We start from the raw sequence: 57,671 nt of genomic DNA, 5'->3' as shown, positions 1-57,671 counted from the left end.
GACATCCGCTATGAACCCCGCGCCCTTTGCTGGATGCTCGTGCCGGAAACGGTATCGGGCATTTGGAAACAGCGGGTCCGCTGGGCGCAAGGCGGGCAGGAAGTCCTCCTTCGCCACTGGCGCGTATTGTTCAATTGGAAACAGCGCAGAATCTGGCTCGTTTATCTCGAACAATGGTTCAGCATCCTGTGGGCATTCTGCTGGCTGTCCATTACGCTGTTGTTATTGTTTACGGCTACTACGCTGCAGGAAATGCTGTTCTGGTTTACATTCAGCTCTTTTGCGCTGGTGTTCATCAGCCTCATTCAATTGTTCATCGCGCTGTCCATTGACTCCCGCTACAACCGGAAATTGAAATACTATTTCTGGGCTGCCTGGTACCCCGCGCTTTATTGGATGATCAATACAGCCGTCGTCATCGCAGCCATCCCGAAAACGATCTCATCACGACTAAAAGGAGGTTACGCTGTATGGAACAGCCCAGACCGCGGTATGAAGAAGAAAGTTTCCTGATTGTCGTCAAACGCTCCTGGCTCTACGCCAGCGTCGATTTCATCTTTTCCATGCTTTGCTGGCTTTACAGTGTGTTGGTAGTGGCATTTATCTTCTCGGCCACTTTCGGTTTCAACAATATCCTCACGAGGGTCATGAATTCTTCATTCAATATGATCAACCAAGACATCCGCCTGTTCATTGCGACAGCCCTTGCCGTTTTACTGCTCTTTTACGCCTTGCTGTATCTCAATCACGTCTACAATAAAAAGAGGTTCGGCCCATTAAGAAGGCGGCGCTATCCCTCTCCGACAAGCAATGCAGAACTCCAATCGTTGGGGTTGATGGAAATAGAAGCGATCGAAAAATTGCAAAGCGAGGACTATGCCGTTTTTGAAACGAACCCGATTGTCCCTCTTGGAGGTGAGAGCATTGATCAAAAAGATCTTTATCTGGACGACCATTATCGCATTAATTAGCCTATTTTTCTTATCGAGGAAAGAGCTGTTCGTCGAAGCGTTCTCAGCAAACAAGCCCGCCATGTCTTTCCCGGAAAAACTGATTGAAAATGGCTGTCTCGGATTGAATTATCACCGTGTCCAAGATGACGACTTATTCGTCAAATCGGCGCGCAGCGTGCTCCAAACTAACGAACTCGTGCAATACAGCGTGTTGAAAAGTGAATTTGAAGCACAAATTGATGCCTTGGTTGACGCGGGTGCCAATTTCCTGAATGAAGAACAGCTATTGAAAGCGAAAGCAGATGGTGATTTCCCGGAGAAATGTGTGTGGATTTCATTTGATGATATTGACGTCTCGGTGTACGACAACGCTTTTCCGATATTGAAAGAAGCAAACGTGCCATTCACCATGTTTGTCATTGCCGGGCAAGTCGGCAATGAAGACTTCAGCAACTTGGAAATGGCCACATGGGATCAACTGCGGGAAATGAGAGACAGCGGATTGGCTGATTTCGGCTCCCATACGTTTGATATGCATCGCTTCGAAGGTGACACGCCTGTCTTTTTAATTCCAGAGCAAGCGGACGCATTTCGGGAAGACCTGAAAAAGAGCATCGAAACGATCGAGTCGGAACTCGATGTGACGGTGAAAAGTTTTGCCTACCCTTATGGTGATACTAGTGAACCCGTGGCCCGAATTTTAAAAGAACAAGGCCTTGAAGCCGGCCATATCTTGGCCCCTCAAGTCATTCGGCCCGATGATGATAATTATTGGATCAACCGGGTCATCGTCAACCAGACCACTTTTGAAGACGTACTGCTTCCCTACCTTGAAAAAAACTAAACTTTGCATTTAGTCCCTGCAGGATTATTGCTTTCCAAGAAAGCTCCTTTCGATGGAGGAGCTTTCCTTTTTGTTCACTGAATTTATTTCACGGGATCTTCCGAATTATTAACTCCTGCCAACTCAGCAACATGCTTTAGTAGAGATGCCCCCTATCTGGCCCACTGGAACTAAGTCAACCAACCGCTTCCCCCGCCACATCGAAAAAAGTCTAAGAAGGCGGAATGATAATGAAAAAATGGCTTCCAATGTTCGCCACCGTTCTACTGGCGAGCTGCTCATCGCAGCAATCTCAGCCAACTGAGGATACAAGAAAATATGCACATGGCGTTTCCATCATCGGAAACTCAGTGCTGTGGTCTGAAAAAAGTTATGAACAGCGCAAAGATGGCTGGACTCATGATATTTATATAAAAGAAATCGGCGAAAACCACGTGGATACACTCGTGTCCAATCCAGAAGCACAGGAGCCGGTCAGTGCCAGTTCAACCGTTGAAACCAGCATCATCACCTACGAGGATGGCTATGATTCAACCAATAACGTCTCCCAGCGCTATAAGCTCTACGATGACAATTGGCAGTTATTGCATGAAGCCACCTTGCTTGATGGTGGGCATTCCGGGCATGCGGCCTCGACCAATGAGCACCACATCCTTTTTTGGTCCCATGGCTGGGTTAACGGAGGCGGCGTCAACGACCTCGGTTCCGGCAAGGATGTCGTCGTCTCAACCGTTTCAAATGAAGGCGAAGTATTGCATGAAATAGAACTATCGCAAAGAGATGACCGTGACAGCTGGCCGATGGTTGCCGCGTCCGATGACAATGCGCTGCTTGTTTGGCAGCAATTCAATGACGACGCAAGCAAAGCTGTCCTTCAGTTCGCCATCTATGACCCTGAAGCAAATGAATTGGCTGTCGAACCAGATGAACTTCTGCCGCAAGTGGAGTTTTATGTATACAACGCCACGTATGTGCCAGAGGCCAGTCAATATGTCGTCGCTGCCCAGACAAGTGAAGGCGGCACCTTATTATTGCTTTCAAAAGACGGGGAAGTTCTTGACCAAATCGATTCTCCGGACCTTGTCCGGGAAGCAGCTCCCGCCGTCCAGGGGAATACGCTGGTCTTTCCCCAATTGCCCGCTGACTATTTCACTGTTCAAATTTCAGATGACGAGCTCCAGCTGAATTCTTCCGATTCCTTGGACATCGACTGGGGAACTTCCGGAACCACCGGCGTGTTCCTCGATGAGCGCCGTGTGTATTTTGCGACATTGGACAAGGAAGGATTGCAGGAAGTGACGGTGGAGTTGGATGAAGCCGTTCAATAATTCCATGCATAAAAAAAGGAGTCGCCCCTAATTAGCTTAGGGACGACTCCTTATTTATTTTTCAAACGCTTAGCGGTTTAAAGGAGCAACAGCAAGGCCGGAATGGTAATGATGCTTGCCAAGGTGCTGACGAACATCGCGCTCGATACCATATCGGGATTCATGTTGAATTTCATGGCGAGGAGCGTTGTCGTGGCAGCTGCAGGAGTCGCCGCAGAAATGAGCAGCACTTTTGCTTCCAGCGACCCTGCCGGATACAGCCAGGCCAATAGCACGAACGCGATCGCCGGAAACGCGATCAATTTCAGCACGGCCGCCGTCCCGATAAATTTCAGCACCGTCTTGATCCGGATCGATGCCAAGGTGATCCCGAGCAGCGTCAACAGCACCGGTACCGCTGCCTGCCCAAGCAAGCCCGTCGCATTGCCGAGCGCTTCAGGAACCCCAATGCCCGCTATTTTTAGAATCAGCCCGATCGTGATGGCAATAAACCCAGGCATGCGGATGATGGTAATGAAAATCGCCTTCTTCGACACATCGGCATGGTTCGAGGCATAAAAAATGCCAGCCGAATTCATCAGCAAGGATTGCATGACGACAAAAATAATGGCGATCGCCATCCCTTCGTTCCCAAAGGCAAACAACACGATCGGCAAGCCGTAGTTCCCGGTATTCGGAAACGCGCTCGCAAGCATCATTGTATTCTGATATGAAAGATCCCATCCGAAAACCACACCTAGCAGCCTGATCAGCACCGCAAACAGGGCAAACAACAACACTGCAAACAGCACAATTCTCCCTAAATCCCCCAGGTCCAACGAAGACGTCGTGACGGAATGGAAAAACAATGCTGGGCTGAACACGTAGATGCACAAATCCGACACCGGCTTCGTCTGGATGTCCATGAACCGGCCGACGAAAAAGCCGATACCAAGCAAGATAAAGACCGGTAAAATAACATTAATGATTTCACTGACAATCACGGCGTTCACTCTCCATCAGAAAGAGGGAAAGGATTTCTCCCCTCCCTCAAGATTATAAAAACTTTTATAGTAGCTTCGGAAAGCTACGGTTTTTTTATGCGTTATCAGTAACATAGAGGGTTTCTTCCCTACTCAAGTTTAATTTATCAAATGAAAAATGGGATAAATATACTGGCCAATAACAAGATCAAAGCGCCGCCGAGACGCGACGAAATTTGCGCAAATGGCATCAATTCCATTCTTCTTGCCGCAGACAGCACCGCGACATCGCCGGTTCCGCCCATATTCGCCATACACAAACCGGCTGTGATCGCCGCTTCGATCGGGTAGAAGCCCATGAACTTCCCGACCACGCCTGAGCCGATGACCGCACCCACCACGACAGCCAAAACAATGAGGACGTATTCGATGCTCAAGGCATTCAGTACGGCTTCCAAATCCGTATACGCGACCCCAATGCCTACTAGCAACGCGTTGGTCCAATTGCGCGCCACGAACTCATACCACTGGCTTGCGCCTTCTACGATGATCTCCGGCATGACATTCGCCACTTTGAGCGCTGCCACCAAAATGATCATGATGGCGTACGGATGAAGCGGGATAAAATCTCCCAATAGATTCCCCAAAATATAAAACGATACAGCAGCCAAGACGCCGATGCCCATTTTCGCTAAATCGTAGCTGGGTGTTTCTTTTTTCTCGTAATGGAAATTACGGATCAACTGGCCATTCCCCGTCAAACTCGGGTATTTATTGCCGATCATGTTCAAGACACTCGCCAAGATGATGGCGAAGACATTCCCGAGCGCCAAGGCTGGGACGAGTATCGATAAATAATACCCAGGTTCATTGCCAAGCATCTCCGAATAGACTTGAGACATCGGCACAGCGCCTGCGCCCATGCCGCCGCCCATAATTGGCATGGCGATGACAAGCACCGCTTCCTGGACGCTGAAGCCCAATACCATGCCGACCAACGCTGCCAGGCCAACCGCTCCTCCCACCGCAGCGAGCAATGGCAAGGCATAACGGACGCCCGCTTTTACCAAAATCTTCGATTCCATGCCCAAAATACTGCCGGTAATCAAAGCCGCAATATAGAAGTTGAGGAAATCGCCGTCTTTCATGAATTCCGTAATCCCCGCCGTTGTACTTTCGGGCATAAGACCACTATAGACCATATAAGCAGATCCGAAAATAGCAACAATCGCGCCGCCACCGAGGAATGTGCGGACAATCGGCATGTGATTGCCGAACCAGCCCAATAATTCACCGAGCACCATGGTAATGAGCAAGGCGCCGATCATGCCGGCCGGCAAGTTTTCGGTATACATCGCATAAATCGCAATGGCCGCGAAAACCCCGAACCACAGAATCGGCAAATTGAAAATCGTGAATTTGTCTTTCAAACTTCTCGCCGGCAGCTGCGGCGGGATCTTATTTGTTTCCTTCATCGTTGGACACCTCATTTTCTTGAACTTGGCGCTATTCAGGTAAGCGCTTTCAATATATTTCATATTTTAGACAAATTTCAGACAACTTCTAGCTTATGAAAGTATTGGTGTTATTGTAATTAAAAAAAGCAGCCGCATTGGCTGCTTTTTTTAGAGGAAATCGTGTTTTCCGAAGCTTCGTCTTAACCATCAAAGATAAGGATCGAGACGACGTGCGTTTTCCGGCACCATGCGGTATTGATAGATGGGCCGGCCGACACCGTAGGTCAAATCTTCCTGCAAATAGCCGATGGCGCTGAGGAATTTCAAGTATTTCCGGACGGAGACCCTGGAAATTCGGGCTGACTGCGCCAGTTCATCTGTCGAAAACACCGCGGCTTCGTTCGCCAGGATCACTTGCTGGATAGTCTGCAGCGTTGCTTTCGTCAGCCCTTTCGGCAATGATTGCACCTTCGCTGATATAGAAGTGGCTGGCTGTTTTCTGCCGAGCAGGCTGTCGATTTCCTGCTGGCTGATTTGTTTATTAGCGTGCAGTTTATGGAAATTGCTTTGGTATTGCAGCAGCGCTTCCTGGAAACGGCTGAACTCGAACGGCTTGATCAAATAATCGGAAGCCCCGAGCCTCAAGGCGTGCTGGATTTGCTGAATTTCAGAGGCCGCCGTGATTAAAATGACGTCGAGGTCCTGCCGTTGTTCACGGAGCATCTGCAAAAATTCGATACCGGTCAGCCCGGGCATGTGGATGTCGAGCAACACCAAATCGATGTCCGACTCCGCGAGTATCGCGATGGCCTGCTGGGCATTTTCGGCGGCGCCGATTACCTCAAAGCCGTCCATCCGCCCGACGAATTGCCGGTTCAACGCAGACACCATCGGGTCATCTTCTACTATCATTACTTTAATCATCCATTTCACCCCTCGCTTCATATGGCATCACCAACTCGAAGGTCGTGCCTTCATTTTTCCCGGAAGCCACTTCAATCGAACCTTCGAGTTTATCTACGCTGTTTTTCACCAAATGCAATCCAAATCCACGGTGGTAGCCTTCTTTGCTGGAGACGCCTTTTTCAAATATTGTTTCCTGCAATTCCTCGTCGATGCCCGTTCCTGTATCGCTGATCGTGATCGTCAGCAATTCATCGATATAGGAAAATTCGGCGCGCACCCGCTTGTGTTCAGCCGCTTGGACGTTATCGATCGCATTGTCGACCACATTGCCGATGATGGTGATCAGCTCATGCGTGACCGCGGGATCGTCCGGTTTTGGGATATCGGTCGCGCAGCTGATCGCAAGGTTCACTTGCGCTTCCCTCGCGAAACTGATTTTCCCGAGAATAAAGCCTGCCAGCACCGGATCCTTGATCGAGCGCGTCACATTGCCGACTTCTACGGCCTGGTGGTCGACCAACTTCGCGATAAACTGCGACACTTGCTCGTATTGCTCCATTTTAATCAAGCCGAGCAAGACATGCAGCTGATTCATGAATTCATGCGACTGCGCCCGCAACGTTTCCGCATACATCTCAACGCCGGTCAGCTGTTCGGCAAGCAAATCGATTTCTGTCTTGTCCCGGAATGTCACCATCGCACCAATCACTTGGTCATTTACCAATAAAGGCACTTGGTTCGACAGGATCGACAGGCCATTGAGCTCCTGCTCTTCATCCAACACGGTGCGTTTTTCAACCAGCACACGGCTCGTCACAAGGCCCGGCAAAAAGTCATGGACCTCCTTGCCGAGCGGCTCACGGCTCGTGAATCCCGCTTTTTCGAACAGCTCTCGCGCGGATCGGTTGGCGAGCATAATGCGTGAGTGTTGGTCGATCGCGATAACGCCTTCGTAAACGGAATGCAGCATTTGGTTGCGTTCTTCGTGGATGCGTGCGATTTCGGGAGGTTCCAGCCCGAACAGGCTCTTTTTAATATAACGCGCCAAAACCAATGCGCCGATAGTGCCGAACAATAAGCCAATCAGCGAACCGATCCAAAGCGTCTCGCGATTTTGCCCGACCGCTGCTTCTACTTCTTCCAACGAAATGCCGACCGCGACTGCGCCGATTTGATGATCGTCCCCATCAAACACCGGCGTGAACGCACGCACCGATTGCCCGAGCGTCCCTTCCGCACGCGACGTGTATTCCTCGCCTGCTAGCACACGGCTTTCATCGCCCCCTGCAAACGCCTTGCCGATATTGTCCGGATCCGGATGCGATTTGCGAATGCCGTCCATGTCCATGACGACGACAAACAACACATCGGCGGCTTGTTGCACGGCCAGCGCATAATCCTGGATGTTCGCTTCCGCCGCTCCCCTCTCCAAGCCTTCGTGAATGACTTCTGACTCTGCGGCGGTCCGGGAAATGCTGACGGCTTTATCTTCCAACTGCTGCTCAATCCGGTCGCCTGATGTATCGGCCACCAGCAAATTGGTGATCACGAGCGACACCAACACCACCAATAGCACAAACAGGATAATAATCGTACTCAATTTAAAACGCGATAAAAACGCCATGATGCACCTCATTCTTTGCTGCGGAAAAGTTCTTATAAACAGATGTTTCTACTATAAGCCAATTCCGCCTTAAAGAAAATCGGGGGAATGAACCAAAAAAGCAGCTGCATGAAGAATGCAGCTGCTTGGCTTGTAGATGATTCACGTCGCAATCCCGATCGACTTGTTTTCGTACGCTGCATCTCCCAGCGCTTTCAAGATAAAATGCGCCACGTCCGCACGTGGGATGGTCTTCGACTTAGCCGGTACGCTTTCTTCAGACTCACGGTACTGTCCGCTAAAGGAGTCATTGGTCAAGCCCATCGGCCGGACGATCGTATAGGTCAGCCCCGCTTGTTGAATGGCATCGACAGCGGCACGGTGGTCAATGAGTGCATTCTTCAACACGCCCATCATCAACTTCCCGCTGATGCCAGGCAATTCCTTGTCGATTCCGGCAGAGGCGGTGTAAACGATACGCTTGACGCCATGCTGTTGCATGCCCGCTACAATATTTTTCACCATCTCTTGCAGGTCGGTCGATTTGTTCATGCCTTGATTCGAGCCCAAACACGAAACGACCGCATCATGGCCGGCAATCGCTGCGGCCACTTGTTCCACGTGGAACGCATCTCCTTGCACCACCGTTAGTTTATCGCCTGTTACTTTCAGTTTGTCCGGCGTCCGCACAAACGCCGTCACTTCATAGCCTTGTTCCAACGCTTGCTCGACGACCGATCGGCCCACGCCGCCTGTCGCCCCGAATACGATGATTTTCATCACGCTTCACCTTGCTTTCTTATGAGTTGTCGAGCTATCGAATCAACGAGATTCCACGCGGTCCGAAATGACTTTTACGGCTTTCACGAATTCCGCAACGAACGCTTCCCGATTTACACTGTGCAACACATGCACATTCGGCTTTTCCCCTGTCCGGTTGGTGAAATCCACTACCGTCGCCCCGGCCGTGATGCCTTCGAGTGATGCTTCCACAAAGCAGTCCTGCCCTTCGAACAAGTCCGGTTTCAATAAATACATAACCGCGCAGACGTCGTGAAAATGCAGCACTTGGTCGTAATTCTCCTCGTGAAAAGGCGTTCTCTTGATGACGTCCAAATAATGCGTAACGAGGCCATACGCTTTTTCCGCAAATTCCGTGCCGATAGCCAAAATGCCCTTGGCTTCCTCCAGCGTCACGAATGCTTTATGCGTCACATCCAAGCCGCTCATGACGACCGGAACGCCCGAGCGGAAGACGATTTCCACCGCGTGCGGGTCGACATAGGCATTGAACTCAGCGGACGGCGACATATTGCCGCCGACTGCCGCTCCGCCCATCCACGAAATGCGCTCGATTTTCGGTTTTACTTCCGGATGCGCCAACAATAACGCCGCCACATTCGTCAAAGGGCCAGTTGCGACCAAGGTCATTTTCTCCTTGCTCAAAAGCAAAGTCTCCCGCATCGCGGCAATAGCCGGCCGTTCACTCACCGGCAAAGTCGGTTCCGGAAACTCAACATTGCCAAACCCGCTCTCCCCGTGGATCTCTTCCGCCATCTCGAGTTCGCGGAACATTGGCTGCTCCAAACCGCGCGCCACTTCCACCTGTGCCCCAATATAACTGAGGAACGTTCGTGCATTGTAATTCGTCTTGTCCTGCGAAATATTCCCCGAACACGTCGTCACCAAGCGCGCATCAAAGACTTCCTCATGCGCGAATACCAAGGTAAGCATCATCGCATCGTCAATCCCCGGGTCTGTATCGATCATTATCGGCAATCTGGCCATCCCACAAAACCACCCTTTCTCATCTGTTGGTTTTAAGTTTACGCTAGTCGGGGCGTTGAGTGAAATGATAGCGAGTGTCTCTATTGTTTACTCAAGAATCAGTCCATACAACAAGCCATCAAAGTCAGGGACTTTGATGGCTTGTCGGTTATATGTATTAATAAAATTCGATGATTACTTCGTTGTATGCAGGAGTTTCAAGAAGTGCAGATAAGATTTCTTCTGTGTTGTTGTCTGCTTCTTCCAAGAATCCTTGCTCGATTTTTTCTTTTTCAAGCTTTTCTTTTTCAAGGTTTATATCCTCTACAATTTTTTGGGAAGGATAATCCGAGAACAACTCATCTTTGATGTCTCTTATTTCCATATTTTCAGTGTCCGCCACATTCTCAAGTATCTCTGCTTTCGGTACTCTGACGACCAATTGCTTTGTGCTGTCGTCGTATGAAGTTTCAATTTCCGAGGCTTTGGACCCCGCTTTTATATACCCATCGTATTCAATCAATCTGATCGCTTCTGCAAATTTAATATCCGACACCCCAGGCAAGGAAATATTCTTATCGGTTTCACTGACTATGACATTGCTATACTCATACTCAAGCGATGCCAGTTCCGCAATCTTTACGATCTGATCCTGTACCAACGAGGCGTCGGAACTGCTGTTGGTGGTGACGCCAAATAAATTCGTTTGTGAAAATGCATATCCAGCCACTGCCCCTATTATTAATATAAAGAATAAAATTACAACCAATTTTTTCATCGTTTAGTTCCCCCACACGTTTAATTCGCTGCGCTCTCTATGATAGACCTAAAAAAATTTATTACACATATTGAAAAACAAGTTCGCCGTCTTCCGTTCCCGCAGGGGTAAACTGCAGCTTTTTAAGCAACTGAATGGAAGCCAGGTTTTCAGGAGATGTCCCGGCTTTAATTTTGAGCCCGGGATATCCCTGTTGAATCCAGTGAATCATGGCTCTAATCGTTTCATAAGCATAGCCTTGCCTTTTAAAAACGGGGTTGATGGTATAGCCGATCCAACAAGTTTCTGCTTCTTTTTTAACAAACACATCCCCGATAAGGGCCCCATCGGCTTTACGGATGATCGCAAATTGGGCACCATTTTCCACAGATGGCTCTCTTAACAAAATTTCTTCATATTCTTCTCGAGCCAAGCCTTTAAAATATTGAAATTCCATCCACTCCGGGTTATTGCGGTATGTAATAAAAGCGTCCAAATCACTTTCAATAAAAGGCCTGATGTAACACCTTTCCGACTCAAATACAGCTTGCATTCTATCGTCTTTCTTCATTTCATGCGCTCCTCCTCACGTGCATGCCGATATTCACCATTTAACCGGTGTTCAATCGACAACATTCGTCCACTGATCGGATTCTTCCTTCTGTTATATTCTAACAATGCGCTGCTGAGACCTTTTTCTCTGAATACTTTTAATGAAATTTCCTACTGCGATCCGAATGCTATATACTGAGTACAAATTCTTTCTGACTTTACTATGACGTTTGGAGGAGATCAGATGATGTTCGAAAACAAAGTAGTGGTTGTGAATGGTGGAACGGATGGAATTGGCAAGGAAGCGGTTCGTTTCTTTTGCAAGGAAGGGGCGACCGTTCATTTTACGGGAAGAGACCGCGACAAAGCCGCTCAAGTAGAGAGCGAATGCGACGGGAAAGCTCATTTCTACGAAGTCCATAATGAAAATCCAGAAGAGATCGAAAGCTTTTTCAAAGCACTTGAAACTGATGGGCATCCTATCGATATTCTCTTCAACAATGCCGGTGTTTTGTCTATCGGAATGGGGCCCTTGTCTCGCGTAAAGCTGGATGACTGGAATCAATTGATTGCCGTCAATCAAACGGCCATTTTCCTCTACATGAAATACGCGTTGGCCGTGATGGGCAAGCAAAAACATGGCGTCGTAATCAATAATGCCGCGATTCTCGGAAACGATAAAGTCAATCCGATGCTGCCGGCTTATAGCGGGACCAAAGCGGCGGTCGTCGCGATGACCCAAAGCACGGCACTGCGCTTTGCGAACCAAGGAATCAGAGTCAATTGCATCTCCCCAGGCCCGACAGAAACCGACCTGGCCATCAAAGCATATGGCGGAAAAGAGAACTACGATAAACAATCACAGGGGCATCCTAGAGGAAGTTACGGGAAACCAAGCGAGATCGCAGAAGTGGTGTTGTTCTTGGCTTCAGACAAAGCATCTTATATAAATGGGGCGGAAATCGTTGTAGATGGCGGGTACTCGTTAAAATAAATTGACTTAGGAAACAAGATAGGATTAGATTAACCCTTTACTGTAGAGAGCTTTATTTTCCCGTCGGGTGAAGTAAAGTTGTTTTTTTACAGTCTTTCACAAGTAGCGCTCGATTGATTCAATACAGTAAAAAGGTTCATTCTTCTCATTAAAAGAAGAATGAACCTTTTCAGTAAACGCTGTAAAGGAAAATACATCCGCCTCAGGCTTCTATGGCAGGAGAAAAAGACAGGTGTTTTCTAAAATCTAATTGTAATATAGGTTCTCAGTTGGATATACCGAATCATTGGTGATGTCGATTCCAAGCTTCTTAAAGGTCTGTTCGTTTTCTCTATTCAATATAACCGTAGAATGAGCTTGGGTGTCTTTTAAATGTGGCAATTGCTTATAAGCCAGCTCTGAAGTAGGATTGGTGACCGCACTGATTGCCAGTGCAATGAGCACTTCATTGGCGCTTAATGTCGGGACGCGGCTATTCAAGTCATCGGTTTTCAAGCGTTGAATCGTTTGTAAAATCACCGGCGACAACAAATCAATTTCATCGGAAATATTGGTCAATTTCTTCAACCCATTCAGAATCGCGGCTGCCGAAGCATCCATCAAAGTTGTCGTTCGACCGGTGATCATCTCGCCATTCGGCAATTCTATCGCAATGACGGCTTGTAAATTCGTGCTGTCAATTTGCGCTTGGACTTCTTTCGCATAATTACGCGCCGGCAATACAGGTGCCCGATCCTCTTTCTTTAAACCGGTCTCTTCCAGAATCACTTGCATGTGGCGTACACTGTCTTCATCGGCAAGCCCTTTTTTATAATCGTTCTCTACGACGAAACTACGCCGAATGATTTCCTGCTTGGCAGCTTCCTGGACAACGCTATCATCCGTGATGCCCGATTTCAGGCGATTAACCCCCATATCAGTCGGCGAGCTGTAAACAGACTCTTTGCCGGTAATCCTTTCAATAATCCGTTTGATGACAGGAAATGTCTCAATATCACGATTGTAATTGACCGCTACTTTCTCATACGCTTCATAATGATAATTATCAATCATGTTTACGTCTTTTAAATCGACGGTAGCCGCTTCATAAGCGATGTTTACTGGGTGCTTTAGCGGCAAGTTCCAAACTGGAAAAGTCTCAAACTTGGCATAACCGACTTCATTTCCCAGTTTGTTCTCGTGGTACATTTGGTTAAGGCAGGTGGCAAGCTTTCCGCTGCCCGGGCCAGGGCCCGTTACTACCACGATTGGCTTTGTCGTTTTAATATAAGGATTCGTCGCAAATCCTTCTTCCCCGAGGACCGCCTCCACGTTTGTCGGATAACCTTCGATTTCGCGGTGAATACAGACGCTAATTCCGCTTCTCTCAAGCTTTGTCATAAATACTTTGACTGTTGGCTGCCCCTGGTAACGGGTGATCAAGACACTGTTAACAGAAATGCCATATGCCCGGTATTCGTCAATTAAGCGCAGGACATCTTGGTCATAAGTGATGCCGTAATCTTCCCGGACTTTGTTTCGTTCAATGTCTCCAGCGTACACACAGATGATGATTTCCGCCTTTTCTTTCAGTGTATGCAATAGTTTGATTTTGGCATCTTCATCAAATCCAGGCAGGACGCGCTTGGCATGTTTGTCGCCTATCAATTTTCCGCCAAATTCCAAGTAAAGTTTATCATACTGCTGCACCCGCTCCAGGATGTAAGCTGATTGTTCCTGCAAATATTTCTCCGAGTCAAATCCAATTTTTTTCATTAATTTCAGTCCCACCTTCTATACTTCAAGCTCTCTTAACCCGAGTGATAAAAACGCCTTAAGAGATACTTCCAAATAAAAATCCATTCTTTATCATTATAAATATTTGAAAAAAAGTAAATCGGTCCAATTGCTTCATTGATTAGGCTATCCTCATAAGCAAAGTAAGCTTTCCATCGATGTACCCGACTATAATAACAGAATCTAGCCCAATGTTCAGCATATCCAAATGATCAAAACCTGCTTCCTTTAGCTAGTTTCACTAACTGAAGTAAATTGATTTATCGGTGTAAAGAAAGCATTGGAATTCGTTTTAACAACTGGATTCTCTTTGGCATTTGGACAACTCATGTATTAGTTAGAGTTTATTTACTAGCATAAACCTCACTTACTTATGATACGGTTCACCCTTCATAATCCGGAAAGCCCGGTACACCTGCTCCAGCAAGATCAACTTCATCAATTGATGCGGAAAGGTCATCTTGGAAAACGACAATTTCTCATCCGCGCGCTTCAACACTTCATCATGCAAGCCGAGCGAGCCGCCGATGACGAAGACGACTTTGCTGCGGCCGTAAGTCATGAGCGATTCCATGTCTTTGGCGAGCTGCTCGGACGTCTTCATCTTGCCATCGATCGCGAGGGCGATGACGTAGGCGTCTTGCGGGATTTTGGCGAGTATGCGCTCGCCTTCTTTCTTTTTGACGATTTCCATATCTGCTTCGCTCAATTGCTCCGGCGCTTTTTCGTCCGCGACTTCCACTTCCGTGATTTTTGCATAAGCCCCTAAACGTTTTGCATATTCTGCAATGCCCGCTTTCAAGTATTTCTCTTTCAGTTTTCCGACGGTCACAATGGAAATGTTCACAACTTATCCCCCTTTACACGAAATTTACAAACAAGTTGCCCACAGAGTTTATGCACATATCCACAGGCATTTCTACATCTTGTAGAATTTTATTTTCCTGCCACAAGATACAATGCCTGCTCTTCACAGTAGTTGCACTTTGTGGATAACTTTTCGCTATCTGATAATTCAGTCAGTATAGGATAACTTTCCGTTCTTGCAACAAATTCATCAAGTCCTTGTCCCACGTGCGTTTGACAGCAATATAGCTCCATTTTTATGACTCCTTTCGATTTCCGAATATTCCACACAGTTATGCACATTTCGTTCCCTTTTATCCACAATTCATTTTAACAGATATAAAACACTACGGATAGCGAAGCTTTTATTGCCTGTGGATTGTTAACAATCGATTTTTAACAAAAAAGTTATCCACATGCCATTTTCACGAACAATTGCCCTTTTCCAACTAAAAATTCGGGCTTCGAAGTGTATAATATTCTAGATTTTATTGTTTTTATTTGGCAAATAGCATAAAAAAACAGCTTCAAAATTCAAGGTTATTGTCCTGAATCTTGAAGCTGTTTTTGCTTAGAATGTGGAATTGTCGTTTAATTCAAGTTCGAATTCGAGCAGCTCACCATTGCGGTAAGCCTTAACTTCGAGTTGGTCGCCAATCTGTTTCTCGTTATAAAGATGCTTACGCAAATCAATAATGTCTCCAACCGCATCTCCATCCATTTCGACGATGACATCGTATTGACGCATGCCCGCTTCATCTGCGGCTGAGCCTTCGACAACGGAACTCACTACTACACCCGCTGTGATGTCTTCCGGCAGATTCAACGTATCTTGTCTATAAGAACTTGGAACCTGCGCAAGGTCGGCCAACGTAATGCCCATCGCCGGCCGCACCATTTCACCGGTTGCTTCCAGCTGATTAATGACCGGCAGCGCCGAGTTGATCGGAATCGAGAAGCCGATGCCCTCGACTTGCGAAGTAGCGATTTTCATCGAATTGATGCCAATCAATTGCCCTGCCAAATTGACAAGCGCACCGCCGCTGTTTCCGGGATTGATCGCCGCATCGGTCTGCAGGACTTCCGCTTGCCAGTCTTGTGTACCGTCGCCATCCAAATCAACCGGAACCGCCCGGTCAGTACCGGAAACGACGCCGCTCGTCACAGAACCCGAAAATTCAAGGCCGAGCGGATTGCCGATTGCAATGACCGCTTCGCCGCGTTTCAACGCATCCGAATCGCCCAGTTCCACAACGTCCTGCACTTTGTCGCTGCTCATTTCAAGAACAGCCAGATCGGTCCAAATATCGCTGCCAACTACTTGCGCTTCGACTTTCGTGCCGTCGGATAATGTCACTTCGATGCCGCTCGCACCGTCCACAACATGATGGTTCGTCACGACATATGCGGTGTCGCCTTCGCTTTTATAAATGACGCCGGAACCTGTGCCGACTGCCTGTTCCTGGCTTTGCGAGAAGAAATCCCCGCCCGTCTGGAGATTCGACACGCCGACCACCGCATCGGATGCCTCGTCGACTGCTTTCGTCACATCGGTCGTGATATCTAGCGATGCGCCTTGCTGCTCACGGTTTTGCTGCTGGATCTGGGTGCCGGAATCCGACGACTCGGTCCCTGGCAATAAACCTGGCGCTTGTGAAAACAACAGCCACATCAACAGCGCCCCGACCATCACGCCGAACACCCCCGCAAAGAAACTGCCTGCACGGCTCGGCTTCGGCTGCCTGCCATTCGGCGTTTGATTGTAATAACCCATAGCCTCCATCCTCTCTTATGCCTCTCTTTTTATCATAAGATGTACCCGCTAAAATGCAAGCAATCCTCCCTGCTTAAACCCATCAGGAAGTCATTGCCCAACTTACTTTGTACACTTTTTAACTGAGTGATTTGGCGCAACGCAGTTAGGTGATACACTCCTGCAACTGTTGCTGCGCTCTCCATATTCATTCCACACTAGCTGATGGGAGTGAAAGTGGCGACTCCGGGAGGATCAGCGAGACAATTGAGACCCTGCAGGAGCGATAGCGACGAAGCGGCTCAATGCGAGCCCCCGGCAGCTGGCACCGCGACGTCCTGTCGCGCCAGCTGCATGACCCACATCCTGTGGGCCCGAAAGCGTCCGCCACAATGAGCATCAAGCGACTCTAAAAAGAAAAAAACTGTCCTAGTAGTCATCTTCATGACTTCCAGAACAGTCTCTCCTCTTACATCTATTCACACCACAACCAAAGGCGTCGCCTCGGTCGGCGAGGTATCGAACAAATCGACGTAATCGCCAACGATGATGCCTTTTGTCTGCAGTGTCTGCTCGACGCTCATGCGCGCGAGGTCTTTCATATTGTTATCTTTGCTCAAATGCGACAAGTAGATGCGCGTCGGCTTCTCTGCCAGCACTTCCGACATCGCCACCGCCGCGTCTTCATTCGACACGTGCCCGACGTCGCTCAGGATGCGCCGTTTGACCGACCACGGATAGCGGCCCATCTGCAGCATGCCGATGTCGTGATTGCTCTCGAACACATACGCGTCGGATGCGCCGATGATGCCTTTCATGCGGTCGCTGACATAGCCCGTATCGGTGATCAGCGCGAGCTTCCGGCCGTTCTCGTGAAACACGTAAAACATCGGGTCCGCCGCATCATGCGACACGCCGAACGACTCGATGTCGAGGCCGCCAAACGATTTCGTCGTCTCCATATCGAAATGGAAACGCTGTTCGACCGGGATTTCCCCGACCAGCCCGTCCATCGCCGTCCAGGTTTTGGCGTTAGCGTAGATCGGCACCTTATGCCGGCGGGCCGCAATGCCGAGCCCTTTAATGTGATCGCTATGCTCATGGGTGACAAGAATGCCGTCGAGCTTGCCCATATCGCGGCCGATGGAGGCGAACAATGACTCCAATTTCTTGCCGCTGAGCCCCGCGTCCACTAAAAACGCATGCTCGTCGTTTTCTATATAGATGGCATTGCCAGTCGAACCGCTGGCCAATACACTGAAGCGCATAGTTAAAACTCCTTACTCTGCTGTTTCCTCGTTCTGTTTGTTCAATTCAATGACACCGTCCTTGATGGCATTGACATAATGGTCTTTTTCCTCACCTTCGGAATCCTGGACGCGGATGCGCCAGGTCGGCACGAACATCTGGCGATTCTCCGACACTTGTACATGCGTCGAATAACCAAGTTCGGCTTCCACGATGCGGCTGTTCGTCTTCAATAAACTCTTCTGGTACAAAGTGTGAATCGCTTCTAGCGGCGTGATCAATTTCTTTCGTTCTTCATTTTCGATGATGTTGTCGAATAAAGTTTGCTCGAAGCCGATCACGGCATCGTTTTCGTCCCAGAATACAGTCAATTGGCCGCCATTGCTATGGAATAGCGGAACGCCTGCCATCTGCTGGAAAAATACCGCTTGGTTCTGGTCTTCATCGATTTTCCAAAGCTTGTATTCCGAGCTTTCCGGCACTTCCTCTTCAATGAATGCCAGCAGCGCTTCCTCTTTATCGCCGTCGAGATCGATCGGCTCATCGTAAGTGATTTGCAGCAACCGGTCTTCGAGGACATTGACGATGCCGTCAATGTCCACTTCGGTTTCAGCGAACGATTTCGATTCGCCGCGTACATAAGGCTTGTCCTCGGACGAATCCGGCAATGCCGAATACGTGATATTGTCGCCTCTCAGCTTCTCATCGATGGTCGATTCGGGAAGCGGCTGGATTTGTTCTGCTTCCGTATAGCGATCGATATAAAGCGAATACAGGAAAACATTGAGGATCGAAAAGACAACGATGAAAATGGTTTTTGTTTTACTCCAATCCAAGCTTCACGCCTCCTACTGATTCGTCAGATAGCCGTGTCCATTTGCCATTTGCTTTATAATACCAAGCGGGGTGGAACGTGATCAATTGATTGTCTTCGCTGCGTGTCAGCTCATAGCCGATCGTCACGGCCTCAATCGTCAAAAGGTCCATATCAAGGCGTGATAAAGCTTCCAGGACCGCTTCGCCAGACGCCATTTCGATGGTGCGGGTTTCTGCGACCGAATCGTACAAATAGGTCGGACGGCTATAGCGGAACGCCTGCTCGACGCCTTCACTGATGCCCCATTCAATGTCCAGGCTCACGGCCGTCGTATTGCTGAAGACCGGCGAGCCGTCGAAGAACAATTGATAGCTAATCTGCTGGTTGACCGATTTCATGCCGAAATAGACGTATTGTTCGGTCCAGCCGCCATGTTCATTGACAAAGTTGATCGAGTTGAACACAAGATCAGACGGAATCGCGGGGTCGGAAGTTTCGGCTTTTGGCTGCACGTAATTGATGCTTTTCTGGCTATCCGATTTACGCATGATGGCACCCGAGTCATCCGTAAACTCCTCGCTCTGCAAATCCCCCACAAACTCTGTGGTCGGGCTGTCCATGATGGCGTCCGCAAAGGTCGAAGCCGAGGTTTCATCCAATAGATAGTCAAAGCTGGTCTTCTCAAACGGATTTTCCGGCACATAGACCGGCAAAGTGCCAATGCCGGGGTCCGTTACGTAACGATCGTACTCTTGTGACGGCTGCACATAATTGCCGCGGAATTCCATCAGCTCAGCGTCTGATACTTGTGCTTCGTAAATCCGGCCGGAACCGGTATTGATAAAGTAAATGACGGAGTCGGGATTATCCTCTGTGCCCCATTCGATAACGACACGGTTAAAGGTCGATTCCGGCAAATTATTGTCGGTAATGTCCATGATGACGTCAAACACAGGAAACGGCACCGCCCCTGGATAGTACAGCACGGTGCGGCCCGGTTCTTGCAAATACTGCTTGAGTACATCCGACCCGGCTTCTTCTTCAAACAGCTGGACATCGGAAATTTCCCATCGCTGGATCGTGTCCAGCATCGCTTCAATGTCGCTCTGGGAGAAAGTGCCGGTCACTTCATCTTCGTGATGATACAGCACTTTCACTGGGCGCACCACTTCGTCTGCACTGCGATTGTCACCGATCGCCACATCCACTTGCGTGGGCGTTTCAATCTCCTCAAGCGACGGCGTGAAGGTCCAAATGGTGAACGTCAGCGCCAAGCTGAGCATAATCAGGATGAACAGGGCAACGGATTTTACATGCTCCAAATACTTCAATCCCATTCACCTCCATCATCGATTTCATACGGCAAGGTGAAATAAATTGAAGTCCCTTTGCCATACTGGCTTTCTGCCCAGATTTTGCCGCCATGGGCATTGATCATTTCCTTCGAGATCGCCAGGCCAAGCCCCGTTCCGCCCATTGCACGCGAACGCGCACGGTCAACGCGGTAGAAGCGGTCGAAAATGCGGTCGACGTTTTCTTTCGGGATGCCCATCCCTTCATCGCTGATCGAAACGAGCAATTCCCCTTCTTTCTCGCGGACCGAAAAGCGGATTTTGCCGCCTTCCGGAGAGTACTTCAAGGCATTGGAAATGATATTATCGATGACTTGCGTTAATTTATCGGTGTCGATTTCCACAAAATACTGTGCTTTCGGCACTTTGCGCTCGAACGACACATTCTGGGATTTCGACATTTCAAAACGGTCGATGATGCGGTTGAAGAACACGCCGAATTCGACCATTTCACGGCTCAAGTCCGCTTCGCTTGAATCCATTTTCGACAATTTCAGCAAATCGTTGACGAGGCGGATCATCCGCTCGGTTTCGGTCTGCGTGACATTGAGGAAATTCGGCGCGAGATCCGGATCCTGCCATGCACCGTCGGCAAGCGCCTCCAAATAACTGCGCATCGTCGTGAGCGGTGTCCGCAATTCATGCGAGACGTTCGCCACAAACTCGCGGCGCTCCATATCGATCTTCTCCTGCTCCGTATTATCGTGCAAGACGGCGATCAAGCCGTTGACAAAACCTGTCTCTTTTTGGATGACCGAGAAAGTCGTACGCAGAAGCGTTGCTTGATCCTGCGAACTGATATCAAGCGTGATCGCATCGCGCATATCGATCAAATCTTCGAATGTATAGGATTCATCCAGGCCAAGCACCGTAGTGACCGGCCGGTTGATGACTGTTTCACGTGAAACATTCAATAAGTGCAAAGCCGGTTCGTTGATGAGAATGATGCGCCCCCTGCGGTCAGTCGAAAGTACGCCATCCGTCATATTGGCAAGCACCGAAGCAAGTTTTCGCCGCTCACTTTCCGTTGACTGCTGGGATTCCTGCAGCCGGTTCGTCAAATGGTTGAACGCCCGGGCAAGCTGGCCGATTTCATCTTCACTGTAAACCCGGACTTTGCGCGAGAAATTGCCTTTCGCCATCGCCTGCGCTTGCCTGCGCATGTCGGCAATCGGCCGCGAAATCGTCTGGGCGACCAAGACGCCAAGCACCGCTGTGATGACCAGGGCAATGGCGGTACCGCCTGCCAAAATCGAGTTGATGGTGTCCATTTGGTCATAGACGTTCTCGACTTCCGCTTTAACGTACAGCGTGCCGAGCATTTCGCCCCCCACCGCCGTGATTGGCAAGGTTCTCACCCACACCCGCTCTTCCAGATTTCTATCTACATAGGTTTGTTCGAGCAGCGTTTCCCCGATGATGGAGCGGCGGATTTGGTCATCTGTCGAACGCTGGCCGACGAGCGACTGGTTTTCGCCCAAGGATGTGGCCAAAATTCGGTAACGATTATCGACGACACGGATTTCATTGATATCCTGTGAATTAAAATTAGAAAGGACCGACCGGAGGCTCTGCTCGATGGTCAGGTCCTCTTCTGTCCGGTTGCGGATCATCTCTTCCCGCACACTGAACTCAATGATTTCCATGCGGTCTTCAATGGAATCCTCGAAATTCCCGCGCAGCGTTTGTTCGAGCTGCTCGGAGAAATAAAGTCCGATGATCTGCATCGCCAGCAGGATCAGCAAAATATAGATCAATACAAATTTCACATGAATCGACTTAAAAAAACTGGTTTTGAGCATTCACACTACTCCTGTTCAGGGTTCCGCAGGTAGTAGCCGACGCCGCGACGCGTCACGATCCACGCTGGGTGACTCGGATTGTCTTCAATTTTTTCACGCAAGCGGCGAATCGTGACGTCCACTGTCCGCACATCGCCGAAATAATCATAGCCCCATACCGTCTGCAGCAAATGCTCGCGCGTCATCACTTGCCCGATATGTTTCGCCAAATAATGCAATAGCTCGAACTCGCGATGCGTCAATTCGATCGTCTCTTCGCGCTTCAACACCAAATACGCATCCGGCTGGATCGTCAACGACCCGACTTGGATATCGTTCGAGCCCACGCCTTCCTCTTCTGCCGGCACCACGTTCTGGCGCCGCAGATTCGCTTTGACGCGCGCAATCAATTCCCGCGTCGAGAACGGTTTTGTCACATAATCATCCGCACCGAGCTCAAGCCCCAACACTTTGTCGATCTCTGAGTCCTTCGCTGTCAGCATGATGATCGGAAAATCGAATTTCTTGCGCACTTCGCGGCATACTTCCATGCCGTCGCGGTTTGGCAGCATGATGTCGAGCAGCATCAAGTCCGGCTGAATTTCTTCCGCCACTTTGATCGCCTCATCGCCGTCATAAGCCACTACCACATTAAAGCCTTCTTTTTTCAAATTAAATTGCAGGATGTCCGCAATCGGCTTCTCATCATCTACAACTAATATTGTTTTATTCATCTATCTTCTCCCCCTCTGCTTCCCATTTGTTCCACATGTACACAGCCATTTTGACATTCTTTGCTATCCTTTACTTTATCATTATTTCAAGCATTTCGCACCTTTGGATGGTCACAGCGGGGCTCAGCGGCGCACGGCTTCTAGAGGCGTAAAAGCTTGGCGATGATAGCGAGGGATTTCGTGTAGAAATATTTCTGTGTGCTAATTAAGCATCTTATTGGACTTCGCCGCCTTGCTCTAGGTTGGCCTCTCGCCATAAGCCAGGAAGAGCACCTGTCTTACGGCGTCGGCTCACCCCTTTACGCTGGGCGGCTAAGAAATTTCGTTAAGTCGAGTGCGTTGAAGCAGATCTGCTTCTTTACCCAGTTACCGGCTAGTGGGGGAATCGCTTCTTGAAAAACACACAAGAAGATAGCGGGAGTTCGTGTGTCGAACTATTTCTGCATTCTGCTTTTTCTTCCTCTTATTATTCGCCGCCCTGCTTGGGGTTGGCCTCTTGCCATAAGCCAAGAAGAACACTTGTCTTACGGCGTCGGCTCACCCTTGGCGCTTGGCGGCTTGGTGATTTCATTGATTCGGGTGCGTTTAAATAGATCTGCTTCTTTAGCTAGTTGCCGGCTAGCGGGGGAATCGCTTCCCGAGGTATAGTATCTGGTGATGTGATGCTTGAATCGAAATCTTACTCGTGGATCTGGTGGTTAAGCACCGTTAAGATGTTTTATACTGCAAAATCTGAAGCATTTCCGCATTTCTACATTCAATGTTGAATGAACTGAAGAAATAATGTTCCACTCTAAACTGACGACGGAGTGGAAGGGGCCGACTCCGGGAGGATCAGCGAGACAATTGAGACCCTGCAGGAGCGTAGCGACGAAGCGGCTCAATGCGAGCCCTCCGGAAAGCGTGCCCCTGCAACGCAGTCGAAAAGCTGAAGCTTTTCTAATCACCCATTTCAAACTATCCCACAAGCTATCTATCTGAAATACGCAAAAAAAAAAGCTCCCAGCACGCTGGCAGCTTTTTACTAGTTTATTTCTTCACATAATCCAACGGGTCGCGGTCCTGGCCGTCGTAGGAAAGCTCGAAATGCAGGTGGATGCCTGTAGAGCGTCCTGTCGTGCCCATGTCGCCGAGTTTCGTATGCGGGGACACTTTATCGCCCACCTTGACGTCAATCGACGACAGGTGCGCATAGATCGTCTCATAGCCGTTCTTATGGTCGACGACGACGCGGTTGCCGAATGTCCCGGCTGCGCCTGCTTTGGTCACTGTCCCATGGTCTGCCGAGACGATATCGAGCGTATCGGGACGTGCGATGTCGATGCCTTTATGCGGGCGACCCCAGCGCTGGCCTTTCTTGCTCGACACATAGCCGCCGTCTGCCGGCCACGTGAACTCGCCGGTGCCAACGCCCGGCAATTTCTTCTCGCCTTCGAGGATGATTTTGTCGACCGGTTCTTTCAGGATTTTCTCCCGTGTTTCGGAACGGCCGACGCGTTCGCCGTTGACTTCGCGTACAGCATAGCTCACCGCTTTTTCGCCGCGCTTGCCTTTCTGGCCGACTTCCGTTTCGCCGATATAGACATCTTTGCTGTCTTTTTCAACGGTTTCGTACGGCATTTTCTTCAATGCTTTTTCGGCCTTATTGACAAGCACATCCACACCAAACTCATCCGTTACGTGCTTCGCGGCTTGTTTTGGCTCCATCACTTGTTCCGGGGCGATTTGCTTAGACAAGCCGTTGATCGGTTCCGAGAAAGAAATATCGGTGATGCGCGATTCGCCCGCTTTTAGCTCAGGCAATTCGTTTTCGTCTTGCTGTTGTTCGAATTGCTCGAGCTCCTCTTCTGTTAAGGCCGTTTGTTTCATGAGCTGGACGGTCTCTTCGTAGGCTTTTCGGTCTTTTACATAAACCGCCGCTTCCCCATCGACTTGCAGTGCGAATGCTTCCGCCTTAACCTCCAATTGCTCGTCCAGCTGGCTGATGACGGCTTCGTCGTCTGTCGAGCTCGATGCCACGGCTTGTTCAGTTACAATGTTCAATTCTTCACTCGGCGCAAGGCGTAAATTGCCATAGTCGCTTGAGCTTGTTTTGAGTTTTTGATCAATCAATTCGTCGATCGGCGCATCGTCCGAGACGGCTCCGAGGTAACTGGTGTTGTGATATATATGATAAACCGGATCCAGGTTTTGCGGCTCATTCGGTTCGGCAAAAATCGTGTTGGCGCCGAATGCACTGGCAGCTAAAACGAGGGCGGTTCCGATTTTCCATTTGCGCAGTCTCAACTGGTCTTTCTTCTGGTAGTTCGCGTTCATGTTGCGGGTCTGGCTCCTTTCATACTCCCATCGCAGGGTCTTCCGTTTTTTCAACTTCCCCACTCTACCATATCCATTTTCAAAGGCTCACCCGATAAACTTATCGTTACAGAAGTGTTAATTTACATCCAGTATTATCCATTTATTGTCATGATTTTCTTTAATTCTGCAAATAGAGGCAAAAAACTTATGATTTCCGTCCTTTTTTTCCATTTCACAGCCTTTTTCTGTGACTTTATTGTCATAAACATCATATAAGCGTACGAGACGGCTTTGCCGTTTATGGCGAATTTGTAGCAAACATAAAAAAAAAAGCCACTGTCCTCTTAAAAAGAGGCAGCGGCTTTTGGGTATTCGCTTAACGCCAAACGCTTTTGACGATGTTTGTCTGGTTGCGGTCCGGTCCGACAGAGAAAATCGAGATCTGGACACCGGTCAATTGCGAGATGCGCTCCAAATAATGGCGCGCGTTGTCCGGCAATTCATCGAGTGATTTGCACGATGTTACATCTTCAGACCAGCCCGGCATTTCTTCGTAGACCGGTTCGCAGTCTGCGAGCATGCGCAAGTTCGCTGGATATTCCGTGATCAATTCGCCTTGATAGCGGTAAGCTGTACAGATTTTCACTGTATCAAGCCCTGTCAAGACGTCGATCGAGTTGACGGTCAAATCCGTCAATCCGCTAACGCGACGTGCATGGCGCACGACCACGCTGTCGAACCAGCCGATGCGGCGCGGGCGTCCTGTTGTCGTGCCGAACTCCTTGCCGACTGTGCGGATCTGGTCGCCCACTTCATCGAACAATTCCGTCGGGAACGGGCCGTCGCCGACACGGGATGTATACGCTTTGCAGACGCCGATAACGTGTGAAATATTCGTCGGGCCCACTCCTGCGCCGATCGTGACACCGCCCGCTACCGGGTTGGATGACGTGACGAACGGATAAGTTCCTTGGTCGATATCGAGCATGACGCCTTGTGCGCCTTCGAACAATACGCGGCGGCCGGCATCAAAGGCATCGTTCAGCACTTTCGATGTATCGGTCACGTATTGTGCGATTTCCTGGCCATATTGATAATACTCTTCCATGATCTCTTCGACTGTGAAGCCTTCCGTCTCATAGAATTTCTCGAACATGCGGTTTTTCTCTTTCAAGTTCATGCGCAATTTTTCTTCAAACACGACGTGGTCCAGAAGATCCGCGATGCGGATTCCGACACGCGCCGCTTTGTCCATATACGCAGGCCCGATGCCTTTGCCGGTCGTGCCGATCTTGTTGGCGCCGCGGCGCGCTTCTTCCACTTCGTCTTGCTTGATGTGGTAAGGCAAAATGACGTGGGCGCGGTTTGAAATGCGCAAGTTCTCCGTCGTCACCCCGCGGTCGTGAAGGCCTTTCAGTTCCTGCACAAGCGCTTTCGGGTCAACGACCATGCCGTTGCCGATAACCGATGTTTTTTCTTTATAAAAAATCCCCGATGGAATCAAATGCAATTTATACGTTTCGCCGCCAAAAATGATTGTGTGGCCGGCGTTGTTGCCGCCTTGGTAACGCGCAATTACTTCTGCGTGTTCCGACAGAAAATCCGTGATTTTCCCTTTTCCTTCGTCTCCCCATTGCGTTCCTACTACTACGACTGATGTCATCGTCCGCACCTCCGTTAGGCTTGTCGCCCTGTTTCAAACAGTCTTTATTGTACCAATAGAGCGCCTCGGCGTCAATATGAAACCAAAGAAAACACGAACATCGAAATGCATGTTTGCATTTAATGTTCGTGTTTAATAGATCGTCTAGAAATCGCCGCCGCCTTCATGGTCAGCCCAATCGATGGTGACGAACTTATTGTATTCCTTCACAAACGCCAGTTTAACGGTGCCGGTCGGGCCGTTCCGCTGCTTGGCGATGATGATTTCGATCATGTTTTGGTCTTCGGTTTCTTTGTCGTAATAATCTTCGCGGTATAAAAACGATACGATATCGGCATCTTGCTCGATCGATCCGGATTCACGCAAATCGGACATCATCGGCCGTTTGTCTTGCCGCTGCTCAACCCCACGGGACAGCTGCGACAAGGCGATGACCGGGACTTCAAGTTCACGTGCCAGGCCTTTCAATGAACGGGAAATATCGGATACTTCCTGCTGGCGGTTTTCGCCGGCCTTGCCGGGTCCTTGGATCAGCTGCAAATAGTCGATCATGATCATTCCAAGGCCGTATTCCTGCTTCAAGCGGCGGCATTTCGCGCGAATATCGTTAACGCGGATGCCTGGCGTATCATCGATGAAAATGCCGGCATTCGATAAACTGCCCATGGCCATCGTCAGCTTGCGCCAGTCTTCATTTTGCAAGGCGCCGGTCCGCATGACTTGGGCATCGATATTGCCTTCCGCGCAGAGCATCCGCATGACGAGTTGCTCTGCCCCCATCTCCAAACTGAAGATCGCGACGTTCTCTTCGGTCTTCGTCGCGACGTTTTGCGCGACGTTGAGCGCGAAGGCCGTCTTACCGACGGACGGGCGGGCAGCCACGATGATCAAATCGTTGCGCTGAAAGCCCGCGGTGACTTTGTCCAAATCGCGGAAACCGGTCGGAATGCCGGTGACATCGCCTTTGCGCGTATGCAAGAGTTCGATATTGTCGTAAGTTTTCACCAATACATCTTTGATGTGGATAAAGTCGCCCGCATTTTTGCGGCTCGACACTTCCATCATTTTCTTCTCTGCTTCGGCAAGCAAAGCCTCTACTTCGTCTTCACGCGTAAAGCCGTCTTCAACGATTGTGGTGGCTACACGGATGAGGCGGCGCAATAACGCTTTCTCTTCCACGATATGGGCATAATGCCCGACGTTTGCGGCTGTCGGCACCGCATTGGCAATCTCGGTCAAATACGACAAGCCGCCGACATCTTCGAGCTCTTTCTTGACCGATAGCTCTTCTGTCACCGTGACCAAATCCACCGCTTTGCCGCGGTCCGTCAAATCGATCATCGTCTGGAAAATCTTCTGATGGGCGACGCGGTAGAAATCGTCCGGCATGACGATTTCCGCTACGGAAACAAGTGCCTGTGGCTCCAGGAAAATCGCCCCGATGACGGATTGCTCGGCTTCCTGGTTATGCGGCGGGACGCGGTCGATCGATTCGTTCATATCTATTCCCCTTACGCTTCTTCAGTAACGTGCACACGCAATGTCGCGGTTACATCCTGATGCAATTTCACCGGCACATTCGTATAGCCAAGCGCGCGGATGGCGTCGTCGAGCTCCATTTTGCGCTTGTCGATTTTGTGGCCATGTTTCTTTTCGAGTTCCTTAGCGATCTGTTTCGATGTGATCGAGCCGAACAAGCGGCCGCCTTCACCGGATTTTGCTGTCAATTCAACCGTCAGGCTTTCGAGCTGTTCTTTCAATTGCTTCGCTTCGTCCAGTTCCTGTTCAGCTTCTTTCTCCTGCTTCTTCTGCTGGCCGGCAAGTTTGCTCATCGCTGCCTGGTCAGCTTCCACTGCCAAGTTGTTTTTCAACAGGAAATTGTTCGCATAGCCGTCCGCCACGTTTTTGATATCGCCTTTTTTGCCTACATTTTTTACGTCTTTCAAGAAAATAACTTTCATTCTTCAGATCCTCCTCCATCATTTTCCATTAATACGGTCTTCAATTGCCCGACCGCTTCTTCGAGTGTTGCATCCGGCATCTGCGTGGCCGCATTCGTTAAATGGCCGCCGCCACCGAGATTTTCCATAATGACTTGCACATTGACTTCTCCGAGGGAGCGCGCGCTGATGCCCACGCCGCCTTCCGTGCGTTCTGCGATGACAAACGACGCGTTGACGTCTTTCATCGTCAGCAGGATGTCGGCCGTCTGGGCGATCAGCACGGGGCTGTAGATGCGCCCTGGCTCGCCTTTTGCGATGGCAATGCCGTCACCGACGAATTCCACGCTTTGGACGATTTTCGCCCGCTCGATGTACGTATCGAGGTCTTCTTTCAATAAGCGCTGCACAAGCACCGTATCGGCACCGTTCGAGCGCAAGTACGATGCCGCTTCAAAGGTCCTGGCGCCGGTGCGCAGCGTAAAGCTTTTCGTGTCGACGATGATTCCCGCGAGCATCGCTGTCGCTTCGAGCATCGTCAATTTTTCGTGCTTCGGCTGGTATTCGATCAATTCGGTCACGAGCTCCGCCGTAGACGATGCGTACGGCTCCATATAAACGAGCATCGTATTGGTGATGAATTCCTCGCCTCTTCGGTGATGGTCGATCAAGACGACGCGTTCCATGCGCTGAAGCAGGCGTTCATCGATGACCATCGACGGTTTGTGCGTATCGACGACGACAAGCAGCGAATGCTCGGTCATTTCCGATAATGCCTCTTCCGGGGTAATAAAACGCTCGAACAAATCCGGATCACTTTCGATTTCTTCCATCAAGCGCATGACGCTGCGGTCGTATTCGTCAAAATCGATGACGATGCGGCCTTTGACGCGGTTCATTTCCGCCATCTTGGCCACACCGACCGCCGCGCCGATCGAGTCCATATCGGGCATTTTATGGCCCATGACAAAGACTTGGTCGCTTTCCTGGATCAAATCGCGAAGCGCATGCGAAATGACGCGTGCGCGCACCCTCGTGCGCTTTTCGACCGGATTGGTTTTGCCTCCGTAGAACTTGACCTTGCCGCTCGGATGCTTGATCGCCACTTGGTCGCCGCCGCGCCCAAGCACCAAATCGAGCCCAGACTGCGCCATCGCACCCAGTTCGATCAATGAAGCAGAACCCGCTCCGACCCCGATGCTCAGTGTCAGCGCCATATTGTCTTTCGCCGTCACTTCCCGGATATCGTCGAGCACCGTGAATTTGGTTTCCTCCAATTTCTGGAGGATCGATTCATTGAACACTGCCATAAAGCGGTCCGAGGAGATCCGTTTCACGAAAATGCCGTTATCGGTCCCCCATCGATTGATCAAAGACGTCACCAGGCTATTTAAATTGCTGCGCACCTGATCGTCCATCCCTTGTGACAATTCATCGTAATTGTCGATGAACAGGATGCCGATGACGGTCCGGTCCGCGTGATACAAAGTTTCAATCTCTACTTGCTCGGTAATATCGAACAAATAGAACAAACGGTCATCCGCACGGTAATAGACGCGGTATTTGCGGCCGCCAAGCGACATGACCATTTCATTCGATTCAGTGGATTTGACCAATTGGTTGAATTCTTCCGTCAAGCTATAAACCGATTCACCGATCAGCGTCTCGTAATCAAGCGCTGAGGTGATATAAGGGTTGGCCCATTCGATTTGCTGGTTTTCATTGACCAGCAGAATCCCGATTGGCATCTCGAGCAATGCTTCCTCACCGACTTTCTTCATCCGGTAGGACAGCGTTTCGATATGCTTTTCGGTCTCTTCATAGTTGCGCTTCTCCAGTACCCACGCCGAGGTGATCGCCGCCCCGTAGAGGATGGCGAAAATGCCCGCGCCCCATTCCGACCAAAGGGAGATGAGGATGACAGCGGCCATTCCAAGAGCCAGCAATGCCAGCAATGGGTATCTTAGATTACGTTTCCTGAAAAAAGCCGACATTCTCTTCAGCTCCTTACTTTCCTTTAGACTCGTGCGCCCGCTTGATCCAGCCCCGGATGTCGAAGCCGAGATCCAAAATCCCGATGATGCTCGTAAACGACTGCAAAGGAAATGCAAGAACCGTCACGACCACCATCACCCAGCGGGGCCAGCCCTCTTGCTGGATATAGAAATGGTAGAACGATACCCCCTGCAAGAACAGCAGGAACTGCAACAGCATCGAGGCATTCGCGAAAATCAAATAAGCCATGGTTCCTTGCTCGAAATCCGACAGCAAGGACACCAAAATGACGATCAAATAATACCACAGCACGCTTTTCGGCAAGCGCATCTCGCGGAACGGAGGGAATTTCGGCACTTCGATGCCAAGCCGTTTCAAAATCGGCAATAGGATCAACAACAACACCCACACCGTCGTAAATACCGACAAAATCAACAGCGTCGGCAGCAAGGTCTCGAACGTCAGCATGAACTGCGCCACAAGCTCCTCGTATTCTTGCGTCGATTCCGACCCGAGGCGCTCCAGCCACGTACCGGCCTGTTCATACGAACTGCGCATCGCCGCCGTAAATTCTTCTAGGAAATTAATTCCTAAAAAGGCGATTGCTGCAAGGTATTGTGCCATCAATGACACTAGCAACACGATACTCGAACCCATGAACATAAACAATTTACTTTTTTTATAATGGATCGACAGCCCAATCATGAGCCCCAGCGGTATGTGAATCAATGCCAAAGGCAAAGACAGCAATCCGCCGATCAGAAAGCTTAACACGACCCCGACCGCTGCGACCAGCGCCGACGCCTTTGCCGGATACTTGGCGCTATACCAAGCAATCGGCAATGCCAAAAACAGTGTGCTGATCAAACTTAGCACCGGTACATATACAGAAATAGCCAATAAGACGGCAAACAGCGCCGTCATCATGGCTCCATTCGTCAACTGACGTGTCTTTTGGTTAGGCATATCTGCGTTTTTCATCTTCTTTCGAGTTTATTTCATCCGTATAATTGTACCATGATTCAAGCCCCCGAACAAAAAAGGGCGGTCGCCTCACTGTACACCTATCGCCCCGTTTCGAGAAGGAAAAAATTCGCGCCCTCCGGCAATAGCCGCCTATAGAAAATCATTATCGCTGATTCGCCGGTGGATAGAAATAGTCGTTGGAAATAAAAATGTGGAATCGCTTGCCGGAAAATATATAAGAAGATAATGAGAGTTTGTTTGTCGAAAAGTTTCAGCATTCTTTTTGTGCTTCATCTTGCGCTTCGCCGCCCGGCTTTGGGTTGGCCTCTTGCCGCAAGCCAGGAAGACCACCTGTCTTACGGCATCGGCTCACCCTTTTACGCCGGGCGGCTTGAAGATTTCTTTGAGTCGAATATGTTTAAGCATATCTGCTTCTTTATCTAGTTGCCGGCTAGCGGGGAAATCGCTTCCCGGGATAAGTTTGAAGAAGATGGCGAGAATTTGTATGTTGAACTGTTTCGGCAGTCTATTCGGGCGCCACCTTATTATTCGCCGCCTTGCTTTGGGTTGGCCTCTTGCCATAAGCCAAGAAGGACGCTTGTCTTATGGCGTCGGCTCACCCTTTTTCGCTGGGCGGCTTGGTGATTTCATTGATTGGAGTATGTTTAGATAGATCTGCTTCTGTAGGTAATTGCCGGCTAGTGGGGAAATCGCTTCCTGGGAAAATATATGAAAAGATAATGAGAGTTTACGTGTCGAACTGTTTCAGCATTCTACTTGTGCTTCATCTTATTATTCGCCGCCCGGCTTTGGGTTGGCCTCTTGCCATAAGCCAGGAAGAACGCCTGTCTTACGGCATCGGCTCACCCTTTTACGCTGGGCGGCTTGAAGATTCCATTGATTGAGATGCGTTTAAATAGATCTACTTCTTTAGCTAGTTGCCGGCTAGTGGGGGAATCGCTTCTTGGGATGAAGCGTCTGGCACGTTGGTGCTTTAGCCAAAAACTTTGTTGAGGGACCAGAGCTAACTAGCCTCTTTACATTAAAGATGACTTGAGCTACAAAACATGAAGCATTTCCTCATTTTCTGTCGAGTGGACAGAAGAAGCTTTCATTCCCTCTAAAACTAGAGACGGAGCGGAAGGGGCCGACTCCGGGAGGATTAGCGAGATAATTGAGACCCTGCAGGAGCGCAGCGACGAAGCGGCTCAATGCGAGCCCTCTGGAAAGCGTGCCCCTGCAACGCAGTCGAAAAGCGGAAGCTTTTCCACTCACTTCTTTCCATTCCCCTCGTTCCAGTTGCAATCTTCACGGTGTAATCTTAACTTTTTCAATCCAGTCTACTTCCCAAAGCATATAAAAAAGAGGCCGGTTTCCCGGCCTCTTTGGACAATCTTATTTTTCTTCCGCTACGAACGGTAGAAGTGCCATGATACGAGCGCGTTTAACTGCAATCGTCAAACGACGTTGCCATTTAGCGCTTGTGCCCGTAACACGACGTGGCAAAATTTTGCCTCGCTCAGAAATGAATTTCTTAAGCAAATCAGTGTCTTTGTAGTCGATGCGTGTAATGTTGTTTGAAGTGAAATAACAAACCTTTTTACGCTTCTTGCCTCCGCGACGTGGTGCCATATCGAATTACCTCCCTCATCTTCAGATTTTCTATTCGCTGATGGGCGCCTGGTTTAGAACGGCAGATCGTCGTCCGAAACTTCGATCTTCCCGCTTCCGCTTGAGAACGGATCGTCATCTACGCGAGTGTTGTTTTGCTGACTTGGACTAGACGGTTGGTTCTGTTGATAAGATGGCTGCTGTCCATACGAGCGATCGTTTGAACGATCCCCAGATCCGGAGTTGGCGCTTTTCGGTTCAAGGAATTGAACGCTGTCTGCCACCACTTCCGTCGTATAAACGCGCTTGCCATCTTGACCTTCGTAGCTGCCAGTCTGAATGCGGCCTTCGACACCGGCGAGACTCCCTTTTTTGAGGAAATTCGCTGTGTTTTCAGCCTGCTTGCGCCAAACGGTACAATTGATAAAATCTGCTTCGCGTTCACCTTGCGCATTGGAGAATGTCCGGTTTACAGCAAGTGTAAAACGGGCCACCGCCGCCCCGCTTGGCGTGTAGCGAAGATCAGGATCTTTTGTCAGTCTTCCGACCAATACAACCCGGTTGATCATCAGAATTCAACCTCCTTCTTCAAGTCGTGTATTATCTGTATTCCGCTTATCTTATACGTCTAGGCGTACAGCGATGTGGCGGATAATGTCTTCATTGATGTTCGCAAGACGTGTAAACTCGTTGATAGCTTCAGTTCCAGCGTTCGCTTTCACGATCTGGTAGAAACCTTCTTTGAAATCATTGATTTCATAAGCCAAACGGCGTTTACCCCATTCTTTCGACTCGATGATTTCCGCACCGTTTGAAGTCAGGACTTCGCTGAAACGCTCAACTAGCGCTTTCTTAGCGTCCTCTTCAATGTTCGGGCGTACAATGTACATTACTTCGTATTCTCTCATCGTATTGTCACCTCCTTATGGACTTGGGCCCTGCTGTTTCCAGCGGGCAAGGAGCAAGCAATCATAAATATTACTCACATCACCATATTGTAGCATATGCATAGGTTTCCAGCAAGCTGTAATTTGAGCTATACTGAAAGCATCAAAATTCGGGATGTGTTGCCAATGGAACCGCAAAAAGTCATCGATTTGAACATAGAAGAAATCGCACCGAAAGCGCTGTGGTTCAATGTCTTGCTCGTCGTCGTCTTCGCGCTCGCCTACCAGCTGTTCCGAGAGCCGCTGTCTTTCGGCTTTTCACTGTTCGGCATCCTGTATTTCTTCGGCGGTTACGCACTATTGATCGTGCTGCACGAATTATTTCATTTGATCGGCTTTGTCGTCTTCGGCAAAGCGCCCATAGCTTCACTTCAATACGGCCTCAATTTAAAAATGGGCATCGCTTATGCGACGACTGACCGGCCCGTGAAAAACCGGGCCATGCGGGCTGTGTTGTTGCTGCCGTTCTGGATGACGGCTGTTTTACCGACGGTTATCGGCTTTTGGATCGGCGACCAAGTGCTTGTCCTGCTCGGCGCCATGCTGACGGCCGGCGCGTTCGGCGATTTCCTCATGTACCGCGAATTGCGCAAGGAATCCAATGATGCGTGGATACTGGATGACCCAAAACTTCCCCGCCTCCATGTCTATTCCAGCTACCCGCCGCTTGATGAATGAATAGCAGGATCCGTACAAATAAAAAAGAAGGCGCAGCAGAAAATCTGCCGCGCCTTCTTTTTGTTTATTATTTCACAAACGACCGTTCCACGTCCCATACGCCTTCCGGGATATATTCCTTCAACAATCGCTCCGCTTTCGCCGTGTAGACGATCGCTTGTTTCGTGCCGCGTCCGGTTTCGACCTCGATCGTCAGACGGTCGTACATATCGGTTTTTGCGTTCCCCGAATAATCTTCCAAATCGTTGATCGCCGGCCATAAGACGTCCGGGATATCGTAAAGCTCTCCTTGGATGACATCGTCTCCCGCCAGCGCGAGCGCCGGATAGCCAAGCCCTGTGTCATACAAGCTTCCTGAAATTGTCACGTGTTCTTCCACCAATTCCGCTTCTTCCAGATAGAAATGGTATTTGCCGCCTCTTTTCAAGGTTCCATATGCGAATAAATACATTCGTTTCCCTCCTCATAAAAAACCGGATGCTCAAAAAGCACCCGGTTCGGTATTCTTTTCCAGCCGCCAATCCGTTGTTAACTTGTTTCCATGGCGATGACTGACAATAAACTATTAGGCGTAAGCCTTATACATTGAATCTGAAGAGCATGACATCGCCGTCTTTGACGATATACTCCTTGCCTTCTTGGCGCACTTTTCCGGCTTCTTTCGCCGCTGCCATCGAACCGGCTTCCACCAATTCTTCGTATGCGACGGTTTCTGCGCGGATAAAGCCGCGTTCGAAGTCGGAGTGGATGATGCCCGCACATTGCGGGGCTTTCATGCCTTTTTTGAACGTCCATGCACGCACTTCCTGCACGCCGGCAGTGAAATAAGTGGCAAGGCCTAGCAAGTTATAAGCGGCTTTGACCAATTGATCAAGCCCTGACTCTTCGATGCCGAGCTCTTCGAGGAACATTTCTTTTTCCTCATCGTCAAGCTCCGCCATTTCCTCTTCGATCTTCGCACACACGACAATCACGTCGGAATCATGGCCAGCTGCGTAATCACGGACTTGCTGGACGTATTCATTGTTTGCGGCATCGGCAATTTCATCTTCCGATACATTCGCCACATAGAGCATCGGCTTGAGTGTCAATAAGTTCAAGCCTTTTGCAATTTTCAACTCATCTTCCGTAAAGTCGATCGAACGGGCCAACTCGCCGTTTTCAAAAGCTTCGCGGAGCTTCGCCAAGACCGGTTCTTCAGCGACTGCATCTTTGTCCTTTTGCTTCAACAACTTCGCATTGCGGGCAATGCGTTTTTCGATGCTTTCCATGTCTGCCAAGACGAGTTCCAAATTGATGACCTCGATATCAGATACCGGGTCCACTCCCCCCGAAACGTGCGTGATATTGTCATCGGCAAAACAGCGCACCACTTGTGTGATGGCATCCACTTCACGGATATGGGCAAGGAATTTATTACCGAGCCCTTCCCCTTTGCTGGCGCCTTTGACGATGCCCGCGATGTCGGTGAATTCGAACGCCGTCGGGATGGTCTTTTTCGGTTCGACCAATTCCGTCAGTTTATCGAGGCGCTCATCCGGCACTTCGACGATGCCGACGTTTGGATCTATCGTACAGAACGGGTAGTTCGCCGCTTCGGCGCCCGCTTTCGTAATAGCGTTGAATAATGTGGATTTCCCCACGTTTGGTAATCCTACAATCCCTGCAGTTAATGCCAAAGGATTCACGACCTTTCTTTTTCGCTCACAAATTTTGCAACCATTCCATTATAGAAAGAGGAGGCGGAAATGTCCATTGTTCATTCCGCCTCGGCTTTCACCAATACCTTTTTCATTTTTTTATTGAACTCGGCCCGCGGCAGCATGACGCTGTGCTGGCAGCCTTCGCATTTGATGCGGATGTCGGCGCCCATGCGGATAATTTTCCAGGCGTTCGCCCCGCATGGATGCCCTTTTTTCATCTCGACAATATCATTCAGCCCGAATTCTTTCATTTCCATGGCTGCATCCCCCCATCATTTATTCGCATTCATTGCCGCCGGATCCCCCGGCTCGCGGTGCATGACGACCATGCGAGGATATGGCAATTCGACGCCGCGCTGGTCGAGGAATTCCTTCAAATCACGGCGCATTCTGCGGGATACCGCAAAATGCTGCATCGGCAAAGTTTCCGCCGTCAAGCGCATGACCACTTCCGTCGCTGTCATGTTCTGTACGCCGAGCAGTTCGGCTGGGCTGATGACTTCTTCGTAAGTGGGCTGGACCGTTTCCAAAAATTCCAAGATCAGCCGCTCCACTTTCGCCAGGTCGGAATCGTGTGAAACGCTCAAATCCACGACCGCAATCGAATTATGGAGCGAGAAATTGACGACTTCCGTAACCGTGCCGTTCGGGAAGATGAACAACTCACCGGTCCACGCCTGCACTTTCGTTGTACGCAAACCGATTTCCTGGACCGTCCCTTCGGCTTGGTTGATGCGGACGTAATCACCCACTGAAAATTGGTCTTCAAAAATGATGAAGAAGCCGGTGATGACATCGCGCACCAAGTTCTGTGCGCCAAAGCCGACAGCGAGGCCGACCACCCCGGCACCGGCGATGATCCCGCTGATGTTGACCGAGAATGCTGCGAGTATGGCGACCAGCGCCATAAATCCAATGACATATGTAACGATATTCTCCAATAACTTCGACAAAGTTTGATGACGCCGGCCATTCGTTTTGATCGGCCCTCTCAGTCGAACCGAAAACGATTTGCGGATAATGATCCGCATGACACGCGTCAAGATATAGGCACCGACAGCGATTAATACGACACGTAAAGCTGTTCCGGAAATGTCTAGCCACATTTGCTCATCCAGCAACTTTGTCGTCATCTGATTTACAAATCTTTCAACAACGCTTCTTTCAAAAAACACGTCTACACCTTCTTTAATTACTTACATCAGATTGAATTTAAACACGGCCGTGACAAGAAACGCAACTACAATGATCCCCGGCAATAAGTTCGCTACACGGATCTTCACGATGCCCATCAAATTAAGGCCGATCGCTGCGATCATCACCCCGCCGGTCGCCGTCATCTCGGTGATGAACAAGTCCAGTGCCGCTTCCGGGATAAGCAAGCTGATCTGCGTCGCGAACAAAGCGATCAAGCCTTGGTACACAAATACGGGAATCGCTGACAGCATGACGCCGATGCCGAGTGTCGAGGCAAGGATGATCGACGTAAATCCGTCGATGATGCCTTTTGATACGAGAACGCCGTGTTCATTGCTGAGGCCGCTCTCCAATGCGCCGATAATGCCCATCGCGCCGATGACGAAAATCAGCGTCGCCGTGACGAACCCTTGCGCCAGGCTGCCCTGGCTTTCTTTTGTGCCAAGCATCCGTTCAATCCAATGGCCGAATGCATTCAATTTATCTTCGAGCCTTGCCCATTCGCCAATGACCGCACCGAGCACTAAGCTGATGATGACGAGGACGAAATTCTGGCTCTCAAAGCCCATCTGCAAACCTAGGACGACGACCACAAGCCCAATGACATACATGACCGTCTCTTTCATCCTGTCGGGAATATTGCGCAATGCCCGCCCAATCAGTGTTCCTATGACAATTAAAACCGCGTTGACCAACGTTCCCCAAAGAACCATATTCGAGCTCCTTCCTCTCCGTGCTCCGGAATTTGCAGAGCGCCCGGCTCTTCTCCCTCTTTTTTTGAGTTTTAAAAGCTGGCCGCTGAGCTGCCCTTGCGCCAGATTTATTTTCCAGCTGCGCGGCTTTCTTCCGCTTCAAAGAAACGCCTATTTCCCGTCTCCGGAAAATAGGCTGTTTTCATATCGATGTCACGGTTCAATTGGATAAACCCGCCATAAGCACAAAATATGCTATATGCCCGTGGAAGGTTTATTTCAGCAAATCCAGGATCCGTTCCAAATCATCCTCTGAGAAAAACTCGATTTCGATCTTGCCTTTGTTCTTCTGTTTTTTGATCTGAACATTCGTGCCGAAGCGGTCACGCAGTTCAGATTGTTTTTCTTCTATAAAGATATCCTTTTTCTTTTCGGGTGTTTCACGTGGAACATCATCGTTCAAACGCTGCACCAAATTCTCCAGCTGACGGACATTCAATCCTTCTTTGACCGCCTTTTGCGCTGTCTCGGAAATATCCTTTTTGCTGCGCAGCCCGAGCAAAGTACGGCCATGCCCCATCGACAGCTTTTTATCCGAAATGAGTTCGCGCACGTCCTTCGGCAAAGTCAATAAGCGGATATGGTTGGTAATATGCGGACGGCTTTTGCCAAGCCGGAACGCCAATTGCTCTTGCGTCAAATTCAGTGTATCCATCAGCTTCTGATAGGCTTCCGCTTCTTCAATCGGCGTTAAATCCTCACGCTGCAAGTTTTCGAGAATCGCCAGTTCCATCATTTGCTGCTCATTGAACTCTTTGACAATGGCGGGAACTTCCTTCAATTTGCACAGTTTCGCCGCACGGAATCGGCGTTCGCCGACGACTAGTTCGAATTTCTCGCCTTTTTTCCGCACCACGACCGGTTGCAGAATGCCGTGCTCACGGATCGATTCGGCAAGTTCCTCAAGCGCTTGCTGGTCGAACACTTTACGCGGCTGATGCGGGTTTTCCTTAATATCGGTCAATTTGATCTGCATCACTTTATCCGTTTCGTTGACCGTTTCTCCTGGAAACAATGCGTTGATGCCTTTTCCCAATCCTTTAGCCATTACGAATCACTTCCTTCGCCAATTCTAGATAAACTTCTGCGCCTCTGGACTTCGGATCATAGATGATGATTGGCTCTCCATGGCTCGGGGCTTCGCTCAAGCGAACATTGCGCGGAACCACTGTATCGTACACTTTGTCCTGGAAGTATTTCTTCACTTCTTCGATGACTTGCATGCCCAGATTGGTCCGTGCATCGTACATCGTCAGCAGCACGCCATCGATCATCAGATCGTGGTTCAAGTGTTTTTGGACCAAGCGGACGGTGCTCAATAACTGACTTAGACCTTCTAGAGCATAATATTCACATTGTACTGGAATAATAATTCCGTCTGAAGCGGTCAATGAATTCAAGGTCAACAAGCCAAGTGATGGCGGACAGTCGATGATGATGTAATCGTATAAATCCTTTACTTCCGCCAATGCATTTTTCAGCCGCGCTTCACGTGAAATGGTCGAGACCAGTTCAATTTCCGCACCGGCCAGCGAAATCGTCGCCGGCACCACATGAAGATTTTCGACTTTTGTCTCCATGATTGTGTCTTTGACATCCACATCGTCAATGAGAATTTCGTAGATGCATTGATCGACATCCCCTTTATTGATGCCGACGCCGCTCGTCGCATTGCCTTGTGGATCGATATCTATTAACAGCACTTTCTTGCCTAAGTATGCAAGGCAGGCGCTTAAATTAACTGATGAAGTTGTTTTTCCTACACCGCCCTTTTGATTGGCGATGGCAATCGTTCTACCCACACGTGCACCAACTTTCTTCGATACTGTCTTTATTTTACTGCGGAAATGCCTTTATGGCTATCCGCGACAGCTTCCATTTCTATATTGTATCAAATTTCCTGTTTCATAGAGATAAATCTGCCAAAAAAAGCCCTTTCCTCGACGGAAAGAGCAATTATGGGCGTCTTTTCGGAATTTTCACGGTGATCTGGTAATAATCTTCGTGTTCTTCCTCTTCTGTATCAAGCTTGATGCCGCTTTTTTTGACCATCGACAACGACTCTTTGATGGTATTCATTGCAATGCGCATATCCCGGCTGACGGCTTTTCTGCGCTTTTTGGGCTTTTTCGGCGCTTCTTCCGTCAAGCTTTTGATGCGTTCTTCCAATTCTTTGACGTTGAGCCCTTCTTCCAATAGCTGTTCGAGCAAGTGCTGCTGGAGTTCAGGGTCTTTCACCGGCAGCAAAGCACGCGCATGGCGTTCAGTGATACTCCGTGTGAGCAATGCTTGCTGGACGGCTTCCGGCAGCTTTAAAAGCCGCAATTTATTGGCGACAGCTGACTGGCTTTTTCCGAGCCGCTGCGCCAAGGCTTCCTGGGTGATTTCTTGGATCTGCAGCAAATTGGAGTAGGCATGCGCCTCTTCAATCGCCGTCAATTCCTCGCGCTGGAGGTTTTCAATCAATGCGATCGACGCCGTTTCTTTATCGCTCAGTTGGCGAACGATCGCCGGAACTTCTTCCCAGCCAAGAGACGTCATCGCTCGGAAGCGTCGTTCCCCTGCAATGATTTCATAAAAACCATCCTGCTGCGAATCCCTGACGACGATCGGCTGGATGACGCCGTGGACGTGAATCGTCCGGGCCAACTCTTCGATTTTCTCCTCGTCAAAAACGGTTCGCGGCTGGAATTGGTTGGCATGGATCTTAGCCAGCGGTATTTTCACCACTTCTTCAGAAGCATGGCTTGAAGCTTCTGCTGTTGCTGCATCGTTTGCTTTGTCTCCGCCTCCGAAAAGACGGGCAAAAGGACTTTTCATGCTCAGGCACCACCTTATTAAAAACTTGCTCTTGTTGTTTCATTCCAAAGACGCGTCTGCAATTCCATATGTTCCACGTGAAACATTAGCTGATCGGCGATTTGTTCGGCATGCCCGCTTTTCTCGGATATTTCTTCGGCGTGGCCTTGAATTTCCGGAACACTTGGATATGGCGTTCGCTTTCTTCCACCGGCAAGAGGAATGAATGCACGGCTTCCTGCTCCACTCCAAGCACTTTGAGCGCCTTCTCCGCGTCTTTCAATTCATCGGGCGCGGATGCAGCTTTCATTGCGGCAAACGCCCCGCCTTCTTTGACGAGCGGCACACAAAGTTCAGCAAGCACAGACAGTCTCGCTACAGCCCGGGCCGTTACGATATCGTAGCTCTCCCGGTGCTTAGACTGACCGAAATCTTCCGCGCGCGAGTGAACAAAAGAAACTTTGTCTAGCCCTAACGCTTCACTTAAATGATTCAAGAATTGGATGCGTTTGTTCAAGGAATCGACAATCGTCACTTCGATATGCGGGAAGCAGATTTTCAGCGGGATGCTTGGGAAACCGGCCCCTGCCCCAACGTCGCATACTGATAGCGGTTTGGTGAAATCCATGTAAAAGGCGGCACTGATGGAATCATAGAAATGCTTTAAATAGACATCTTCCTGCTCAGTGATGGCCGTCAAATTCATTTTCTCGTTCCACTCGACGAGCTCCTTGTAATAGATGCGAAATTGTTCCAATTGGTGCCCGGAAAGTTCGATGCCTTGTTGTTTCAGCGCTTGCGCGAATTGCTGCTCGTTCACTGTATGTCCCCCTCTCACCTGTCTCACCGCATATTTGCGGGAGCGGGATTAGCGTTTTTATGTAAAAGCAAATGGGCTGGCGGATACCAGCCCATTTCGAGTTCTGTTATGTGCTGGCGGTCATGCCGCCCAGTAAAGCGCAAATCCCATTTAGACTTTTGCGATTCTTCCTTGTTCAATATACACCAATAAAATCGAAATGTCAGCAGGGTTAACGCCGGAAATGCGTGTCGCTTGCGCAATCGACAGCGGCAAAACTTCTTTCAGTTTGCTGCGCGCTTCCGTCGCAAGCCCTGAAATGGCATCGTAATCGATGTTTTCCGGAATCTTTTTGTTTTCCATTTTCTTCAGCTTATCGACTTGCTGAAGCGATTTTTCGATATAGCCTTCGTATTTCACATGGATCTCGACTTGCTCTTTCACTTCGTCGCTGAGTGCAATATCGGATTCCGTCAAGGACGCGATCATGTCATAGTTCATTTCCGGGCGCTTCAACAGGTCGGCTGCGCGAATGCCGTCTTTCAGCTCGCTGCCTCCTGCATTGCGGATCGCTTCCTGCGTTTGTTCGTTCGGCTTGATGATGATGCCGCGCAAGCGCTTGATCTCTTCTTCGATATGGTCTTTTTTCTCCAGGAAGCGTGCATAACGCTCTTGTGTAATCATGCCGAGCTGATAGCCAAGTTCCGTCAAACGCAAGTCTGCATTATCGTGACGCAGCAATAAGCGGTATTCCGCACGTGATGTCAGCAAGCGGTAAGGCTCGCTTGTGCCTTTGGTGACCAAATCGTCGATCAAGACGCCGATATAGGCATCCGAACGGCTGAGGATGACTTCTTCTTTGCCGAGCACTTTCGCTGCGGCGTTGATGCCGGCCATAAGCCCCTGCCCCGCTGCTTCTTCGTAGCCGGATGTGCCGTTGATCTGGCCTGCTGTGTAAAGATTGGTGACTTGTTTGGATTCAAGCGTCGGCCATAATTGCGTCGGCACGATGGCATCGTATTCGATGGCATAGCCTGAGCGCATCATATCGGCCTTCTCAAGCCCTGGAATTGATTCGAGCAGCTTGCGCTGAACGTGTTCCGGCAAGCTCGTGGAGAGGCCCTGTACGTAGACCTCGCGCGTCGAACGGCCTTCCGGCTCCAGGAAAATCTGGTGGCGCGGCTTGTCGCTGAAACGGACGATTTTGTCTTCAATCGATGGGCAATAACGCGGCCCTGTTCCTTTTGCCATGCCGGAATACATCGGCGACAAATGCAAATTCTCATCGATGATCTGATGTGTCTCACTTGTTGTATACGTCAGCCAGCACGGCATTTGGTCCATGATGAATTCCGTCGTTTCAAAGCTGAATGCACGCGGTACATCGTCTCCCGGTTGGATTTCCGTTTTCGAGTAGTCGATGCTGTTGCTGTTGATGCGCGGCGGTGTACCGGTCTTGAAACGCACCGTCTCAAAGCCGAGCTCCTGCAGGTTTTCCGCCAATTTGATAGACGGCTGCTGGTGGTTCGGCCCGCTTGAGTAGCGCAAATCGCCGATAATGATTTCTCCGCGCAGGAATGTGCCGGTCGTGATGACCACCGTTTCCGCGCGGTAAATGCCGCCGACTTGCGTGATGAGGCCTTTGACTTCCCCATCTTCAACGATCAACTCTTCTGCGATGCCTTGGTGGAGTGTCAAGTTTTCCTGTTCTTCCATCAAGCGTTTCATTTCTTGCTGGTAAAGCACTTTATCGGCTTGTGCGCGCAACGCGCGGACAGCCGGCCCTTTGGCGGTATTGAGCATTCTCATTTGAATATGTGTTTTGTCGATGACGCGGCCCATTGCCCCGCCCATTGCATCTATTTCACGTACCACGATGCCTTTTGCCGGCCCGCCGATTGACGGATTACATGGCATAAAGGCGATCATGTCAAGATTCATCGTCAACACAAGCGTTTTGGCGCCCATGCGTGCAGAAGCGAGTGCCGCTTCCGCTCCGGCATGGCCTGCGCCTACGACGATGACATCGAACGTGCCTGCTTCGTATTGTGGCATGTTCGTTCAGTCCCTTCAAAAATTTATTTTCCTAGGCAAAATTGCGAGAATAATTGGTTCAATAAGCCGTCGTCCGCCGTATCGCCGATGATCTCACCGAGAATTTCCCATGTACGGGTCACATCGATTTGAATCATATCGACCGGCACGTCCATTTCGGCGGCTGTTATCGCATCAGAAATCGTTTGATGCGCTTGGTGCAACAGAGAAATATGGCGAACATTGGAGACATAGGTCATGTCCCCCGCCTCGATTTCCCCTTCAAAGAACAATTCAGCGATCGCTTCCTCGAGCTGATCGATGCCTTCTTCTTCAATTAAAGAAGTCGTCACGAGACGCTTGCTGCCGGCAATTTCCTTCACTTGCGCCAAGTCGATCCGCTGCGGCAAATCGGTTTTGTTGATAACGACGATATAATTCATATCACGAACCGCTTCAAACAATAAGAGATCTTCCTCTGTCAGCGCCTCTGCATAATTCAATACATAGAGGATCAAATCGGCTTCCTTCAGCACTTTGCGGGAACGTTCGACGCCGATTCGCTCGACGATGTCTTCCGTTTCCCGGATGCCTGCAGTATCGACAAGGCGCAGCGGCACGCCGCGGACATTGACATATTCTTCGATGATGTCGCGCGTCGTGCCGGCGATTTCCGTGACGATCGCTTTGTTTTCTTGGACCAGGCTGTTCAATAACGACGATTTCCCGACATTCGGGCGGCCGATGATGACCGTCGATAAGCCTTCGCGCAAAATCTTGCCTTGCTGGGAAGTCTGGAGCAATTTGGCGATTTCCGACTGCACCCATTGCGCTTTTTCAAGCATCATCGGGCGGGTCATTTCTTCCACATCGTCATATTCCGGGTAATCGATGTTTACTTCCATCTGTGCGATCGATTCCAATAACGCCTGGCGCAGCGAACCGATGAGGCGGGATAAACGCCCTTCCATCTGGGTTAGCGCGACATCCATGGCACGGTCCGTTTTCGCGCGGATTAAGTCCATCACGGCCTCTGCCTGCGACAAATCGATGCGCCCGTTAAGAAACGCGCGCTTGGTGAATTCACCTGGCTCTGCAAGCCGTGCACCCGCTCTGAGGGCGAGTGACAATACACGATTGACCGATACGATGCCGCCGTGGCAATTAATCTCCACGACATCTTCACGGGTAAATGTTTTGGGTGCTCGCATCAATGCGACCATTACTTCCTCCGCCGTTTCTTTCGTCGCCGGGTCTTCGATATGGCCGTAATGAATGGTGTGGCTCGCTTGTTCAGCGAGCGCTTTAGCAGACGGCGCACGGAACAAACGGTCTGCGATGGCTACCGCTTCCGGCCCGCTTAAACGGACGATGGCAATAGCCCCTTCACCGCTTGGCGTGGAAATCGCGGCGATCGTATCGAATTCCATCATGATGCTATTTCCTCCTCTTGCTATAAAATACTGAAGGCAAACAAATTGAGCTTGCCCACAGCATGCTTTTATGGGTCAAAAACAGTTGTCCACATGTGGACAACTGGCAAAATACGCGTGGCTGTACAACGTACAACAATAACACAAAATGCATAAAATCAAAAGATACAGCGCTCGTTTTTGGTATTTTTTTCAGGTTCACCCGCAAATATGATATGTATAAATATACATTCATTCACAAAATGGCCGCTTGTTCTCTTGCTTTCTCGTTTCGTTCCATAAAAAATGCCCGCTGGCGTCATGTGAATGACGCCAGCGGGCATTTTTTTCAATTATTTATGCGGTTCGATGACCAAATAGCGGTTCGGATCTTTGCCTTCCGAATAAGTATCGATATCCAGCCGGCGCGACAGCGCATGATGGATCACTTTCCGCTCATAGGACGGCATTGGTTCGAATTGGACCCGTTTGCCGGTACGGATCGCTTTGTCTGCCATCCGGTCCGCCAATTGCTCCAAAGTTTCCTGGCGGCGCTCCCGGTAATTCTCCGCATCCAACTCAACCGTCATGAATTGTTCAGCGTGGCGATTTGCCACCAATTGCGCCAGTTGCTGGAGCGAATTCAAGGTCTGCCCTCTTTTGCCGATGAGCATTGCCACTTTTTCGCTTTCCAGTTTAAAGCGCACCGTTTTGCCTTGTTTTTCATGCGCCACGGTCAAATCGTCAATCTTCATGCCTTTTGCCACGTCTTTCAAATAGGCTTTCGTTTCTTCAATCGCTTTTTCATTCGATGGTTTCGCCGCTGGTTCTGCAGCCGCTCCGCCGAAATCCGGCTCTTCTCCCTCTTTTATCGGAGCTGAGGGCATCTCTGCCGCAATCTCTTCATCAGAAGGTTTGGCGCTATCCGCTTGTTCCGGCGTTTTTTCCGTCTGCTGCGGCGCCTTCTCGGCTTCTGGCTGTTCTGTTTCCATCACGGTGACTTCAACTTCCGCATTTTTTGCGCCGAATCCGAAAAACCCCTTTTTTCCTTCTTCGACAACGCGCACCGTCACTTCATCCCGTGATTTGCCCAGTTTTTCCAACGCATTTTCAATTGCTTCTTCGACCGTTTTCCCCGTTTGTGTAAGATGCTTCACTTTTTAGCCCCTCCTGTTTTCGTTTTAACAGGCTGTTGCACTTCTTTCTTTTCCCATGGACGGTAAATGAACATGTTTTGGATAAGCGAGATGATGTTCCCGATTACCCAGTAAAGCGTCAATGCAGATGGCAAAATGATTCCGAACCCGACAATCATGACTGGCATGAAATACATCATCGCCTTCATTTGCGGGTTGTCCATCGCAGGGCCCGTGCGCAGAACGATCAATTGCATGATACCGGCTGTAACGGCCAGGATGATGCTCGGTTCTGCCAGCGGAAAGATCAAAAATGTGCCAAGATCGATTTCAGGCGTGGCGTTCATGCGGCTGATCGCATGGTAGAAGCCGATCAGAATCGGCATCTGGATGATGATCGGCAAGCAGCCGGCCATCGGGTTGACGCCTTTTTCCTGGAACATTGCCATCATTTCCTGCTGGTATTTCTGCTGGGTGACGGCGTCTTTCGATTTATACTTCTCTTTTAATTTAGCCAGCTCGGGCTGGATTTCCTGCATGCGTTTCGAACTTTTCGTTTGTTTGATCATCAATGGCAATAAAGCCAAACGGATAAGGATCGTTACTGCGATAATCCCAAATCCATAAGTACCTAGAAAATCCTTAAAGAATACGATGATCGATACTAACGGCCAGACGACAAACTCGTTCCAAAATCCTTCGCTTTGGTCGCTGATCGGCTGGTCAAACTCCATACAGCCCGACAATAAGAGGGCAACAGCCACCAAGGCGAAGAGCAATCCTGTTCTCTTCTTCACTTTGCTTCCTCCAAACTCTATTCAATTACTTCCTATAGTAACATCCGGATCGATCCGGCATCTACTTCTTCGGCAAAGCGCGTGCAATTTTCAGCACATGCTCCAGACTTTTCTTGCTTTCATGAAAATCTAAATTGGCCGCCTGTGGTCGGGCGATGATAATGTAATCGGCGTTCGGCTGGAGATCGTCCTTCAATTCCAGGAAGGCTTGGCGGATATAGCGCTTGACGCGGTTTCTCGCGACCGCATTGCCGACTTTCTTGCTGACGGACAGGCCCAGGCGAAACTCCTCCTGCTCACCTTTCAGCAAATAGACGATGAATTGCCGATTCGCAAATGATTTCCCTTTTTTGAACACGCGCTGGAACTCCGTATTTTTCTTGATCCGCTGCTGCTTATTCATTTTTTCACCTGCTACTTGCTTATTTTGATGCATTTTCGTTCAAATTCCACGAAAAAGAAAAAAAAGACCACTGATGCGGTCAGTGGACTTTAAGCTGATAGTACTTTTCTTCCTTTACGGCGACGTGCAGCGATAACGCGGCGTCCGTTCTTTGTGCTCATGCGTGCTCTGAAGCCGTGCACTTTGCTGTGTTTGCGTTTATTTGGTTGGTATGTGCGCAATGACATGACCTTACACCTCCTATATAAAAGTTAACTATTTTCTAAAGACAGTCTCGACTATTATAAGGGCGCAGCGTTCTCCCTGTCAATGGTTTCTTTAAAATACAATAAGCTGATGAACGAAAAAGAACCCGCGAGTTATACACAGGATAGAAGGATCCGTGGTGCACTTCCTGTGATTTCATTTTTCACGGAATTGATTTATCCACATGCCTTATCGACAGGTTTTTCACATAGCAACTGCCTGTGGATATCAAAAATGTGCACAAAGCGCGCTATGTGGATAAGTTAAAGAAATGCTTGTAATGTCTATCGTTTTTTGATAACATTGTTTTGTTTTCACTTGTTAACAATTTCTATCCCAAAATAGTTATCCACATATTGTGGGTAAGGTGTGGATAGTTTTCCCCAAGCCTGTTTATAGATCTTATCCACAGGCTGTGGTTTTGTGTATGGTATACTGTAAAAAATCTTTACATATAAAGGAGATACGCTATTGGAACACTTAGACGAAATTTGGTCGAGTGTCTTAGCCCAAGTCGAGAAAAGAATCTCCAAACCCAGTTTTGAAACTTGGCTCAAATCTACTAAGCTCTTGTCCTATAAAGAAGATACTGTCACCATTTCAGCCCCGAATTCATTTGCGCGCGACTGGCTCGAAAACCATTACGTGCACTTGATTACCGGCATTTTGACAGATCTCACAGGGGACGAAGCGCTTATTAAATTTGTGGTGCCAAAAGATCAGAATATGGATGATTTCCAGCTTCCCGCTCCCCGTGTCAAACCGGGGCAGGCGGAGCAGCAAGAGTTTTTGCCGGGCATGCTGAACCCGAAGTACACCTTTGACACATTCGTCATCGGTTCCGGCAACCGCTTTGCGCACGCTGCATCGCTGGCTGTCGCCGAAGCTCCGGCAAAAGCTTATAACCCGCTTTTCATCTATGGAGGCGTAGGACTTGGCAAGACCCACCTTATGCACGCAATCGGACATTACGTCATTGAACACAACCCGGACGCCAAAGTGGTTTATTTGTCGTCGGAAAAATTCACCAACGAGTTCATCAACTCAATCCGTGATAACCAGACCGTCGATTTCCGCAATAAATACCGCAATGTCGATATTTTGCTTATTGATGATATTCAATTTTTAGCCGGAAAAGAACAGACGCAAGAAGAATTCTTCCATACATTCAATACGCTGCATGAAGAATCCAAGCAGATCATCATCTCGAGCGACCGGCCGCCAAAAGAGATCCCGACACTTGAAGATCGCCTCCGATCGCGCTTTGAATGGGGATTGATCACGGATATCACACCGCCGGATTTGGAAACGCGGATCGCCATTTTACGCAAAAAAGCGAAAGCGGACGGCCTGGACATCCCGAATGACGTGATGACTTACATCGCCAATTCAATCGACTCCAACATCCGCGAGCTCGAAGGCGCCTTGATCCGCGTTGTCGCTTATTCCTCCCTGATCAACCGGGATATGAGCGCAGAGCTTGCTGCAGAAGCCTTGAAAGACATCATGCCGAACTCCAAGCCGAAAGTGATCACCATCTTGGACATCCAAAACGCAGTCGGCGAACAGTTCAATGTTAAATTAGATGATTTCAAAACGAAGCGCCGCACGAAGGATATTGCGTATCCACGTCAAATCGCAATGTATTTGTCGCGCGAAATGACGGATTTCTCGTTGCCGAAAATCGGCGAGGAATTCGGCGGCCGCGATCACACGACGGTCATCCATGCGCACGAAAAAATCAACACGATGCTGAAAGAGAACCAACAGCTTCAGCAGGATATTAAAGAAATTCGATCTGCACTCGGGAAATAAGACTGTGGATAACCCCCGATTTTCTTAAGCAGTTTATGCACAGTTTGTCTACATGTGGATAAGCTGCTTTTATTGCTCATATCGGGCTTATCCACATATTCACAGCCCCTACTACTATTACTGTCTTTAAGTACTAATAACTAAAATATATATATAAGCGAGGTTCGAGAATGAAATTCGAGATAAAACGTGAGCGATTAGTTGAAGGTTTAAACGATGTAATGAAAGCAGTCAGTTCAAAAACAACGATTCCGATTTTGACCGGGATCAAGATGGACGTCTCTACAGAAGGAATGCGCTTAACAGGAAGTGACTCAGATATCACCATCCAAACTTTCATCCCAGCGGAAGAGGATGGAAAACAATTGATCGATGTCACTGAAGGCGGAAGCATCGTCCTTCAGGCAAAAGTATTCGGGGAAATCGTCCGCAAATTACCGACCAATGAAGTCGAAATCGAAATCAACGGTAATTTCCAGACGCATATCCGTTCAGGCAAATCCGAATTCCACTTGATCGGGCTTGACGCAATGGATTATCCACAATTGCCGGATATTCAAGACGACCGCATTTTCACGATTCCAGCGGATCTGTTGAAAACAATCAATAGAGAAACCGTATTTGCCGTGTCCAGTTCTGAAACGCGCCCGGTGCTTACTGGCGTTCATTGGGAAGTAAAAGATGGGGAGCTCGTTTGTGTCGCAACGGACAGCCACCGTCTGGCACGCCGCAAAACAAAACTCGAAACTTTGCCGGAAGGGGAGTACAGCGTCGTCATTCCAGGGAAAAGCTTGAATGAATTGAACAAAATCCTTGATGACACGTCCGATCCGGTTGAAATCGTCATGACCAACCAGCAAGTGTTGTTCAAATCGAAGCACATCTTGTTCTTCTCCCGTCTATTGGAAGGGAACTATCCGGATACATCGCGTTTGATTCCGTCTGAATACAAAACGACGGTGACAGTAAATGGCCGTTCATTGCTTCAGGCAATCGACCGTGCCTCCCTTTTGGCGCGTGAAGAACGCAATAACGTCGTGCGTTTTTCCACAAACGAAGGCAGCGAAGTCGAAGTCTCCTCGAATTCCCCGGAAGTCGGGAAAGTCGAAGAGCAATTGCAGGCGCAAAGCGTAGACGGTGAAGAGCTGAAGATTTCCTTCAGCGCGAAGTTCATGATGGATGCCTTGAAAGCGATCGACGGGCAAGATGTCGTCATCCAGTTCACTGGAGCAATGCGCCCGTTCATTTTGAAATCGGCCTTGGATGACTCAATTCTTCAGTTGATCCTTCCTGTCCGGACATATTAATTAGCACCAAAACCCTCAGGATAGCCCATACAGGCTATCCTTTTTACTTATGGGGGCAAATAGGGTAAAATAAAGGGATAGACTACGAATCGAAGGATGAGTGCATTTTGAAGGAAATCGGGATTGAGACAGAATTTATTACACTTGGGCAATTGCTGAAAATGACAGACACAATCAGTTCAGGCGGCATGGCCAAATGGTTTTTGAGCGAACATGAAGTATTTGTGAACGGAGAAGCGGAAGACCGCAGAGGGCGCAAATTGCGTCCGGAAGATACTGTGAACATACCGGGGACGGGGGAATTCCGCATCGTTGTCGCCGAAGGCATGAGCTTCGATGCGGATTGACAACCTCGAGTTAGTCAATTACCGCAACTATGAAACGCTCAAGCTCGATTTCTCGCCGGAGATCAACGTCTTCATCGGCGAAAACGCGCAGGGCAAAACAAATATCATGGAATCGCTCTATGTTTTATCGATGGCCAAATCCCACCGGACGAGCAATGACAAAGAATTGATACGCTGGGACGCGGAATATGGTAAAATTAAAGCTGATGTGCTCCGGAAATATGGCAAACTGCCGCTTGAAATCAGCTTTTCCAAAAAAGGCAAAAATGCGAAAGTGAACCACCTGGAGCAGAGGCGGCTGAGCGATTATATCGGCCAATTGAACGTCGTCATGTTCGCTCCTGAAGACTTGCATCTAGTTAAAGGCAGCCCGCAAGTCAGGCGCCGCTTCATCGACATGGAAATCGGCCAGATTTCACCGGTCTATCTCCACGATCTCGTCAATTACCAGAAGCTGTTGAAACAGCGCAACCATATATTGAAGCAGCATTACGGCAAACAGGCGATCAATGACGTCATGTTCGAGGTATACACCGAACAATTCATTGAAGCTGCTGTAAAAATTATACAAAAAAGATTCCAGTTCATGGAATTGCTGCAAAAATGGGCAGAGCCGATTCACCACGGCATTTCGCGTGGGCTTGAAAAACTTGAAATCCGCTACCAGCCGATTAGTGGGTTGAAACCCGAATGGACGCCTGCTGAAATGGCGTCCTTTTTAGAGCAGAAGCTGCAGGAAGTAAAAAAGCGGGAACTCGACCGTGGCGTAACGCTGGTCGGTCCGCACCGCGACGATCTGCAGTTCATCGTCAACGGCTATGACGTCCAGACTTACGGTTCCCAAGGGCAGCAGCGTACAACAGCCCTGTCCTTGAAACTCGCGGAAATCGAACTGATCAAGCAAGAAGTCGGCGAAGCGCCGGTTCTTTTGCTGGATGACGTGCTTTCCGAACTGGACGATTACCGCCAATCGCATTTACTTAACACGATCCGTGGATCCGTGCAGACCTTTGTCACCACTACCAGTGTCGAAGGCATCCAACACGAGACCATTCAAAGCGCCCGACTTTTCGAAGTATCGAAAGGGACGGTCAAGGAGTGAACATGCATGTATGTACAGATTGGATCCTCCCAATTGATTGCCGTCACGGAAATCCTTGCGGTGGTTCATCATGAACAGTATGTCCACTCTGCTTTTACGCGGCTTTTAGTCCCGCAGGAAGCAGTTAAATCCTATGTCGTCACTGATGATTTCGTCTACGGGTCGCCTTATCGGCCCCAGGCATTGTTGAATAAAATTCAGCAAAACAGGTTATAACCGGTCAATGGAAATAATGAGTTGTCAAGAAAGAGCAGGTGAACGGAATGGCTATGGAAGATACGAATCTTGAGCAATCTTATGGCGCCAATCAGATTCAAGTATTGGAAGGCTTAGAAGCGGTCCGGAAACGGCCGGGCATGTATATCGGTTCAACGGGATCGAGAGGACTGCACCATTTAGTATGGGAAATCGTGGATAACAGCATCGATGAAGCCCTTGCCGGCTATTGCGATGAAATCCGCGTCACAATCGAAAAAGACAATTGGATCCGCGTCGAAGATAACGGCCGCGGGATTCCAGTCGATATGCAAGAAAAAATGGGTCGTCCGGCTGTTGAAGTCATCATGACGGTCCTTCACGCCGGCGGTAAATTCGGCGGCGGCGGCTATAAAGTATCCGGCGGCCTCCACGGCGTGGGCGCGTCAGTCGTCAACGCCTTGTCCGAGACAACGGAAGTTTATGTGCATCGGGACGGCAAGCGCCATTTCATTCAATTTGAGCGCGGCGCAGTCAAAAAAGAACTTGGCGTCATCGGTGAAGCCGACAAGACCGGCACAACGATCCGCTTTAAAGCGGACGGTGAAATCTTTAAAGAAACGACCGTTTATGAATTCGATATCCTAGACCACCGTCTCCGCGAGCTCGCTTATTTGAACCGCGGGTTGAAAATCGTGGTTGCTGACGAACGAGAAGGCTTGGAGCAGGAAAAGAAATACCACTACGAAGGCGGTATCAAATCCTACGTTGAGCATTTGAACAAATCGAAAGACCCGCTTCATGAAGAAGCGATTTTCGTCGAGTCGGAGCGGGACGGCATCAATGTCGAAGTCGCGATGCAATACAACGGCGGATTTGCGGCGAATATCTTTTCATTCGCGAACAACATCAGCACCCATGAAGGCGGAACGCACGAATCCGGCTTTAAAACGGCGTTGACACGTGTCATCAACGATTACGGCCGCAAAAACGGCATTTTGAAAGATGCTGAAGCGAATTTGACTGGTGAAGACGTAAGGGAAGGATTGACAGCGATCATTTCCGTTAAGCATCCTGACCCTCAATTCGAAGGCCAGACCAAGACGAAGCTCGGCAATACTGAAGTATCGACCATTGTCAATAATCTGTTCTCAGGTGGATTTGAACGCTTCTTGCTGGAAAATCCATCAACCGCGAAGAAAATCATCGAAAAGGGCATCATGGCTTCCCATGCCCGGATGGCAGCCAAAAAAGCACGCGAATTCACGCGCCGCAAATCGGTCCTCGAAGTATCAAGTTTGCCAGGGAAACTCGCAGACTGTTCTTCGCGCGACCCAAAAATCAGCGAAATCTACATCGTAGAGGGAGATTCAGCGGGCGGATCCGCAAAATCCGGCCGTGACCGCCATTTCCAGGCGATTTTGCCTTTGCGCGGGAAAATCCTCAACGTAGAAAAAGCGCGGTTGGATAAAATTCTCGTAAACGCAGAGATCCGCAACATCATCACTGCACTCGGCACCGGGATTGGTGAAGAGTTCAATCTTGATAAAGCGCGTTACCACAAAGTCGTCATCATGACCGATGCCGATGTCGACGGCGCCCATATCCGGACTTTGCTATTGACGTTCCTATTCCGCTACATGCGCCCGCTAATCGAAGCAGGCTATATTTACATCGCACAACCGCCTTTGTTCCAAATCAAACAAGGCAAGCACGTCGATTATGTTTATTCGGATGCTCAGCTTAAAGAAGCATTAGCAAAACTTCCGGGAGCACCTAAACCGCATGTCCAGCGCTATAAAGGGCTCGGCGAGATGAATGCTACACAGTTATGGGATACAACGATGGATCCTGATTTCCGGACATTGCTGCAAGTCACGCTTGAAGATGCGATGACAGCGGATGAGACTTTCCATATGTTGATGGGAGACGATGTCGAACCGCGCCGCAACTTCATTGAAGAAAATGCTAGTTATGTGAAGAACTTGGATGTATAACGCAACAAGAGTTGAGAGGAGGCTGCGGATATGGCGGAACGGCCAGGCAGCGGAGTAGAAGAAATAAATATCAGTACGGAGATGCGCACATCATTCCTTGACTATGCAATGAGTGTCATCGTTTCGCGTGCGTTGCCGGATGTCCGGGACGGTTTGAAGCCGGTGCATCGGCGTATTTTATATGCCATGCATGACCTCGGGATCACAGCGGATAAAGGCTATAAAAAATCAGCACGTATTGTTGGTGACGTAATCGGTAAATATCACCCGCACGGTGATAGCGCAGTTTATGAAACGATGGTACGGATGGCTCAGGATTTCAGCTATCGCTATATGCTCGTCGACGGCCATGGGAACTTTGGTTCTGTAGATGGTGACGCAGCAGCAGCGATGCGCTACACAGAGTCTAAGATGTCAAAAATTTCCATGGAACTTTTGCGTGATTTAAATAAAAATACAGTCGATTACAAGGAAAACTACGATGGGCAGGAAAAAGAACCCATTGTCCTTCCAAGTAGATTCCCGAACTTGCTTGTCAACGGGACTTCCGGAATCGCGGTCGGGATGGCTACCAATATCCCGCCTCATAATCTAGGCGAGACGATCGATGCAGTTCTCGCATTAGCCGAAAACCCGGCCATCACCACGGAAGAATTGCTCGAGTTCCTTCCAGGGCCTGATTTCCCGACCGGAGGCATCATCCTCGGACGGAGCGGCATCCGCCGTGCTTATGAAACCGGAAAAGGTTCGGTGTTAATCCGTGCGGTCGTTGAAATCGAAACGAAACCGAACGGCAAGGAAGTAATCCTTATCCACGAACTGCCTTATCAAGTCAACAAGGCACGCCTGATCGAGAAAATCGCAGAACTCGTGCGTGATAAAAAAATCGACGGCATCACCGATTTGCGCGATGAATCCGACCGCAACGGAATGCGCGTCGTCATCGAAGTGCGCAGAGACGCGAGTGCCAATGTCCTATTGAACAATTTGTACAAACAGACGGCGATGCAGACAAGCTTCGGCATCAATATGCTCGCGCTCGTCGATGGCCAGCCGAAAGTTCTTGGCTTGAAAGACGTTCTTTATCATTACCTGGAGCACCAGAAAGTCATTATCCGCCGCCGGACGGAATTCGATTTGCAAAAAGCGGAAGACCGCGCGCACATCCTTGAAGGCCTGCGCATCGCACTTGATCATATTGATGCCATCATTGCATTGATCCGCGGATCGCAAACGACTGAAGAAGCCCGCAACGGCTTGATGAATGATTTCAATTTGTCCGAGCGCCAATCCCAGGCGATCCTGGATATGCGCCTCCAACGTTTGACTGGCCTCGAACGGGACAAAATCGAAGAGGAATATCAGGGACTCATCGCACTCATCAATGAGCTGCGTGCAATTCTTGCGGACGAATCGAAGATCCTCGAAATCATCCGTGAAGAGATCCTTGAAATCAAAGAACGCTTCAATGATCCCCGCAGAACGGAGATCACTGTCGGCGGCTCTGAGATGATCGAAGATGAAGACTTGATCCCACGTGAAGCTTCGGTATTGACGCTCACGCACAACGGCTACATCAAACGCTTGCCTGCTAATACGTACCGCAGCCAGAAGCGTGGCGGACGTGGTGTGCAAGGAATGGGAACCAACGATGATGATTTCGTTGAACACCTTCTATATACATCGACACATGACACAATCCTGTTCTTCACAAGTGAAGGGAAAGTCTATCGCAAGAAAGGCTATCAGGTCCCTGAGTACGGCCGGACTGCGAAAGGCTTGCCGCTCGTCAACTTGCTGGAGATCGGCAAGAATGAAAAAGTGACAGCAGTGATTCGCGTCGAAGAATTTAAAGAAGATGATTTCTTTTTCTTTACGACACGCGGAGGACTTAGCAAGCGAACACCAGTGAGCAGCTATGCAAATATTCGCCAGAATGGACTTATTGCCATCAATTTGCGTGAAGACGATGAATTGATCTCAGTCAAGATGACTGACGGCAATAAAGAAATTGTCATCGGAACACGCGACGGTGCATTGATCCGATTCCCTGAGACGGATATCCGGAGCATGGGACGAGCAGCAAGCGGCGTCCGGGGCATCCGCCTTCGTGAAGGTGACCAAGTTGTCGGAATGGAAACCTTGGAGGCGGACGATAAAATCTTGGTCATCACGGAAAATGGTTATGGCAAGCGAACAAAAGAATCCGAATATCGCGTCCAATCCAGAGGCGGTATGGGAATCAAGACCTGCCACATTACGGAAAAGAATGGACCGCTTGTAGCTGTTCGCGCCGTGAATGGAACAGAAGACATCATGCTGATTACACAACATGGCGTACTGATCCGTATGGATGTAGAAGATATTTCAACAACTGGAAGAAACACGCAAGGAGTCCGATTGATTCGTCTTGGGGACGAAGAGGTTGTGGCTACCGTCACCAAAGTGAAAAAAGATTTGGATGATGCAGAAGCAGCAGAAGTTGAAGAAGAGACAGAGCAAGGTGAAGAGGATAACGTAGAAGCACTCATCGAAGAAAGTGTAGAGGCAGATGTCTACACAGAGGATGAGGTTGTTGAGGATGAAATGGAAGAAAATGCGGAAGATGAACTAGAAGAATAGAAGATTTCAAAAGAGCTTGCCGGCAATCGGCAAGCTCTTTTGTTTCTTAATAGAAAGAGATTTGAAGAAAGGAAAAGTTTTTCCTTAAAACTGTTGACGTCATTAGTAAGGCGTGATATATTTATCAAGTCGCCAAAACAAGGCGCACAACATGAACCTTGAAAACTGAACAGCAAAACGTCAACAATACAGCCGCGAGTGATCGCGGCAAACTTACTGATCAGCTTCGGCAGATCAAAGCGAATCGCGCGTCTTCGGACGGCGATACGCCAGCAACTATTGAGCAATCAATACTACTCTATAATGGAGAGTTTGATCCTGGCTCAGGACGAACGCTGGCGGCGTGCCTAATACATGCAAGTCGAGCGGAACCAGAGGAGCTTGCTCCTTTGGTTTAGCGGCGGACGGGTGAGTAACACGTGGGCAACCTGCCCTGCAGATCGGGATAACTCCGGGAAACCGGTGCTAATACCGAATAGT

At 49.3% G+C, this 57,671-nt stretch carries 54 protein-coding genes and 1 rRNA gene (1 of these 55 running past the window's edge); 14 read left to right on the top strand and 41 right to left on the bottom strand.

The features are described 5' to 3' along the window. The 4 genes from pgaC to AB9R92_RS09105 all read left to right on the top strand — a co-directional run. On the top strand, positions 1–513 hold the 3' end of the coding sequence (gene pgaC / locus AB9R92_RS09120; protein WP_370669147.1) for a poly-beta-1,6-N-acetyl-D-glucosamine synthase. The gene continues 747 nt to the left of window position 1, outside the view; the window shows 513 of its 1,260 coding nt (coding positions 748–1,260); its start codon lies beyond the left edge, outside the window; its stop codon occupies positions 511–513. Then, on the top strand, positions 471–971 hold the full coding sequence (locus AB9R92_RS09115) for a hypothetical protein (RefSeq protein WP_370669146.1): 501 nt from the start codon (positions 471–473) through the stop codon (positions 969–971). The genes pgaC and AB9R92_RS09115 overlap by 43 nt, the downstream gene beginning before the upstream one ends. Next, positions 925–1,797, top strand: a complete 873-nt coding sequence (locus AB9R92_RS09110; protein ID WP_370669145.1) for a polysaccharide deacetylase family protein — start codon at positions 925–927, stop codon at positions 1,795–1,797. Before AB9R92_RS09115 ends, AB9R92_RS09110 begins: the two co-directional genes overlap by 47 nt. A gap of 230 nt (positions 1,798–2,027) precedes the next feature. Next, positions 2,028–3,125, top strand: a complete 1,098-nt coding sequence (locus tag AB9R92_RS09105) for a hypothetical protein (protein WP_370669144.1) — start codon at positions 2,028–2,030, stop codon at positions 3,123–3,125. Between the two features lie 77 nt (positions 3,126–3,202). Here AB9R92_RS09105 and AB9R92_RS09100 read toward each other — a convergent pair whose 3' ends face one another. From AB9R92_RS09100 to AB9R92_RS09065, 8 genes are all read right to left on the bottom strand, one after another. After that, entirely contained in the window at positions 3,203–4,108 is a 906-nt protein-coding gene (locus tag AB9R92_RS09100; RefSeq protein ID WP_370669143.1) for an AEC family transporter, read from the bottom strand. 146 nt (positions 4,109–4,254) lie between these two features. Continuing rightward, positions 4,255–5,562 carry a 2-hydroxycarboxylate transporter family protein gene (locus AB9R92_RS09095; protein WP_370669142.1) on the bottom strand — a complete coding sequence of 436 codons (1,308 nt, stop codon included), beginning with the start codon at positions 5,560–5,562 and terminating at the stop codon, positions 4,255–4,257. Between the two features lie 189 nt (positions 5,563–5,751). Next, complete coding sequence (locus AB9R92_RS09090) at positions 5,752–6,468, bottom strand: response regulator (protein ID WP_370669141.1); 717 nt, start codon at positions 6,466–6,468, stop codon at positions 5,752–5,754. Beyond that, positions 6,461–8,074 carry a DcuS/MalK family sensor histidine kinase gene (gene dcuS / locus AB9R92_RS09085; RefSeq protein WP_370669140.1) on the bottom strand — a complete coding sequence of 538 codons (1,614 nt, stop codon included), beginning with the start codon at positions 8,072–8,074 and terminating at the stop codon, positions 6,461–6,463. The genes AB9R92_RS09090 and dcuS overlap by 8 nt, the downstream gene beginning before the upstream one ends. Positions 8,075–8,215: 141 nt before the next feature. Then, the gene (locus AB9R92_RS09080; RefSeq protein ID WP_370669139.1) at positions 8,216–8,833 is read right to left on the bottom strand and encodes an NAD(P)-dependent oxidoreductase; all 618 of its coding nucleotides are present in this window, start codon (positions 8,831–8,833) and stop codon (positions 8,216–8,218) included. Positions 8,834–8,875: 42 nt separating this feature from the next. After that, the gene (locus tag AB9R92_RS09075) at positions 8,876–9,841 is read right to left on the bottom strand and encodes a nucleoside hydrolase (protein WP_370669138.1); all 966 of its coding nucleotides are present in this window, start codon (positions 9,839–9,841) and stop codon (positions 8,876–8,878) included. Positions 9,842–9,998: 157 nt separating this feature from the next. Further along, positions 9,999–10,598 carry a DUF4230 domain-containing protein gene (locus AB9R92_RS09070; RefSeq protein WP_370669137.1) on the bottom strand — a complete coding sequence of 200 codons (600 nt, stop codon included), beginning with the start codon at positions 10,596–10,598 and terminating at the stop codon, positions 9,999–10,001. Positions 10,599–10,659: 61 nt separating this feature from the next. Further along, a complete protein-coding gene (locus AB9R92_RS09065; protein WP_370669136.1) occupies positions 10,660–11,148 on the bottom strand; it encodes a GNAT family N-acetyltransferase in 489 nt (162 codons plus the stop codon). A gap of 225 nt (positions 11,149–11,373) precedes the next feature. Here AB9R92_RS09065 and AB9R92_RS09060 point away from each other — a divergent pair, with 225 nt between their 5' ends. Continuing rightward, on the top strand, positions 11,374–12,123 hold the full coding sequence (locus AB9R92_RS09060; protein ID WP_370669135.1) for an SDR family NAD(P)-dependent oxidoreductase: 750 nt from the start codon (positions 11,374–11,376) through the stop codon (positions 12,121–12,123). A 246-nt stretch (positions 12,124–12,369) separates the two neighbouring features. Here AB9R92_RS09060 and AB9R92_RS09055 read toward each other — a convergent pair whose 3' ends face one another. The 18 genes from AB9R92_RS09055 to rpsF all read right to left on the bottom strand — a co-directional run bounded on the left by AB9R92_RS09055 (position 12,370) and on the right by rpsF (position 33,811). After that, positions 12,370–13,878, bottom strand: a complete 1,509-nt coding sequence (locus AB9R92_RS09055) for a DUF1846 domain-containing protein (protein ID WP_370669134.1) — start codon at positions 13,876–13,878, stop codon at positions 12,370–12,372. Between the two features lie 388 nt (positions 13,879–14,266). After that, positions 14,267–14,746 (bottom strand): 23S rRNA (pseudouridine(1915)-N(3))-methyltransferase RlmH, encoded by a 480-nt coding sequence (rlmH, locus tag AB9R92_RS09050; RefSeq protein ID WP_370669133.1) that lies wholly within the window; start codon positions 14,744–14,746, stop codon positions 14,267–14,269. A gap of 89 nt (positions 14,747–14,835) precedes the next feature. Next, positions 14,836–15,000, bottom strand: coding sequence for a CxxH/CxxC protein (locus AB9R92_RS09045; RefSeq protein WP_370669132.1), 165 nt, complete (start codon positions 14,998–15,000; stop codon positions 14,836–14,838). A 316-nt stretch (positions 15,001–15,316) separates the two neighbouring features. Beyond that, positions 15,317–16,519 carry a S1C family serine protease gene (locus AB9R92_RS09040; protein ID WP_370669131.1) on the bottom strand — a complete coding sequence of 401 codons (1,203 nt, stop codon included), beginning with the start codon at positions 16,517–16,519 and terminating at the stop codon, positions 15,317–15,319. A 458-nt stretch (positions 16,520–16,977) separates the two neighbouring features. Beyond that, complete coding sequence (locus tag AB9R92_RS09035) at positions 16,978–17,766, bottom strand: MBL fold metallo-hydrolase (RefSeq protein WP_370669130.1); 789 nt, start codon at positions 17,764–17,766, stop codon at positions 16,978–16,980. A 12-nt stretch (positions 17,767–17,778) separates the two neighbouring features. Continuing rightward, the gene (locus tag AB9R92_RS09030) at positions 17,779–18,582 is read right to left on the bottom strand and encodes a two-component system regulatory protein YycI (RefSeq protein ID WP_370669129.1); all 804 of its coding nucleotides are present in this window, start codon (positions 18,580–18,582) and stop codon (positions 17,779–17,781) included. After that, positions 18,569–19,900 (bottom strand): YycH family regulatory protein, encoded by a 1,332-nt coding sequence (locus tag AB9R92_RS09025; protein ID WP_370669128.1) that lies wholly within the window; start codon positions 19,898–19,900, stop codon positions 18,569–18,571. The genes AB9R92_RS09030 and AB9R92_RS09025 overlap by 14 nt, the downstream gene beginning before the upstream one ends. Continuing rightward, positions 19,891–21,717, bottom strand: a complete 1,827-nt coding sequence (walK, locus tag AB9R92_RS09020) for a cell wall metabolism sensor histidine kinase WalK (protein WP_370669127.1) — start codon at positions 21,715–21,717, stop codon at positions 19,891–19,893. The genes AB9R92_RS09025 and walK overlap by 10 nt, the downstream gene beginning before the upstream one ends. A gap of 5 nt (positions 21,718–21,722) precedes the next feature. Further along, a complete protein-coding gene (yycF, locus tag AB9R92_RS09015) occupies positions 21,723–22,430 on the bottom strand; it encodes a response regulator YycF (RefSeq protein WP_058382289.1) in 708 nt (235 codons plus the stop codon). Between the two features lie 1,029 nt (positions 22,431–23,459). Further along, positions 23,460–24,746: a M23 family metallopeptidase gene (locus tag AB9R92_RS09010; protein ID WP_370669126.1), complete on the bottom strand. Its 1,287-nt coding sequence runs from the start codon at positions 24,744–24,746 to the stop codon at positions 23,460–23,462. Between the two features lie 358 nt (positions 24,747–25,104). Next, positions 25,105–26,391 (bottom strand): adenylosuccinate synthase, encoded by a 1,287-nt coding sequence (locus tag AB9R92_RS09005; RefSeq protein ID WP_370669125.1) that lies wholly within the window; start codon positions 26,389–26,391, stop codon positions 25,105–25,107. A 144-nt stretch (positions 26,392–26,535) separates the two neighbouring features. Continuing rightward, positions 26,536–27,891, bottom strand: coding sequence for a replicative DNA helicase (gene dnaB, locus AB9R92_RS09000; RefSeq protein ID WP_370669124.1), 1,356 nt, complete (start codon positions 27,889–27,891; stop codon positions 26,536–26,538). Positions 27,892–27,902: 11 nt separating this feature from the next. After that, on the bottom strand, positions 27,903–28,352 hold the full coding sequence (gene rplI, locus AB9R92_RS08995; protein ID WP_370669123.1) for a 50S ribosomal protein L9: 450 nt from the start codon (positions 28,350–28,352) through the stop codon (positions 27,903–27,905). Continuing rightward, positions 28,349–30,325 (bottom strand): DHH family phosphoesterase, encoded by a 1,977-nt coding sequence (locus AB9R92_RS08990; RefSeq protein ID WP_370669122.1) that lies wholly within the window; start codon positions 30,323–30,325, stop codon positions 28,349–28,351. The genes rplI and AB9R92_RS08990 overlap by 4 nt, the downstream gene beginning before the upstream one ends. Before the next feature lie 13 nt (positions 30,326–30,338). Continuing rightward, entirely contained in the window at positions 30,339–31,292 is a 954-nt protein-coding gene (locus AB9R92_RS08985; protein WP_370669121.1) for a YybS family protein, read from the bottom strand. A 1,395-nt stretch (positions 31,293–32,687) separates the two neighbouring features. Continuing rightward, complete coding sequence (rpsR, locus tag AB9R92_RS08980; RefSeq protein WP_058382282.1) at positions 32,688–32,924, bottom strand: 30S ribosomal protein S18; 237 nt, start codon at positions 32,922–32,924, stop codon at positions 32,688–32,690. A gap of 53 nt (positions 32,925–32,977) precedes the next feature. Further along, positions 32,978–33,472, bottom strand: a complete 495-nt coding sequence (gene ssb / locus AB9R92_RS08975) for a single-stranded DNA-binding protein (protein WP_058382281.1) — start codon at positions 33,470–33,472, stop codon at positions 32,978–32,980. Between the two features lie 51 nt (positions 33,473–33,523). After that, positions 33,524–33,811 carry a 30S ribosomal protein S6 gene (gene rpsF / locus AB9R92_RS08970; RefSeq protein ID WP_101192091.1) on the bottom strand — a complete coding sequence of 96 codons (288 nt, stop codon included), beginning with the start codon at positions 33,809–33,811 and terminating at the stop codon, positions 33,524–33,526. A gap of 165 nt (positions 33,812–33,976) precedes the next feature. Here rpsF and AB9R92_RS08965 point away from each other — a divergent pair, with 165 nt between their 5' ends. Continuing rightward, the gene (locus AB9R92_RS08965; RefSeq protein WP_370669120.1) at positions 33,977–34,528 is read left to right on the top strand and encodes a DUF3267 domain-containing protein; all 552 of its coding nucleotides are present in this window, start codon (positions 33,977–33,979) and stop codon (positions 34,526–34,528) included. A 67-nt stretch (positions 34,529–34,595) separates the two neighbouring features. On the opposite strand, the gene AB9R92_RS08960 is transcribed toward AB9R92_RS08965, so the two are convergent. The 15 genes from AB9R92_RS08960 to rpmH form a co-directional block, all read right to left on the bottom strand. After that, positions 34,596–34,979 (bottom strand): gamma-glutamylcyclotransferase family protein, encoded by a 384-nt coding sequence (locus AB9R92_RS08960; RefSeq protein WP_370669119.1) that lies wholly within the window; start codon positions 34,977–34,979, stop codon positions 34,596–34,598. A gap of 127 nt (positions 34,980–35,106) precedes the next feature. Next, positions 35,107–36,207, bottom strand: a complete 1,101-nt coding sequence (ychF, locus tag AB9R92_RS08955; RefSeq protein ID WP_274624417.1) for a redox-regulated ATPase YchF — start codon at positions 36,205–36,207, stop codon at positions 35,107–35,109. A gap of 80 nt (positions 36,208–36,287) precedes the next feature. Further along, positions 36,288–36,488, bottom strand: coding sequence for a DUF951 domain-containing protein (locus AB9R92_RS08950; protein WP_068871157.1), 201 nt, complete (start codon positions 36,486–36,488; stop codon positions 36,288–36,290). A 15-nt stretch (positions 36,489–36,503) separates the two neighbouring features. Continuing rightward, positions 36,504–37,364, bottom strand: coding sequence for a mechanosensitive ion channel family protein (locus tag AB9R92_RS08945; protein ID WP_370669118.1), 861 nt, complete (start codon positions 37,362–37,364; stop codon positions 36,504–36,506). A gap of 63 nt (positions 37,365–37,427) precedes the next feature. Then, positions 37,428–38,141, bottom strand: coding sequence for a DUF554 domain-containing protein (locus AB9R92_RS08940; protein ID WP_370669117.1), 714 nt, complete (start codon positions 38,139–38,141; stop codon positions 37,428–37,430). A gap of 253 nt (positions 38,142–38,394) precedes the next feature. Then, complete coding sequence (locus tag AB9R92_RS08935; RefSeq protein ID WP_370669116.1) at positions 38,395–39,228, bottom strand: ParB/RepB/Spo0J family partition protein; 834 nt, start codon at positions 39,226–39,228, stop codon at positions 38,395–38,397. Beyond that, the gene (locus tag AB9R92_RS08930; RefSeq protein WP_058382274.1) at positions 39,221–39,982 is read right to left on the bottom strand and encodes a ParA family protein; all 762 of its coding nucleotides are present in this window, start codon (positions 39,980–39,982) and stop codon (positions 39,221–39,223) included. Before AB9R92_RS08930 ends, AB9R92_RS08935 begins: the two co-directional genes overlap by 8 nt. Positions 39,983–40,136: 154 nt before the next feature. Further along, entirely contained in the window at positions 40,137–41,000 is an 864-nt protein-coding gene (gene noc, locus AB9R92_RS08925) for a nucleoid occlusion protein (RefSeq protein ID WP_370669115.1), read from the bottom strand. Between the two features lie 85 nt (positions 41,001–41,085). After that, the gene (gene rsmG, locus AB9R92_RS08920) at positions 41,086–41,799 is read right to left on the bottom strand and encodes a 16S rRNA (guanine(527)-N(7))-methyltransferase RsmG (protein ID WP_370669114.1); all 714 of its coding nucleotides are present in this window, start codon (positions 41,797–41,799) and stop codon (positions 41,086–41,088) included. Positions 41,800–41,949: 150 nt separating this feature from the next. Beyond that, complete coding sequence (gene mnmG, locus AB9R92_RS08915) at positions 41,950–43,833, bottom strand: tRNA uridine-5-carboxymethylaminomethyl(34) synthesis enzyme MnmG (protein ID WP_370669113.1); 1,884 nt, start codon at positions 43,831–43,833, stop codon at positions 41,950–41,952. A gap of 23 nt (positions 43,834–43,856) precedes the next feature. Continuing rightward, positions 43,857–45,242: a tRNA uridine-5-carboxymethylaminomethyl(34) synthesis GTPase MnmE gene (gene mnmE, locus AB9R92_RS08910; protein WP_370670085.1), complete on the bottom strand. Its 1,386-nt coding sequence runs from the start codon at positions 45,240–45,242 to the stop codon at positions 43,857–43,859. Positions 45,243–45,577: 335 nt separating this feature from the next. After that, positions 45,578–46,381: an RNA-binding cell elongation regulator Jag/EloR gene (gene jag / locus AB9R92_RS08905; protein WP_370669112.1), complete on the bottom strand. Its 804-nt coding sequence runs from the start codon at positions 46,379–46,381 to the stop codon at positions 45,578–45,580. Beyond that, complete coding sequence (gene yidC, locus AB9R92_RS08900) at positions 46,378–47,157, bottom strand: membrane protein insertase YidC (protein ID WP_370669111.1); 780 nt, start codon at positions 47,155–47,157, stop codon at positions 46,378–46,380. The genes jag and yidC overlap by 4 nt, the downstream gene beginning before the upstream one ends. 61 nt (positions 47,158–47,218) lie before the next feature. Further along, on the bottom strand, positions 47,219–47,560 hold the full coding sequence (gene rnpA / locus AB9R92_RS08895; RefSeq protein WP_370669110.1) for a ribonuclease P protein component: 342 nt from the start codon (positions 47,558–47,560) through the stop codon (positions 47,219–47,221). 89 nt (positions 47,561–47,649) lie between these two features. Further along, a complete protein-coding gene (gene rpmH / locus AB9R92_RS08890; RefSeq protein WP_084632995.1) occupies positions 47,650–47,787 on the bottom strand; it encodes a 50S ribosomal protein L34 in 138 nt (45 codons plus the stop codon). A gap of 490 nt (positions 47,788–48,277) precedes the next feature. On the opposite strand from rpmH, the gene dnaA reads away from it, so the two are divergent. The 8 genes from dnaA to AB9R92_RS08850 form a co-directional block, all read left to right on the top strand. Beyond that, positions 48,278–49,621: a chromosomal replication initiator protein DnaA gene (gene dnaA / locus AB9R92_RS08885; RefSeq protein WP_370669109.1), complete on the top strand. Its 1,344-nt coding sequence runs from the start codon at positions 48,278–48,280 to the stop codon at positions 49,619–49,621. Positions 49,622–49,791: 170 nt separating this feature from the next. Beyond that, on the top strand, positions 49,792–50,928 hold the full coding sequence (dnaN, locus tag AB9R92_RS08880) for a DNA polymerase III subunit beta (RefSeq protein WP_058382266.1): 1,137 nt from the start codon (positions 49,792–49,794) through the stop codon (positions 50,926–50,928). Between the two features lie 107 nt (positions 50,929–51,035). Next, entirely contained in the window at positions 51,036–51,275 is a 240-nt protein-coding gene (gene yaaA, locus AB9R92_RS08875) for a S4 domain-containing protein YaaA (RefSeq protein WP_058382265.1), read from the top strand. Next, positions 51,265–52,377 carry a DNA replication/repair protein RecF gene (recF, locus tag AB9R92_RS08870; protein ID WP_370669108.1) on the top strand — a complete coding sequence of 371 codons (1,113 nt, stop codon included), beginning with the start codon at positions 51,265–51,267 and terminating at the stop codon, positions 52,375–52,377. Before yaaA ends, recF begins: the two co-directional genes overlap by 11 nt. A 6-nt stretch (positions 52,378–52,383) precedes the next feature. Continuing rightward, positions 52,384–52,593 (top strand): hypothetical protein, encoded by a 210-nt coding sequence (locus tag AB9R92_RS08865; protein ID WP_370669107.1) that lies wholly within the window; start codon positions 52,384–52,386, stop codon positions 52,591–52,593. A 47-nt stretch (positions 52,594–52,640) separates the two neighbouring features. Further along, on the top strand, positions 52,641–54,569 hold the full coding sequence (gyrB, locus tag AB9R92_RS08860) for a DNA topoisomerase (ATP-hydrolyzing) subunit B (protein WP_370669106.1): 1,929 nt from the start codon (positions 52,641–52,643) through the stop codon (positions 54,567–54,569). Between the two features lie 30 nt (positions 54,570–54,599). Next, positions 54,600–57,191, top strand: coding sequence for a DNA gyrase subunit A (gene gyrA / locus AB9R92_RS08855; protein WP_370669105.1), 2,592 nt, complete (start codon positions 54,600–54,602; stop codon positions 57,189–57,191). A 300-nt stretch (positions 57,192–57,491) separates the two neighbouring features. Beyond that, a 16S ribosomal RNA gene (locus AB9R92_RS08850) occupies positions 57,492–57,671 on the top strand; the annotation flags it as partial.

Source organism: Planococcus sp. SSTMD024 (assembly GCF_041320495.1).
Classification (GTDB): domain Bacteria; phylum Bacillota; class Bacilli; order Bacillales_A; family Planococcaceae; genus Planococcus.
The sequence above is the reverse complement of the archived record's forward strand: the minus strand, read 5'-3'. Positions and strand labels throughout refer to the sequence as shown.

What these genes read in the sequence shown, in the direction of transcription:
- AB9R92_RS08940 (WP_370669117.1), bottom strand. Translation starts at nt 38,141, where the DNA reads ATGGTTCTTTGGGGAACGTTGGTCAACGCGGTTTTAATTGTCATAGGA.
- AB9R92_RS09075 (WP_370669138.1), bottom strand. Translation starts at nt 9,841, where the DNA reads ATGGCCAGATTGCCGATAATGATCGATACAGACCCGGGGATTGACGAT.
- mnmE (WP_370670085.1), bottom strand. Translation starts at nt 45,242, where the DNA reads ATGGAATTCGATACGATCGCCGCGATTTCCACGCCAAGCGGTGAAGGG.
- ssb (WP_058382281.1), bottom strand. Translation starts at nt 33,472, where the DNA reads ATGATCAACCGGGTTGTATTGGTCGGAAGACTGACAAAAGATCCTGAT.
- AB9R92_RS09010 (WP_370669126.1), bottom strand. Translation starts at nt 24,746, where the DNA reads ATGAACGCGAACTACCAGAAGAAAGACCAGTTGAGACTGCGCAAATGG.
- gyrB (WP_370669106.1), top strand. Translation starts at nt 52,641, where the DNA reads ATGGCTATGGAAGATACGAATCTTGAGCAATCTTATGGCGCCAATCAG.
- AB9R92_RS08960 (WP_370669119.1), bottom strand. Translation starts at nt 34,979, where the DNA reads ATGTATTTATTCGCATATGGAACCTTGAAAAGAGGCGGCAAATACCAT.
- AB9R92_RS09040 (WP_370669131.1), bottom strand. Translation starts at nt 16,519, where the DNA reads ATGGGTTATTACAATCAAACGCCGAATGGCAGGCAGCCGAAGCCGAGC.
- rplI (WP_370669123.1), bottom strand. Translation starts at nt 28,352, where the DNA reads ATGAAAGTTATTTTCTTGAAAGACGTAAAAAATGTAGGCAAAAAAGGC.
- AB9R92_RS08865 (WP_370669107.1), top strand. Translation starts at nt 52,384, where the DNA reads ATGTATGTACAGATTGGATCCTCCCAATTGATTGCCGTCACGGAAATC.
- recF (WP_370669108.1), top strand. Translation starts at nt 51,265, where the DNA reads ATGCGGATTGACAACCTCGAGTTAGTCAATTACCGCAACTATGAAACG.
- AB9R92_RS09055 (WP_370669134.1), bottom strand. Translation starts at nt 13,878, where the DNA reads ATGAAAAAAATTGGATTTGACTCGGAGAAATATTTGCAGGAACAATCA.
- AB9R92_RS09065 (WP_370669136.1), bottom strand. Translation starts at nt 11,148, where the DNA reads ATGAAGAAAGACGATAGAATGCAAGCTGTATTTGAGTCGGAAAGGTGT.
- dcuS (WP_370669140.1), bottom strand. Translation starts at nt 8,074, where the DNA reads ATGGCGTTTTTATCGCGTTTTAAATTGAGTACGATTATTATCCTGTTT.
- yycF (WP_058382289.1), bottom strand. Translation starts at nt 22,430, where the DNA reads ATGAATAAAACAATATTAGTTGTAGATGATGAGAAGCCGATTGCGGAC.
- rpsF (WP_101192091.1), bottom strand. Translation starts at nt 33,811, where the DNA reads ATGAGAGAATACGAAGTAATGTACATTGTACGCCCGAACATTGAAGAG.
- AB9R92_RS09035 (WP_370669130.1), bottom strand. Translation starts at nt 17,766, where the DNA reads ATGCGCTTCAGTGTATTGGCCAGCGGTTCGACTGGCAATGCCATCTAT.
- AB9R92_RS09105 (WP_370669144.1), top strand. Translation starts at nt 2,028, where the DNA reads ATGAAAAAATGGCTTCCAATGTTCGCCACCGTTCTACTGGCGAGCTGC.
- noc (WP_370669115.1), bottom strand. Translation starts at nt 41,000, where the DNA reads ATGAAAAGTCCTTTTGCCCGTCTTTTCGGAGGCGGAGACAAAGCAAAC.
- AB9R92_RS09070 (WP_370669137.1), bottom strand. Translation starts at nt 10,598, where the DNA reads ATGAAAAAATTGGTTGTAATTTTATTCTTTATATTAATAATAGGGGCA.
- rpsR (WP_058382282.1), bottom strand. Translation starts at nt 32,924, where the DNA reads ATGGCACCACGTCGCGGAGGCAAGAAGCGTAAAAAGGTTTGTTATTTC.
- dnaN (WP_058382266.1), top strand. Translation starts at nt 49,792, where the DNA reads ATGAAATTCGAGATAAAACGTGAGCGATTAGTTGAAGGTTTAAACGAT.
- AB9R92_RS08990 (WP_370669122.1), bottom strand. Translation starts at nt 30,325, where the DNA reads ATGTCGGCTTTTTTCAGGAAACGTAATCTAAGATACCCATTGCTGGCA.
- dnaB (WP_370669124.1), bottom strand. Translation starts at nt 27,891, where the DNA reads ATGAACGAATCGATCGACCGCGTCCCGCCGCATAACCAGGAAGCCGAG.
- AB9R92_RS09025 (WP_370669128.1), bottom strand. Translation starts at nt 19,900, where the DNA reads ATGGGATTGAAGTATTTGGAGCATGTAAAATCCGTTGCCCTGTTCATC.
- AB9R92_RS09060 (WP_370669135.1), top strand. Translation starts at nt 11,374, where the DNA reads ATGATGTTCGAAAACAAAGTAGTGGTTGTGAATGGTGGAACGGATGGA.
- rnpA (WP_370669110.1), bottom strand. Translation starts at nt 47,560, where the DNA reads ATGAATAAGCAGCAGCGGATCAAGAAAAATACGGAGTTCCAGCGCGTG.
- AB9R92_RS08935 (WP_370669116.1), bottom strand. Translation starts at nt 39,228, where the DNA reads ATGGCTAAAGGATTGGGAAAAGGCATCAACGCATTGTTTCCAGGAGAA.
- walK (WP_370669127.1), bottom strand. Translation starts at nt 21,717, where the DNA reads ATGCTCAAAACCAGTTTTTTTAAGTCGATTCATGTGAAATTTGTATTG.
- AB9R92_RS09095 (WP_370669142.1), bottom strand. Translation starts at nt 5,562, where the DNA reads ATGAAGGAAACAAATAAGATCCCGCCGCAGCTGCCGGCGAGAAGTTTG.
- rpmH (WP_084632995.1), bottom strand. Translation starts at nt 47,787, where the DNA reads ATGTCATTGCGCACATACCAACCAAATAAACGCAAACACAGCAAAGTG.
- AB9R92_RS08985 (WP_370669121.1), bottom strand. Translation starts at nt 31,292, where the DNA reads ATGCCTAACCAAAAGACACGTCAGTTGACGAATGGAGCCATGATGACG.
- AB9R92_RS09045 (WP_370669132.1), bottom strand. Translation starts at nt 15,000, where the DNA reads ATGGAGCTATATTGCTGTCAAACGCACGTGGGACAAGGACTTGATGAA.
- AB9R92_RS09090 (WP_370669141.1), bottom strand. Translation starts at nt 6,468, where the DNA reads ATGATTAAAGTAATGATAGTAGAAGATGACCCGATGGTGTCTGCGTTG.
- AB9R92_RS08945 (WP_370669118.1), bottom strand. Translation starts at nt 37,364, where the DNA reads ATGACGACAAAGTTGCTGGATGAGCAAATGTGGCTAGACATTTCCGGA.
- AB9R92_RS09115 (WP_370669146.1), top strand. Translation starts at nt 471, where the DNA reads ATGGAACAGCCCAGACCGCGGTATGAAGAAGAAAGTTTCCTGATTGTC.
- mnmG (WP_370669113.1), bottom strand. Translation starts at nt 43,833, where the DNA reads ATGCCACAATACGAAGCAGGCACGTTCGATGTCATCGTCGTAGGCGCA.
- AB9R92_RS08965 (WP_370669120.1), top strand. Translation starts at nt 33,977, where the DNA reads ATGGAACCGCAAAAAGTCATCGATTTGAACATAGAAGAAATCGCACCG.
- AB9R92_RS08950 (WP_068871157.1), bottom strand. Translation starts at nt 36,488, where the DNA reads ATGGAAATGAAAGAATTCGGGCTGAATGATATTGTCGAGATGAAAAAA.
- gyrA (WP_370669105.1), top strand. Translation starts at nt 54,600, where the DNA reads ATGGCGGAACGGCCAGGCAGCGGAGTAGAAGAAATAAATATCAGTACG.
- AB9R92_RS09080 (WP_370669139.1), bottom strand. Translation starts at nt 8,833, where the DNA reads ATGAAAATCATCGTATTCGGGGCGACAGGCGGCGTGGGCCGATCGGTC.
- AB9R92_RS09005 (WP_370669125.1), bottom strand. Translation starts at nt 26,391, where the DNA reads ATGACATCAGTCGTAGTAGTAGGAACGCAATGGGGAGACGAAGGAAAA.